The organism is Allobosea sp. AK1, assembly GCF_006714945.1.
In the GTDB taxonomy this organism is placed as follows: Bacteria; Pseudomonadota; Alphaproteobacteria; order Rhizobiales; family Beijerinckiaceae; genus Allobosea; species Allobosea robiniae.
This window is the reverse complement of the sequence record NZ_VFMG01000001.1, coordinates 4,925,560-4,982,073: the sequence shown is the minus strand read 5'-3', so window position 1 is coordinate 4,982,073 and position 56,514 is coordinate 4,925,560. Positions and strand designations below refer to the sequence as shown.

Here is a 56,514-nt window from a genome sequence, read left to right as displayed (position 1 = left end):
CTGGACGCTGACGTTCAGGTTGGTGCCCTTCTTCATCGCGTTGATGAAGTCGTCCTTGACCTGCGCCTCGGCGAAGCAGCCGTTCGGGAAGCAGATGGCGTAGCGGCCGCCGGTCGGCTGGGCGCTGTCGACGCCGAATCGGATGCCGGGTTGCAGCAGCAGGCCGAGCGGCATCAGGAAGCGCACGATCTTGTTGGCGTCGCCCTTGACGTCATAGATCGCGACGGCCAGCACCGGCTGCCCCTGATCCGAGACGAAGTCGCGCGTGGTGTAGCAGATTTCCTTGTTGGCGCCCTGGTCCTTGCCGCAGACCTTGGTCCAGCTCGTCTGCGAGGGCTCGGGCTTGACCTGGACGACGGTCGGGCCGGTGGCCGCGGCGGCGCCGGGCTGGGCCGGAGCGGCAGGCTGCTGGGCCGGGGCAGCCGGACGGGACGGAGCCGGGCGCTGCGCCGGAGCCTGGGCGAAGGCCGCGACGGGCGCGAAGCCGATGGCCGCGCTGAGCACGAGGCCCAGAGCAGATGATGACAGGCGATACGAAGCGGACATTCCTTGTCTTTCCTTATCAAGCGAATTCGGGATCACGACTTCGCAAGCCGCGCGCGTCACCGCTGATGGCCCAATCGCATGGGGCGCCGGCCATCGCAAGCCGTGCACATCAAGGCCGATTGAGGCGTTTGAATGACACCCTGCCCTCGCCTTTAGCGAGTTCGCACCAAGGATTCCAGCCCGAATAGCTGCGTGACCATGCTGTGCCCATGCTATTCTTGCGCAGGGAATCAGGTCGCGTGATGGAATTTCTTCGATTGCCCCAGGCGATGAACCGCCGCGGGGTCAACCTTATGCTGGCTTTGGCCCCGTTCGCCGCCCTGGCGCGCGGCGGCGGCGCGCTGGCCGATTCGGCCCCGCTGCGGCACGCCATCGCGATGCATGGTCAGCCGGCCCTGCCGCCCGGCTTCGCGCATCTGCCCTATGCCGACCCCAAGGCTCCAAAGGGCGGGCGCATCGTTCTCGGCATCCAGGGGACTTTCGACAGCCTCAATCCGCTCGTCGTCCTCGGCGTCGCGCCCGATGCCGTGCCGAAATACGTCCAGCAGAGCCTGCTCTACCGCTCGGCGGACGAGCCCTTCACCGCGTACGGCCTGCTTGCCTCGGGGGTGTCGCTCGACGCGGACCGCACCCGCCTCGCCTTCGAGATCGACGAGCGGGCCCGGTTCTCCGACGGCAAGCCGGTCACCGCCGAGGACGTGATCTTCACCTTCGAGATGCTGAAGACGAAGGGCAAGCCCTTCCATCGCTCCAGCCTGGGCCGCGTAACCAAGGTCTCGGCGCCCTCGCCCCGGCGCGTCGAATTCGAGCTCGGCGACGGCTCCAACCGCGAATTGCCGCTGGTCATCGGCGCGATGCCGATCTTCGCGAAGCATGCGACCAACGCCGAAACCTTCGGCGAAACCAGCTTCAGGCCGGCACTCGGCTCCGGCGCCTATAGCGTCGAGGAGGTCCGGCCCGGCGAATCGCTCACGCTGAGACGGCGCAAGGATTTCTGGGCCGAGGACCATCCTGTGACGCGCGGGCTCTATAATGCCGACGAGATCCGCTATGATTTCTACCGGGATTCGAATGCGCTGTTCGAGGCGTTCAAGGCCGGGCTCTATGATGTGCGCCTCGAGGGCGATCCGACGCGCTGGATGACCGGCTACGACGTGCCGGCCGTGCATGACGGGCGCATCCGGCAGGAAACCCTGCATTTCGACACGCCCAAGGGCATGACCGGCCTGGTCTTCAACACGCGCCGGCCGATCTTCGCCGATGTCCGGGTGCGCGAGGCGCTGGGCCTGCTGTTCGACTTCGAATGGGTCAACCGCAACCTGTTCCATGGCGTCTATCGCCGGGCCGGCAGCTTCTTCTCCGATTCGGATCTCTCGGCACTCGGCGTCCCGGCCGACGAACGGGAGAAGGCCCTGCTCGCCGGTTTTCCGGGCGCGGTGCGCGAGGACATTCTCGCCGGCAGCTGGAGGCCTGCCGAAACCGACGGCTCGGGCCGCGATCGCGAGCAGGCGCGCAAGGCGCTCGGTCTGCTCAAGAGCGCCGGCTACGTCCTGCGCGAGGGCGTGCTGCGCAACGGCAAGGACGAGCCCTTCGCCTTCGAGATCACCGTAACCAGCCGGCCGCAGGAGCGGCTCGCGCTCAATTACGCACAGTCGCTCGCCCGGCTCGGCATCGCGGTGTCCGTGCGATTGATCGACGACGTGCAGTACTGGCGGCGGCTGTCGACCTTCGATTTCGACATGATCCAGTGGACCTGGCCGGCCTCGGCCTCGCCCGGCAACGAGCAGATCGGGCGCTGGGGCTCGGCCAATGCCGCCCGCAACGGCGCCCTGAACTATGCCGGCGTGAAATCCCCGGCCGTGGACGCCGTACTGCGGGCCCTGCTCGGGGCTCGCGAGCGCGAGGATTTCGTCGCGGCGGTGCGGGCGCTCGACCGGCTGCTGATCTCGGGCTTCTACGTCGTGCCGCTGTATTACCTGCCCGATAGCTGGATCGCGCTGGCGCGCGGCGTCGTGCTCGCGGGGCGCCAGCCGGCCTATTTCCTCTCCAACGAAACGCTGGCGCGCCTCCCGGCCGCACCGGCTCCGGCGAACTAGGGTTTGTCGATGCGGGCAGACCAGGACGAAGCCTCCGCCGTGCTCGACGGACTCGATCTCGACACCCTGCTCGCGGCCCTGACCCGGACCCGCGGCTACGATGCGGCCCTGCGCGATCCGCCGGGCCGGCGCGGCTGGAGCGACGTGAAGCCCGGCTCGATCAATTTCCTGGACCTCGACGAGCGCATCGACCGGCTGGCGCGCCTGCTCGCCATCAACAAGGGCACGCCGGGCGCGAGCGTCGCGATCCTGGCGCCGCTCGGGCCCGAGGCGATCATCTCGATCCTGGCGAGCCTGCGCGCGGGGCTTTCGCCCTTGATGCTGCCGCTGCACGGCAACGAGCTCGAATTGCTGGCGCTGATCGAGGCGTCCGGCGCGGTGATGGCGGTCGGCGTCAGCCGGGTCGGACCCTTGCGGCCGCTGCTGACGTTGCGCAACCTCGCGATGCGGGCCTTCGGCACGCGCTTCGTCGGCGGTTTCGGGCCGGATGTTCCCGATGGCGTCGCCCCCCTCGACATGCTGATGGCCAGCCCGACGCTGCATCCCCTGCCGCAGATGATGGAGCGGCCGGCGCTGCAGATCGCTGACGGTCTGTCGCTGCAAGGGCCGATCGCGCTGCCGGAACGCGAACTGCTCGGCAAGGCGCTGGATATCTCGCGGGCGCTGAAGCCCACCGTCTCGTCGCGCATCGTGACGACGCTGGTCGGCGGCGACCTCGCCGCGCTGGCGAGCGGACCGGGCATGGCGATGCTGAGCGGCCTGGAGCTCCTGCCGCTCGGCCTGTTCAGCCTAGGCGACCTGGAGGCTTGCATCGAGGGCGGGCGCAGCGTCCATCTGGTCCTGCCGGGCGCCATGGAGCCTGCGCTGGCGCATTCGCGCCTCGCCGGGCATCCGGCGCTGGCCAGCCTGGTCTTCGTCCATCGGGCGACGGAGGCACGCAGCTTCCCGGCCATCGACCGGCCGGACGTCGCCATCGTCGATATCGAGGCGCGTTCGGCCCGCGATATCACAGTCAGCAAACGGCAGGGACCTTCGCCGGCCGAATAGCGCCTTCATCCGGAACTTCGGCGGCGGCTTCGCGTTGACCGACAGGGCGTCCTTTTTGGAGTGGCAGCCATGCTTGCCGCCGGTCTCGTCCTTCTGTCTCTCTCCAGCACATCTCCTGCGATCATTCAGGTGGCGGATTCGCCGCCGCGCTTCGACATCGCCGCGTCCTGCCGCGATGTCGGCAAATCGGGCATCGATATCGGCCGCCCCGCCAGAGCCTGCCAGGGCGACGAGGAACGCGCCCGCGCCGCGCTCACCGCACGTTGGAACCAGTTCCAGCCGGGCGCCCGGACGGCCTGTGTCGAAAGTGCCAGTTTCGGCGGGCCTCCGAGCTATGTCGAGGTCCTGACCTGCCTGGAGATGAAGAAGCCGTGACGGCAGGGCACGTGTCAGCCCCACACTCCGGCATTCCCAGGTTGCCTTCGCCAACCCGCTCCGCAAAGCTCCCGACTCAATCGTCGGAGAGACCGCCCCATGCGCAGCTTTTGCCTTTCGCTTCTCGCGACCGCCCTGCTTGCCGGCGGGATGGCGGTGCCGGCGCTCGCCAACCCTCAGGCCTGCGCCGACCTGTGGACGGCGCGCAACGAAATCTACAAGGCGCAGGGCTATTGCTTCCGGACGAAACGCGCCATCGCGGCCTTCGGCAATGCCGGCTGCCAATACGATGATGTCGAGGACCTGCCACTCTCGGCCAATGACCACCGCGTGATCGCCGACATCGTCCGGCAGGAACGCGCCCTGCGCTGCCCGCGCTGAAGCCGATTGCCTGTGGAAGGCAGGGCAGCCCTGCGTCCAGCGAAGGAAAGGCCGTGCTAGAAGCGCCGGCCGCATCTCCGCGCCCGATCCAACACGACGACTCACCGCCCGCATGACCACCGCAATCGAGATGGGAACGACAAGGACCGGCGAGCCCGGTCTGATCGATCTCGCCGAATTGCTGGCGACGCGCCTGCTGGTGCAGGGCAATTCCGGCTCGGGCAAGTCGCATCTCCTGCGCCGCCTGCTGGAGCAGAGCGCGCCTTTGGTGCAGCAGGCGATCATCGACCCCGAGGGCGATTTCGTCTCGCTCGCCGACCAGTTCGGCCATGTCGTGGTCGATGCCGAATGCGGCGAGGCCGAATTGCAGCGCGTTGCCTTGCGCGTGCGCCAGCACCGCGTCTCGGTGGTGCTCAATCTCGAAAACCTCGAAGCCGACGAGCAGTTGCGCGCCACCGCCGCCTTCCTCGGCGGGCTCTTCGATGTCGACCGCTCGCTCTGGTTCCCGATGCTGATCGTGGTCGACGAAGCGCAGCTCTTCGCGCCGGTGATGGCGGGCGAGGCCTCCGACGAGGCGCGCCGGCTCTCATTAGGCGCCATGACCAACCTGATGTGCCGCGGCCGCAAGCGCGGCCTTGCCGGCGTCATCGCGACGCAGCGCCTCGCCAAGCTTGCCAAGAACGTCGCGGCGGAAGCCTCGAACTTCCTGATGGGGCGCACCTTCCTCGACATCGACATGGCCCGCGCCGCCGACCTCCTCGGCATGGACCGCCGTCAGGCCGAGATGTTCCGCGATCTCGAACGCGGCCAGTTCGTCGCGCTCGGCCCCGCCCTGTCGAAGCGCCCGCTGCCGATCCGGATCGGCGCGGTCTCCTCGGTCGATCGCGGTGGCGCGCCGGGCCTGATGCCGCTGCCGGAGCAGGCGCCGGAGGATGCCGGCAAGCTGATTTTCACGCGCGGCGAGGACGAGCCGCTGCCGATGGCCCGTCCGGTGCGCCCGGCGCCGCGTCCCAAGCCCGATCCGACCGAGGTGCTGCGCCGGATCGAGAACTATCGCCCTGCCCCGCAGGCGGAGCCGGAACCGGAGATCGAGCTGGAGCCGGCCGAGCGCGAGGCGATCATGGTCGAGATCCTGCGTGAGCTGATGGCCGATCCCGAGGCGCGCTCGCGCCAGGTCGCGGTGCTCTACCAGGATTTCACCGTGCGCTGCCGGATGCGCCGGCTCGGCCGCACGCAACTCAGCCTCGAGGAGTTCCGCCGCAGGCTCGCCGTGGCGCGGGCCGGCGTCAGCGACAGCGTCGCGACGAGCGATGGCTGGCAGGCGGCTGTGGCAGCGTCCGGCACGTTGCCGGAAGACCTGCAGGGGCTCTTCCTCTTCATCGCCCGTACCGCCATCGAGGGCCGGCCCTGCCCCAGCGATGCCGAGCTCGCGGAGATCTATGGCAGCGCCTCGCCGAGCCGCGCGCGCCGCGTGCTCAGCTATATCGAGGAGCGCGGGCTGATCGTCTGCCATGTCGATTTCAGAGGGCAGCGCACGCTGGCCCTGCCGACGCTCGGCGTCGAGACCGCGCCGGGACTGGCGCAGCCGCGCACGGCGGGCATGCCGCGCAGCGCGCGGGGGTAAGGAGGAATCGCCCGGTCATTCGGCCGCGCGAAACTTGACCACCCCGCCCCCGAACGTGCATGACCTCAAGCCGTATTCACGGGTCCGGCCATGCGCGTTCTGTTGATCGACAACTACGACAGCTTCACCTGGAACCTGGTCCACCTCATCGGTGGGCTCGGCGCCGAGGTCGATGTCTGGCGTAACGATGCGCTCACCGTCGACGAGGCGCTTGCCGGCGACCACGATGCGATCGTGCTCTCGCCCGGCCCCTGTACGCCCAATGAAGCCGGAATCTGCCTGAACCTGATCCGCGAAGGCGCGGGCAAGAAGCCGATCTTCGGCGTCTGCCTCGGCCTGCAGGCGATGGGCCAGGCCTTCGGCGGCGAGGTGGTGCGTGCGCCGCTACCGATGCACGGCAAGGTCTCGCCGATCCGCCACCGGGCGCGCGGGCTGTTCCGCGGCATCAACGGACCGCTGCAGGCGACGCGCTATCACTCGCTCGTGGTCGAGCGAGCCTCCTGCCCCGATGTCTTCGAGATCGAGGCGGAGAGCGATGACGGCCTGATCATGGCGCTCTCGCACCGGGAGCTGCCGGTCCACGGCGTCCAGTTCCATCCGGAGAGCATCGCTTCCGAGCATGGCGCGACGATCCTGCGGAATTTCCTCGACCTCGCGGAGCGGTGGCAGAGCGAACGCGAAGCCTCCGCCCTGACCCCTTCAGCCTGATTCCGCAGAGTTCCCATGGACGATTTCAAACCCTTCATCGCCAAGGTGGCGACCGGCGCGACGCTCTCGCGCGAGGAAGCGCGCGACGCCTTCGACACCATCCTCTCGGGCGGGGTCACCAACGCGCAATCGGCCGCCTTCCTGATGGCGCTGCGCGTTCGCGGCGAGACGATCGACGAGATCGCCGGCGCCGCCAGCGCGATGCGCGGTAAGATGCTCACCGTCAAGGCCCCGCCTGAGGCGATCGACATCGTCGGCACCGGCGGCGATTCCTCCGGCTCCTACAATGTCTCGACGCTGGCCTCGATCATCACCGCGGCCTGCGGCGTGCCGGTCGCCAAGCACGGCAACCGCGCGGCCTCCTCGCGCTCCGGGGCCGCCGACGTGCTGACCGCGCTCGGCGTCAAGGTCGGGCTTGATCCGGCCGCGACCGAGCGTTGCATCCGCGAGGCCGGCGTCGGCTTCATGTTCGCGCCGACGCATCACGCCTCGATGCGCCATGTCGCGCCGGTACGCACCGAGCTCGGCACGCGCACGATCTTCAACCTGCTCGGCCCGCTTTCCAACCCGGCCGGCGCCAAACGCCAGCTCATCGGTGCCTTCTCCGAGACCTGGCTGGAGCCGATGGTCAAGGTGCTCGCCTCCTTCGGCTCGACCCGCGTCTGGGCCGTGCACGGCTCGGATGGGCTCGACGAGATCACCACCACCGGCCCGACCCGCGTCGTCTCGCTGGAGAACGGCAAGATCGAAAGCTTCTCGATCAGCCCCGCCGATGTCGGCCTTGAGCCCGCCAAGCCGGAAGTACTGCGCGGCGGCACGCCGGAGGAGAACGCGGCGGCGCTCAACGCCGTGCTCGCCGGCGAAAAGACCGGCTTCCGCGACATCGCTGCCTTCAATGCGGCTGCGGCACTGCTCGTCGCCGGCAAGGCCCGGGATTTGAAGGACGGCTTCGCCCAGGCGACGGCCGCGCTCGATTCCGGCAAGGCCAAGGCGACGCTCGCCGCGCTCGTCAAAGCCTCGAACGCGTGAGGCCGGCATGACCGATATCCTCGCGAAGATCGAAGCCTATAAGCGCCAGGAGATCGCGGCAGCCAAGGCCGCGGTCCCGCAGGCCGAGATCGAGCGCCGCGCGCATGCAGCCTCCAAGCCGCGCGGCTTTGCCGATGCGCTGGCCGGCAAGCTCGCACAAGGCACGCCCGCTCTGATCGCCGAGATCAAGAAGGCGAGCCCCTCCAAGGGCCTGATCCGCGCCGATTTCGACCCGCCTTCGCTCGCCCGCGCCTATGCGGCCGGCGGCGCGGCCTGCCTCTCCGTCCTGACCGACGCGCCGTCCTTCCAGGGGCGGCCGGAATTCCTCACCGAAGCGCGGGAGGCTGCCGGCCTGCCGGCACTGCGCAAGGATTTCCTCTACGAGCCCTACCAGGTCTACGAGGCCCGCAGCTGGGGCGCCGACTGCATCCTGATCATCATGGCCGGCGTCGACGATGCCACCGCCAAAGCGTTGAACGAGACCGCGCGCGAGCTCGGCATGGACGTCCTCGTCGAGGTCCATGACGATGCCGAGCTCGACCGGGCGCTGAAGCTCGAAAGCCGGATGCTCGGCATCAACAACCGCGACCTGCGCAGCTTCAATGTCGATCTTGCGGTCACCGAGCGGCTGGCACCGCGCGTGCCGGTTGACCGGATCGTCATCAGCGAGAGCGGTATCTTCACGCATGACGACATCGCCCGGCTCAATCCGATCGGCGTCAACAGCTTCCTCGTCGGCGAGAGCCTGATGCGGCAGGCCGACGTCACCGCCGCGACGCAGGCGCTGCTGACCGGCAAGGCCGTCGCGGCGTGAGCCGGCTCAGCCATCTCGACGCGCAAGGCCAGGCGCATATGGTCGATGTCGGCGGCAAGGCCGAGACGACCCGCATGGCGATCGCCGAGGGCCAAGTCGTGATGGCGCCGGAAACGATCGCGATCGTCCGCGACGGCAACGCCAAGAAGGGCGATGTGCTCGGCACCGCGCGCCTCGCCGGCATCATGGCGGCGAAGCGCACGCATGAACTGATCCCGCTCTGTCACCCGTTGCTGCTCAGCAAGATCGCCGTCGATCTCGATATCGACGAGGCCTTGCCGGGCGTACGCGTACGGGCCGAGGTGAAGATGAAGGGCCAGACCGGCGTCGAGATGGAGGCGCTGACCGCCGTCTCCGTCGCCTGTCTGACGGTCTACGACATGGTCAAGGCCGTCGACCGGGCGATGCGGATCGAGAACATCCGCCTGCTGCACAAATCCGGCGGCCAGTCCGGTGATTACGAGGCGAAAGCTAGCTGATGGCGCTCACTCCGGTCCCCGTCGCGCGCAAGGCGCTGCTCGACAGCATTCCGGGGCCGACCGGGGCGGAAACCCTGCCGCTGGCACAATGCGCCTGGCGGGTGCTGGCCAGCGAGGTCAAGGCACTCAGGACGCAGCCGCCTTTCGCCAATTCCGCCATGGACGGCTATGCCGTGCGCGGCGACGAGATGGCGGAAGGCGTTTCGCTCACTGTCATCGGCGAATCCGCTGCCGGCCGGGCCTTCGATGGATCGGTCGGGCCGGGACAGGCCGTCCGCATCTTTACCGGCGCGCCGATGCCTGAAGGTGCCGACACCGTCCTGATGCAGGAGGATGCCGACGGCGTCGGCGGCCCGGTGATCCAGGTCCGCGTGCCGCCGGCGAAGGGCAAGTTCCTGCGCGCTGCGGGGCTCGATTTCCACGAAGGCGACGTGCTGCTGCAAGCCGGGCGCGTGCTCGACAGTGCCGCGCTCGGCCTTGCCGCTGCGATGGGGCATCCGACTTTGCCTGTCCGGCGGAAGCCTCGGGTGGCGATTCTCGCCACCGGAGACGAACTGGTGGCGCCGGGCGAACCTGTGGGCCGCGACCAGATCGTCGCCTCGAACTCGTTCTCGCTCGCCGCGCTGGTCGAGAAGGCCGGCGGCACCGTCATCGATCTCGGCATCGCCCGCGACGACCATGCCGACCTCGCCAGCAAGATCGCAAGGGCGAGCGACGCCGATGCCGATGTGCTGATCACGCTCGGCGGGGCCTCGGTCGGCGCGCATGATCTCGTGCAGGAAGCGCTGACGCGAGCGGGTATGGCGCTCGGCTTCTGGAAGATCGCGATGCGGCCAGGCAAGCCGATGATGACCGGGCGGCTCGGCCGGATGGTCGTGGTCGGGCTGCCGGGCAATCCGGTCTCCTCGATCGTCTGCGGCCATCTCTTCGTGCTGCCCTTGATCGAGGCGCTGCTCGGCATCGCGGACGCCGACCGCGACCGCAGCATCCCTGCCTTGCTCGGCCGCGACATGCCCGGCAATGACGAGCGCGAGGATTACCTGCGCTCGGAGCTCACGCTGACGCCGGAAGGCTGGGTGGCAACGCCGTTCGACCGGCAGGATTCCTCGATGCTCGGTACGTTGGCACGGGCGCAGGCCCTGACGATCCGCCCGGCCCATGCCGCTCCCGCGAAGAAAGGCGAGGCCTGCCGGATCCTGCCCTTGCGGTAGCGGCTTGCGGAACACAAGCAGAACGCGTATGGTGTTCGTGCTTTGTTTCGAATCTGCGCATTGAGGGGCTGGCGGCGACCATGCTGACACGCAAGCAACATGAACTCCTGCGCTTCATCCAGGAACGCTTGCGCGAGAGTGGCGTGCCGCCCTCCTTCGACGAGATGAAGGATGCGCTCGACCTGCGCTCGAAATCCGGCATTCACCGCCTGATCATGGCCCTGGAGGAGCGCGGCTTCATCCGCCGCCTGCCGAACCGGGCGCGTGCGCTCGAAGTCATCAAGATGCCGGACGGGCTCGGCGCGCCTCAGGCGCGTCCGCGCTTCAGCCCGGCCATCGTCCAGGGCGGCCTGGGCTCACAGCCCAGCATGGCCAAGCCGCGCCCTGCCGAGGACGACAGCCGGCATTCCATCGCCATCCCGGTGATGGGCCGCATCGCGGCGGGCACGCCGATCTCGGCGATCCAGAGCCGCAGCCACACCGTCTCGCTGCCGCCGGACATGCTCGGCTCCGGCGAGCATTACGCGCTGGAAGTGCGCGGCGATTCGATGGTCGAGGCCGGCATTCTCGACGGCGACACCGTCGTCATCCGCAGGCAGGACACGGCCAATACCGGCGACATCGTCGTGGCGTTGATCGATGACGAGGAAGCGACGCTGAAGCGCCTGCGCAAGCGCGGCTCCTCGATCGCGCTCGAAGCGGCGAACCCGGCCTACGAGACCCGTGTGCTCGGCCCTGACCGGGTCAAGATCCAGGGCCGGCTGGTCAATCTGATGCGGCGCTACTGAAGGCGTTCGGTGTCGGCCTCGGCTTCGTTGTCGGCGGCCGGTGCGGGCTGTGCGGTGACCGACTGATTGGTGGGACGCGTGCCTGGCTCCGTCAGGCGCCGCTCGCGCCGGCGGCTCCAAGGCCGCTCGCTGCCGGACTGCTCCGCGATATGGCTGCTCCATCCCGACGCCGTCCGGTAGAGCGAGGTCGCGCCGTCGCGCGATAGCGTCATGCGCTCGACCAGCCTGGCCTTGCAGGTGCCGCCCCAGGGGATGGCGGTCACGACGAGGTCGGCGCGCTGGCAATCCTCGATGATGGCGAGTCGCTCGCGCGTATAGGAGATCGTGCGCTTGTCGGCGGTCTGCGCAACGCATGCCAGCCGGTCGCAGGCGATGCCGGCGCGCAAGCTGGGATCGTCGGGCGAGCGGCTGTCGCCATCGGCGGCGAGCCATTGCTGCAGGACGAAGCGGCTGGGCTTGCCGGCGATGGCGAGGCGGCCATCGGGACCGCGCACCGCCAGCCCGGAGCCGTCGCGCTCGATCAGGATCTCCGGCCGCTCCGGCTTGCCGGCAATCGCGACGCCGAGGATCAGCGGCAGGGCCGCAAGCCAGCGCCAGGCCGTGGTCCAGAGTGTCAGCCAGAGCAGCGCCATCGCAAAGCAGGCGAGCACGCCTGAGCCGAAAGCCGCCACCGTCACGGTGGAATGGTCGATGGCCGCGACCCAATGCGCCACCTTGAGGACGACGTCGGAGGCGAGCCCCATCAAGGCCCAGGCCGGCCAGTCCAGCCCGAACGGATAGGCGAGCACGCCGAACACCGCCGCCGGCATGACGAAGAGCGAGACGAAGGGCAGCGCCATGGCGTTGCCGAGCAGGCCGAAGGGATTGAAGGTCTGGAAGTGATAGGCTCCGAAGGGCGCCGTCGCGGCGGTGGCCAGCATGGTGGTGACGAGGATGCCGAGCGCCGCCGTCCAAACGGCTCCGAGCGGCCAGGGCAACACGCGCGGCGGCTCGGTGCGGCTTCGCCCTTCCCAGCGTTCCGCGAAGGCGATCAGCGCCGCGACCGCACCGAAGGACATCTGGAAGCTCGGCCCGAGCAAGGCCTCCGGCTCGCGCAGCAGCACGATCATGGCGGCCAGCGCAAGATTGCGCATGCTGAGCGCGGCGCGATCGACGAGGATCGCGCCGAGCATGACCAGCGTCATGATCAGCGAGCGCTCGGTCGCGACATCGCCCCCGGAAAAGATGCAATAGGCGGTCGCGCCGAGCATCGCCGCTGCCGCCGCGATCTTCTTGACCGGCCAGTGCAGCGCCACCGTCTGCGACAGGACCAGCAGCGCCCGGACCAGCCAGAAGATCGTGCCGGCGGCGAGCACCATGTGCAGGCCCGAGATGGAGACGATGTGATAGATGCCGGCAGCGCGCAGGTCGTTGTTCGTCGCTTCGGTGATCAGGCCGCGCTTGCCGGTGACGAGCGCCGCGGCGACCGCCCCGCCCTGCCCGCCTCCGACCTCGGCGATGCGCTTCGTCAGCGCGTTGCGGGCGCGGTCGATCATCACATCGATCGCAAGGCGCGTCGGCATCGGATGGGGCGCGGGCGCGAGCGCGATCTTGCCGGAGATGCTGCCGACGGCGCCGATCCCGCGGAAGAAGGCATCACGGCCGAAATCATAGCCGCCGGCCCGCGCCGGTCCGGGCGGCGGCAGCAGGCGCGCCGTGGCAATGATATGGTCGCCCGGTGCCACGGAGCCTTGCCGAATATTGACGCGGACGCGCTTCGGACGCTGGTCAGCCGGCACATTGGCGATCTCCGTCACCAGCAGCACGAGCCGCGCGCCCTTGTCGCGGGCCTCGACGCTCTCGACGAAGCCGGAGAGCTTGCCGATGCGCGGCCGCTCCAGCATCGGCGCCGCAATATCGGCCGTACGCCAGACCCCGGCGGCGAATCCGGCGAAAGCTGCGGCCGCGGCGAGGCAGGCCATCGCGGCGAAGCGGCGCAGGCGCAGGGCGAAGGCCAGTGCAGCGCTCAGGGTCAGGCCGAGCAGCGGCGCCCAGAGTGCCGGCTCACGATCGGCTGCGAAATAGAGCAGGATGCCGACGCCCATCGCGATCGGCAGCCAGAGGAAGGGGCGCCGTCTTTCGGCCTCCAGCGCGAAGCCTTGCCGGAGCTGAAGCCAAAGCTGCCGAAGCAGGGCGCGGAGACCTGCTGCCAGCGAGGCCGGGACATGGAGGCGAGCCGGCAAGGCATCGGCGCGCGCGCCGCGCCGGCTTCCCGATTGCCCCTGCCCCGGCGGCGCCGGCTGCATCGCCCGCCTCCCCTGCCGGCGCTGCGATTTGACCGCTTAACGTTTCCGGCCAAGCCATGTTACAGGGCGCGCGCCGGTTGTCATGTCTCAACCTGCGCCATCCCCTGTCTTGCCCCGGACGGCCCACGCCGCCCGGCCGGAGTTTCCTCCCATGAGCAACGCCGTCGTCACGCGCTTTGCGCCCTCGCCCACCGGTTTCCTGCATATCGGCGGAGCCCGGACCGCGCTGTTCAACTGGCTCTATTCGCGCCGGCAAGGCGGCAAGATGCTGCTGCGCATCGAGGATACCGACCGGGAACGCTCGACTGACGCGGCGATCGCCGCGATTCTCGACGGGCTGGAATGGCTCGGCCTCGATTGGGACGGGCAGACCGTCTACCAGTTCCAGCGCGTGGCGCGGCATCGCGAGGTCGCCGAGCAGATGCTTGCCGCCGGCAAGGCCTATCACTGCTATGCGACCCAGGCCGAGCTCGAGGAGATGCGCGAGAAGGCACGCGCCGAGGGCAAGCCGCTGCGCTATGACGGGCGCTGGCGCGACCGCGACCCGGCGACGGCGCCGGAAGGCGCAAAGCCGGTGATCCGCCTCAAGGCGCCGCAGACCGGCGAGACCGTGGTCAATGACGAGGTCCAGGGCCGCGTCGTCTGGCAGAACGAGAATCTCGACGACCTCGTGCTGCTGCGCTCGGACGGCACGCCGACCTATATGCTCGCCGTCGTCGTCGACGACCACGACATGGGCGTCACCCATATCATCCGCGGCGACGACCACCTGACCAATGCCGCCCGCCAGACCCAGATCTACGAGGCGCTGGGCTGGGACGTGCCGAGCATGTCGCATATCCCGCTGATCCACGGCTCGGATGGCGCCAAGCTCTCCAAGCGGCATGGCGCGCTCGGCATCGATGCCTATCGCTCGATGGGCTATCTGCCGGCGGCTCTGCGCAACTATCTGGTGCGGCTGGGCTGGAGCCATGGCGACCAGGAGGTCTTCTCGACGCAGGAGATGATCGACGCCTTCAATCTCTCCTCGATCGGCCGCTCGCCGGCACGCTTCGACTACGCCAAGCTGGAGAACCTCAACGGGCTCTACATGCGCCAGTCCGATGATGTGGAGCTGCTCGCTGCGCTCAAGGTCATCCTGCCGGAGATCGGACCGGCGCGTGGACTTGGGCCGACGCTCTCGCCCGAGCTGGAGGCCAAATTCCTCGCCGCCATGCCCGGCCTCAAGGAGCGCGCCAAGACGCTGATCGAACTGCTCGACAGCGCCTTCTATCTCTATGCCCAGCGCCCGCTGCAGCTCGACGACAAGGCCAAGGGCCTGCTCGACGAAGCCGCGCGCCAGCGCCTGCCGAAGATCGCGGAGAAGCTCGCGGCCGTCGGCGACTGGACGCCTGCGCCGCTCGAAGCGGCGGTGCGCGCCTATGTCGAGGAAAGCGGGCTCAAGCTCGGCCAGGCCGCGCAGCCGCTGCGCGCAGCGCTGACCGGCCGGGCGATGTCGCCGGGCCTCTTCGACGTCATGGCCGTTCTGGGTCGTGAAGAGACGCTGGCGCGGCTCGCCGACCAGACGGCTTGAACGGCTCCGATCCAGGTTTTGGCCTGCCCGAAAAGCCTGCCAACTCCCGATCCCATGGACCGACCGCCGCCTTGCGAAAGGCGACGGCACTGATGCTCGCGCAGATATGAGCCCAGCGCGGTTCCAACCGCCTTTTGGCTCGGTTGAATGCGCTGCGCAAATGGTCTAGTGACGCGCATGTGCATTGCACCGCGGCAACGTGGCGAGGCACGAATATTGCTTGTAAATCAGTCACATGGACCGACTTCTCCCTTCTCCTTCCGACATGTGTTCGTCATATCGCGGCCTTCGGATGAGAGATGCCCGGCGCGCAAGCGCGGAGAGGCGAAACCGGGGCTGAACAGCAGCGAGCCTTGAAAGGATCGGTATCGATGAGCGGAAATACGAGCCAGCTCCAGGTCGGCGACAAGACCGTCGACATGGCGATCAAGGAGGGGTCGGTCGGCCCCGCCGTCATCGACATCGCCAAGCTTTACGCCCAGACGGGCATGTTCACCTACGATCCCGGCTTCACCTCGACGGCGAGCTGCGAGTCGCAGATCACCTATATCGACGGCGACAAGGGCGTGCTGCTCTATCGCGGCTACCCGATCGAGCAGCTCGCCGAGCACGGCGACTTCCTCGAGACCTGCTACCTGCTGCTCGAGGGCGAGCTGCCGACGGCCGCCCAGAAGGCCGATTTCGACTATCGCATCACGCGCCACACCATGGTGCACGAGCAGATGGCCCGCTTCTTCCAGGGCTTCCGCCGCGACGCCCACCCGATGGCGGTGATGGTCGCCTCGATCGGCGCGATGTCGGCGTTCTATCACGACTCGACCGACATCTCGGACCCGCATCAGCGCATGATCGCTTCGATGCGCATGATCGCGAAGGTGCCGACGCTCGCCGCGATGGCCTACAAGTACACGATCGGCCAGCCCTTCGTGTATCCGCTGAACTCGCTGGACTACACCTCGAACTTCCTGCGGATGTGCTTCGCGGTGCCGGCCGAGGAATACAAGGTCAACCCGGTGCTGTCGCGCGCGCTCGACCGCATCTTCATCCTGCACGCCGACCATGAGCAGAACGCCTCGACCTCGACGGTGCGCCTCGCCGGTTCCTCGGGCGCCAATCCCTTCGCCTGCATCGCGGCCGGCACGGCCTGCCTGTGGGGGCCCGCCCATGGCGGCGCCAACGAAGCCGCGCTCAAGATGCTCGAGGAGATCGGCTCGGTCGACAACATCCCGAAATACATCGCCAAGGCGAAGGACAAGAACGATCCGTTCCGCCTGATGGGCTTCGGCCACCGGGTCTACAAGAACTACGATCCGCGCGCCAAGATCATGCAGAAGACCACGCATGAGGTGCTGAACGAGCTCGGCATCAAGGACGACCCGCTGCTCGACGTCGCGGTCGAGCTGGAGCGCATCGCGCTCTCCGACGAGTATTTCATCGAGAAGAAGCTCTACCCGAATATCGACTTCTATTCGGGCATCACCCTCAAGGCGATGGGCTTCCCGACCTCGATGTTCACGGTGCTCTTCGCGGTTGCCCGCACGGTCGGCTGGATCGCGCAGTGGAAGGAAATGATCGAGGACCCGTCCCAGAAGATCGGCCGCCCGCGCCAGCTCTATACCGGCTCGGCACAGCGTGATTACCCGCCGATCGGCCGCCGCTGATCGCAGAGATATCGGCTATCCGGAAAGGCGCGCGGCGAAAGCCTCGCGCCTTTTTTCGTGGTGAATTGGCCGTGATCGCCCCGGGGCCGCTGATTGCCAGGGAGCCGCGCAGTCGTTCCAACGCCGTCATGCTCGCCCTTGTGGCGGGCATCCACGTCTTGAACGCCGGATAGACTGGATGAAGGCGTGGATGGTCGGGACAAGCCCGACCGTGACAGAAGGCGCCGTGCGCGCTTCTGTCAGCCCGCCTGTTCGGACGGCAGGAGTGCCAGCGCCGCCGCGACCGCGTTCGCCGCAGGGCTCGGCCCGGCCGAGCGCATGATGGTCTCGACCTCGATGAAGCCGTCGAGCTGTTCCTGGCGCTTGTCGCCCTCGGCCAGGGCGGCGAGGAGATGGCTGCTCAGCGCCTCCGCCGTCGCCTCCTCCTGAATGAATTCTGGAACGATGCTGCGGCCGAGGATCAGGTTGGGCAGGATCACGCTCGGCAGCTTGACGAGGCGGCGCGCCAGAAACGCCTCCCAATTCGCCCCGCGATAGGCTGCGACCGTCGGGATCTGCGACAAGGCAAGCTCCAGCGTCACCGTTCCGGATGCCGCCAGCGCCGCGCGGGCCCCGCGGAATGCCGCCAGCTTCGCCGCGTCGCCAGTCACGATCTCGGGTCCGACCGGCCAGCGCGCTGCCGCTTCGGCGATCATCGCCTGAAGCCGCGGCACGGCCGGCAAGGCGAAGCGGGCACCGGGCACAACTGCCGCGACCTTCGCCACCGCCTCGCCGAAGACCGGCATCAGATGGTGGATCTCGGAACGCCGGCTGCCGGGAAGGACGAGCACCAGCGGCCGCCCCGCGTCGTCGCGACGACGCTGCTCATCCGCATCCGGGCGCATCTCGTCGAGCCGCTCCATCAGCGGGTGGCCGACATAGATCGTCTCGGGGCCGTGCAAGCGGGCGAGCGCAGCGGGCTCGAAGGGCAGCAGGGCAAGGATGCGATCGACATGCGGCGCCATCCGCCTTGCGCGGCCGGAACGCCAGGCCCAGACGCTGGGGCAGACCCAGTGCACGATCGGGATGGAAGGCGCCCGCGCCCTCACCTTCTTCGCGACGCGCAGGCAGAAATCCGGGCTATCGATCGTCAGCAGCAGATCGGGCTCGAAAGCGGCGATGCCGCGTGCCGCATCCTCCATCCGCCGCAGCAGCAAGGGCAGGCGCGCGATCACCGGGCCGAAGCCCATCACCGCGATATCGGCCTGGGGAAAGAGCGGCCTGAGCCCGGCCTCGGGCAGGCCGTGGTCGCCGACGCCGCAAAGCTCGATCGGGCGATCACCCAATCGCTCGCGCAGCGCGGCGAGGAAGCGCAGGGCCAGGGCATCGCCCGACGCCTCGCCGGCGATGACGCCCAAGCGGAACGGCCGCATCAGGCAAAGCCCTCGACGAAAAGGCCGAGATCGTCTGCCTGCCGGCCGAGCGCAGCACGGTCGCCGACTAGGACCTCGCCGGCCCGGACACCGATGCCGGAGAGCCCGGCCTCGGCAATGTTGCGCAGGGTATCCGGCCCGATGGCAGGCATATCGACGCGCAGGTCCTGCCCCGTCTTCGGAACCTTCACGAGGAAGCCGTCGCCCTTGCCGATCTTGAGGCGCCCGCGCGCGACGAGATCGGCGACCCGCCGGATCATCGCATCCGTGCCTTCGGCAGCCTCGATCGCGACGACACGATGATCGGCCAGGATGGCCGCCTGCCCGACGTCGAAGGGAGACAGCGCCGCCAGCAATGCGAAGCCGCGTTCAAGCTCGGCGCGCTGTTCCGCAGAGGCCTGCCGGCGGCCAAGTGCCCCGCGTGGCGCCGTCATCTCGGGGGCTATCTCGGCCGGCCCGTGGACGCAAAAGCCCTGCATCTCGAAGAAGCGGACGACGCCGCGCAGCAGATGATCATCACCGCCCAGAAAGGCCTTGGCGAAATGCGGCATGTATTTCAGCGTCGAGACCTCGGGGCGCAACGAGCCGAAGCTCGGCCGCGGCAGGGCGCCCAGCATCACGATATCGGCGATGCTGCGCCGGCGCAGCTCTTCGAGCAGGCTGCCGAGTTGGCCCAAGCGATATGTCCTGATATCCGCGCCGTCACCGAAAGCGGCGGGATCGGCCGCCCCATCCAGCGCCGCGATATAGGGGCGCTCGCCCTTGTCCGTTACGATGCGGGCGAGCTGGAGCGGATAGTCGCCGCTCCCCACGATCATCGCGAGCGGGCCGCGCGGGGCGGCTGCATCGGCCGGACGGTCGGTGTTCACCGCTCCGCGACGGTGGCGTCCCGCGGCGTGCAGAGCGCCTTGTCGCCGCCTTCCCTGATGAAATTCAGGATCTCATGGACCAGAGGGTCCTCGCTGAACTCGGCCGCGACATCCTCGACACGCTCGGTCAAGGTCCCCTCGGCCGCGAAGAGCAGCCGATAGGCACGGCGCAGCTCGTGGATCTGCTCGCGCGTGAAGCCGCGCCGCTTGAGGCCGATGAGATTGAGCCCGACCAGATGCGCGGGGTTGTCACGAATGGTCCCGAACGGAATGACATCGCTCAGCACGCCGGCTCCGCCGCCGATGAAGGCATGGTCGCCGATACGGATGAACTGCTGCAGGCCGGCACCGCCGCCGACAATGACGAAATTCCCGATCGTGACATGGCCGGCGCACATCACATTGTTCGAGAAGATGATGTTGTTGCCGAGACGGCTGTCATGGCCGACATGCGAATTGGCCAGGAAAAAGCAGCGATCACCAACGCTGGTGATCATGCCGCCGCCTTCCGTGCCGGGGTTCATGGTGACCCCCTCGCGGATCTGGCAATCCGCCCCGATCGTCAGTGTCGAGGGCTCGCCACGATACTTCACGTCCTGCGGCGGGTGGCCGATCGACGCGAAGGGGAAGATTCGTGTGCGCGGGCCGATCGTGGTCCGGCCGGCCACGACCGCATGGCTGACGAGCTCGACGCCCTCGCCGAGCACGACATCGGGGCCGACCTGGCAGAACGGGCCGATCGTCACGCCCGCGCCGAGCTGCGCCTTCGGGTCGACCAGCGACATGGGATGAATGGAGACGCTCATCGAGACGCTGCCCTGATCCTGAACCGCCGCGCCGCTCAAACGACCATCGCCGAAATCTCGGCTTCGGCCACGAGCACCCCGTCGACGCGGGCCTCGCCGCGATAGAAGAAGATGTTGCGCTTGCGGGCGAGCTTGGTGAGGTGGAAGCGGATCTGGTCGCCAGGCGTGACAGGCTTGCGGAACTTCGCCTTGTCGATCGTGGTGAAGAGGACGGACTTGACCTCCTGCGCACCGACCTCGCGGGCATTCACGACCAGGACGCCGGCCGTCTGGGCCATCGCCTCGATCATCAGCACGCCCGGAAACACCGGCCGTTCCGGGAAGTGGCCGGTGAACTGGGGTTCGTTGACCGTGACGTTCTTGATCCCGACGCCGGACGTATCGCCATCGATCTCGACGACGCGATCGACCAGCAGAAACGGATAACGGTGGGGGATGCTGGCCATGATCTTCTGGATGTCGATCACACCCAGTGCCGTCGTCGCCTCGCTCATGGTCTGTCTTCTCCCGCGTGCCGTCGCCGGGCAGCGCCTTGTATTCACGTCAGTGGCCGGGAGCAGGCAACGTTCCTGCAACCCGCCACGATTTCAAAGCCTTCCGCCGCTTTGCCGGAAACGGAGCGGGTTCGGCAACAAAATTCTTGGCATCGGGAGCAGAAAGCCCCCCATCGGACGGCGAAACGCCTGGCTCAACCCTGCGATGCGCCCGGCTTCTTGCCGCGATTGGCCACCAGCGTCTTGAGCAACGCGGTCTCGCGCGCCCAACCGAGCGCGGGCTGGGCGGGATATCCGCCATAGCGCGCGCCGCGTGGAACATCGCCGGCGACACCGCTCTGCGCCGCGATCTGTGCGCCGACGCCGATGGTGAGATGACCGGCGAGCCCGACCTGGCCGCCAAGCACCACGAAATCCTCGAGCGTGGAAGAACCTGCAAGGCCGGTCTGGGCGCAGATCACGCAATGACGGCCGATGACGCAGTTATGGCCGATCTGGACGAGGTTATCGATCTTGGTGCCTTCGCCGATCACCGTGTCGCGGCTGGCGCCACGGTCGATCGTGCTGTTGGCACCGATCTCGACATCGTCCTGAATGATGACGCGGCCGATCTGCGGCACCTTCATGTGCCCCTTGGGGCTCATCGCGAAGCCGAAACCGTCCTGCCCGATCCGCGCGCCGGGGTGGATAATGACCCGGTTGCCGATCAGGGACGCCTGGATCGTACTGCCCGCCCCGATCGAGCAGTTGCGCCCGATCCGGACCTGCGGGCCGATGACCGCATGCGAGGCGACGACGGTCCCTGCCCCGATCTCGGCCCCAGGGCCGATGACCGCGCCGGGATCGACGGTGACGCCCGCCTCGAGGACGGCCGTGGCATGGACGATGGCACCCGGCGCGACGCCCTGCGAGGCGAAGATCGATTCAGGCTTCAGTGCGCTCGGAAAGCAGCGCGCCATGATCTTCGCGAAGGCGTGATACGGCGCCGGCGACACCAGGGTCACCGTTCCCGCCGGCACACGATCGGCGAAACGCGGCGAGACGATGCACAGGCCCGCCTTGGTTGCCGCCAGGGCATCCGTGTATTTCGGATTGTCCATATAGGCGAGATCGGCCGGACCAGCCGTTTCGAGGGCGGCGATGCCGTCGATCCTGCGGGTCGACTCCACGCCCTCCGGCAAGGTGCCGCCTGAAATGCTTGCGACCTCGCCGAAGTCCAGCGAGGTCGCGAACGGAAAGAAAACTGGCTCTGCCATGATCCGGTCCGGAGCGGGATCGCCGCGCATCCCACGGGACGCGAGAATGGCGATCCATGTCGTTGTTATCGCACCGATTTCTTCCCGGGAAGTGGAGCCACTTCCCGGTCGATGCTCAAGCCCGCCTACGTCAGAAGCGGGTGCCGCCCGAGAAGCGGAAGGCCTGGAGGCGGTCGCCGCCGTACTTGCCGACAAGGCCGGTCTGCGGGTTCAGCCCGATCTGGCCTTCGTCCTTGGTCAGGGCGTAGGCGTAATCGAACCGGATCGGTCCGAGCGGCGACTGCCAGAGCAGGCTCACGCCGACCGACGAACGCAGCATGTTCTTGTCGCGGATACAGCCGATGCTCGACTGGGCACCGCCGGTCACGACATTGTACTGACGCGCCTCCGAGCCGGCCGGGCAAGCGAAAGCCACCGACTTCGAGCCGCCGTCATAGTTGAACAGCGTGCCGGCATCGGCGAAGACCGCGCCGCGCAGGCCAAGGTCACGCGGCAGGCCGAAGATCGGGAACTGCACCTCGACCGTACCGCCGAAATAGGTGGTTCCACCGACCGCGTTCGCCGTCGGGTCGTTCAGCACGTCGCGCGGGCCGATGCCGGACGGCGCGAAACCACGCACCAGCGACGGGCCGAGGAAGTAGTGATCGACCATGCGCAGGTTGCCGCTGGTCGCCTGGACGTGACCGCCCTGGACGCGCAGGAAGCCGACGACGTCGTCGAAGATCTCGCGGTAGTAACGAGCATCAGCCGAGATACGCAGGAACTTCGAGTCGCCGCCGAGGCCGGCGAATTCCGGCTTCAGCTCGGCCGAGAAGCCGTTGCGCGGGTTCTGCACGCTGTCGAGCGAGTTGTAGTTGAAGTTCAGGCCGACGAGAGAGGTCAGGGTCGAGCCCTGGGCCTCCTTGACCGCCACCGTCGCTTCGCCGTTGGTCACGCAGTTCAGGGGCGCGCTGGCGCCACCGGTCGGCGTGACGCCCGGGATCGGGAAGGTGCAGTCGTTATAGGGACGGCTGAACTCGTTCGGGATGGTAATCTCGGTCTGGTAGATCGAGTACCGCGGCGTGATCGAGAACTCTTCCGTGATCGGGAAGGTGAAGCGAACCTGCCCACCGGTCACGCGGCTTTCGAAACGGCCGGTGTTGTAGTTGTCGTTGAACTTCGAGAACAGATCGATACCGGCCGCCACGCGATAGCCGAGGAAATAAGGCTCGGTGAACGAGAAATCGACACCCTGCGTCCTCTCGCCGAGCGTGCCGGCGATGCGGACGAACTGGCCGCGGCCGAGGAAGTTCGATTCCGACAGCGAGACCTCGCCGATGACGCCGTCCGAGGTCGAGTAACCACCGGCGACGGAGAACGAACCGGTCGCCTTGTCCTCGACGTCGATATTGACGACCACGCGATCCGGCGCCGAGCCCGGCTCGTTGGTGATGCGGACCTTGTTGAAGAAGCCGAGATTGTTCAGGCGACGCTCGGCGCGGTCGACCATGACCTTGTTGTAGGCATCGCCCTCGCCGAGATCGAGCTCGCGGCGAACCACATAGTCGCGGGTCCGGGTGTTGCCGCGCACGTTGATGCGCTCGACATAGACGCGCGGGCCCTCGTCGACGACATAGGTGATGCCGATCTGGCGGCCTGCAGCGTCACGGTCGCCGCGCGGACGAACCTGGGCGAAGGCATGGCCGCGGCGGGCCACTTCCGTGGTCAGCGCAACCAGCGACTTCTCGACCGCCTCGGCGTTGTAGGTATCGCCCGTGGAGGTCGCGACATAGCGCTGCAAGGCAGCCGCATCGACATCGCGCAGCGAGGAATCGACCGTAACGTTGCCGACCTGATATTGCTGGCCTTCCTCGACCTGGATGTCGATGACCCAGCCGCCGGCCGCCTCGTCGAAGCGGGCGCCGCTGTTGACGATCTGGAAGTCGGCGTAGCCGTTCTTCAGGTAGAAGCGGCGAATGAGATCCATGTCGGAATTGATCCGATCGGGATCATAGACGTCGGAGGTCTTGATCCAGCTCAGGAAATTCGATTCCGTCGACGTCATCAACCCGCGCAGGCGCCCGCCGGAATAGGCCTGGTTGCCGCTGAAGTTGATCGACTTGATGCCGGTCTTGCCGCTCTCGTTGATGGTGAAGACGATATCCTGGCGGCCGTTCGGCAGAGGAGCGACGCGCGCGCTGACCGAAGACAGCCCGTAGCCCGCCCGCTTGTAGGCTTCGCGCAGGCGCTCGATATCGGAATTCATCAGCGCCTGGCTGACCGGACCGCCGGCACGCGACTGCACGATCTGCGCGAGCTGCTCGCCCTTCAGCTTGCGGTTACCTTCGAAGGCGACCCGGTTGGCCGTACCGCCCTGCTCCTGAACCGCAACGACGATCTGCGAACCGCGGCGGTTGACCTGGACGCTGCTGAACAGGCCGGTCGCCAGCAGGCTCTCGCGGATTTCCTGCGGGTTTTCACGGCCGACCGCGTAGGAGCGGATCGTCTCCGCATCGACGCGGCGGTTACCGTGGACGACCACGGCCTGCGCGAAAGCCACACCACCACTCACGGCCAGCATCAAAGCCGAAAGTCCGATCGATCGAGAGAGCCGCGTCTTGGTCGTCCGGCTCTGTTGGGTCGACGTCATCGGGTCGCCTATTCCATCTCTCTGGTCACCACCCCAAACGGGGACCGCCATCTAGCGACAGCAGCACGGGGACATTGCGGTTCAAACGCTTCTACAAAGTTTCCAGCAGGGTGCAAACCGCGATCATCGTTAATAAAGCGTTTTTAGAAATCTCGTTGCCGCCGGGCCACGCAGCGTGCCGTTTTTCCGCCGCAAAGCGCCTTCCGTGGGCCGATTTCAGAGCAGGCCGCGGACATGAACGATGTCGTTCCAGGTCACGAACAGCATCAGCATCAGGACGAGCGCGAGGCCAACCCGAAAGCCGATTTCCTGTGCGCGTGGGCTCAAGGGCCGGCCGCGCAGCGCCTCATAGAGATAGAACAGCAGGTGCCCGCCATCGAGCATGGGAACCGGCACCAGATTCATCAGGCCGATCGAGACCGAGAGGATCGCAGCAAGATTGATCAGCCCGAGCAGCCCGCTGCTCGAAGCGACGATGCCGGAGACCTGCGCGATCCGAATCGGACCGGAGAGCTGGTCGGTGGATTCGCGGCCGGTCACCAGCTTGGCGACGTAGTCATAGGTCCGCGTCACGACGAACCAGGTCTCGGTGAAGCCGGCCTTGGTGGAGTCGACCAATCCGAATCGCTGCGTCTTCCAATCCTCGGGACGCGGCGACGCCTTGACGCCGATCACGCCAATGCGCTGCGTGCCGAGCTTGGTCTTTATCTCGGTCAGCGCCGGCGTCACCGGCAGGGTGAGCGTGCCGCCGTCGCGCTCCACGGAAACCTCAAGACGCTCGTCGGGCCGGATCGAGACGATGCGCTGCATGTCGGAGAAGCTGCCGACCGACTGGCCGTCGATGGCGATCACGATGTCGCCCGCCTTCAGGCCGGCCCGCTCCGCCGCGCTGCCGGCGACGACGGCGTCGACGCGCGGGATCAGCACCTGCTTGCCGAAGAAGAAGGTCGAGCCGGCGAAGATCACGATCGCCAGCAGGAAATTCGCGATCGGGCCGGCGGCGACGATCGCCGCCCGCTCACCGAGCGACTGCGCGGGGAACGAGCGCGCACGCTCCTGCGCCGACATCCGGCTCACCGCCTCGTCGTCGGGCGCGCTGGAGGCATCGGCGTCGCCCGAGAACTTGACGTAGCCGCCGAGCGGAATCAGCGCGAAGCGCCAGCGCGTGCCATGCCGGTCATTGAACCCGAAGATCTCGCGGCCGAAGCCGATCGAGAACGTCTTGACGTCGACCCCGCACCAGCGGCCGACGAGGAAATGCCCGAGTTCATGGACGAAAACGACAGTGGTCAGGACGAACAGGAACGGCAGCAGATAGCCAAGCAGGAAATGCCCGGCATTCCAGAGAGACGCTGCGAATTCCATGAACCTATTCCCCCGGGGGTCCTAGATCATCGCGCGTGCGATCGGACGCGATCACGATGATCTAGCTCATTGGTGCTGCATCGGACCGAAAAGTGGAATCCACTTTTCGGTCCGATGCAATAACAGCCTCTAGGTGACAGTGAACCGCGCTTGCGACAAGAGCGAGGCAGCCCGCCGTCTTGAATCTTGGTCAATGGCGAGCGCGGAAGCGACATCGCGCGGCACCTCCGACCCGGCGGGAGAGGCTGCGCAGACAGCTTCCACCAGCGCGGCGATAGCGGGGAAGCCAAGCCGCCTCTCCAGGAAGGCCGCGACGGCGACTTCGTTGGCGGCATTGAGCACGGCCGGCATGGCGCCGCCCTCGCGCAAAGCGGCGATCGCGAGGCCGAGCGCCGGGAAACGGACGAGATCGGGCCGCTCGAAGCTCAGCGGCGCCGCCAGAGCGAGATCGAGGAAGCGCTGAGGCGGCGCGTCGAGGCGGCCGTCGATGCCGAGGCAATGCGCCGCTGCGACCCGCATGTCCGGCACCGCCATGCCGGCGCTGACCGAGCCGTCGCGGAAGGTCACGAGGCCGTGGACGATCTGCTGGGGATGGACGAGCACATCGAGCTGATCGGGTTTCAGATCGAACAGGAACCGGGCCTCGATCAGCTCCAGCCCCTTGTTCATCATGCTGGCGGAATCGATCGTGATCTTGGCGCCCATCGCATAGTTCGGGTGCTTCAGCGCCTGGTCGGGGGTCGCCGCAGCGATGCGCTCCATGCTCCAGGTCCGGAACGGGCCGCCGGAGGCCGTCAGCGTCATGCTGCGGACCGAAGCGAGGGGTTCGCCGCCCAGAACCTGGAACAGGGCGTTGTGCTCGGAATCGAGCGGCAGCAGGCGGGCGCCGACCTCGGCCGCCCGCGCCATCACAGCCTCGCCGGCACAAACCAGGCTTTCCTTGTTGGCGAGCGCGATCGTGCGCCCGGGCAGGAGCGCCGCGAAGGTCGCCTCCAGTCCGGCAGCGCCGGAGATCGCGCTGACGACGATATCGGCCGGGCGGTCGACCGCCTCCAGCACGGCGGAACGCCCTGCCCCGCTGGCGATGCCCGTGCCGGAGAGCGCCTGCTTCAGTGCTTCGCCGCCGGCAGCATCGGCGAGCGCGGCAAAGGATGCGCCCACCTCGATCGCGGCCCGGGCCAGCGCATCGGCATCACGGCCGCCGACCACGACCGCAATGGAGAGGCGCTCGGGATTCTCGGCGACGACGTCGCGGACCGAACGTCCGACGGAGCCGGTCGCTCCCAGAAGCGTGACGCTGCGCAAGGGCATCGGTCTCAGACGTTGATGTGCAGGGCGAAGAGCGCGAAGCCGGCGAGCACCAGCACCGCCCAATAGCCATCGAGCCGATCGAGGAAGCCGCCATGGCCGGGGATGAGCTTGCTCGAATCCTTGGCGTCGAAGCGGCGTTTCAGGGCGGATTCGAACAGGTCTCCGGCCTGGCTGACGACCGAGCCGGCGAACGAGGCGGCAACCACGGGCCCGGCCGCCGTCATGCCTTGCAGCGCCGGCATCCATCGCCAGACGAGGTAGCCGCCGATCATTCCGGCCACGGCGCCGCCGATCGCGCCCGACCAGGTCTTCTTCGGGCTGACGGCCGGCATCAGCTTCGGGCCACCGAGCTTTCGGCCGGTGAAATAGGCGGCGATATCGGTGAGCCAGACGACGGCGAAGCTCCACAGGATCAGGGCGAGGCCTATTCCGGCGAGATCGCGCAGCGCTGGCGTGACCAGCGCGAAGGCCAGCGCATAGGCGACGCCACAGAACTCCAGCGCCAGACGCGAGCGCACGAAGGGCGTCGCAAGCGCACCCAGGAGCGCTATGGCCGAGGCCGTACCCGCAAGCGCCGCCGGACTTGCAGGGGAAAAGGACAGCGCCAAGCCGGCGGCGACCACCGCGATGCCCGCCGGGATCGCATTGCCGCGGCCGATGATCGCGAGCCATTCATAGGCGACGAGCCCGGCAACCAAAATCCAGACCAGCCGGAACGGCCAGCCGCCCCAGATCGTGACGAGCAGGATCAGCGCGCCCAGGACCAGCGCCGAAGCGACCCTGAGCCTCAGCTCGGAGCCGGATCGCGGCGCAGAGGCGCCCGGCTCATTCACGCTACGCCTACGCTGCGGTCGGAGGGGGCGGCAAGACCGCCGAAACGCCGCTCGCGCTGACGATACTGCGCCAGAGCCTCCTCGAAGGCGGCCCGGTCGAAATCAGGCCACATCACCGGGGCGAAGATGAACTCGGCATAGGCTGCCTGCCAGAGCAGGAAGTTCGAGATGCGGGTCTCGCCCGAGGTCCGGATGACCAGCTCGGGATCCGGAAGGTCGTGGGTGTCGAGCTGACCGGCGATCGCAGCCTCGTCGATCGCGGCCGGGTCGATCCGCCCTGCGGCGACCTCAGCCGCCAGCCGGCGTGTCGCACGCATGATCTCGTCGCGGGAGCCGTAATTGAAGGCGATCACCAGCACGAGACCGGTATTGTCGCGCGTGCTGGCCTCGGCGTGCTCGACAAGGCGGCGCAGGTCGGCTGCGAGATCGTCCCGGCTGCCGATGATGCGGACCCGGACATTGGCGGCGGAGAGTTCTGCGAGATCCTTCTCGACGAAATGCTTGAGCAACCCCATCAGGAAGGAGACTTCCGCATAGGGCCGGCGCCAGTTCTCGGTCGAGAAGGAGTAGAGGGTCAGGACCTGGATGCCGAGATCGCTGGCATTCCGGACCGTGCGGCGCAGCGCCTCCAGCCCACGGCGATGGCCCTCCTGCCGCGGCAGCCCGCGCATCTGCGCCCAGCGTCCGTTGCCGTCCATGATGATGGCGACATGAGCCGGGTTGGACACGCCTGCGTCGCGCTGACCGGATGACATGCGGATGAGCCTCGCTCGGCTGCGGCCGAAGGAGCGCGGGAGGTCCCCCGCGCGGGAGATCGAACGTCCAGACGATCAGACGTGCAGGATTTCCTTTTCCTTCGTCGCCAGAGCCTGGTCGATCTCGGCGATATGCTGGTCCGTCGCCTTCTGGACCAGATCGGAATTGCGGGCGGCGTCGTCCTTGGTCATGTCGCCGTCCTTCTCGAGCTTCTTGACGACGTCGATGCCGTCGCGGCGGACATGGCGCACGGAGACCTTGGCTTCCTCGGCATATTTATGCGCGACCTTGACCATCTCCTTGCGGCGCTGCTCGTTCAGCTCGGGGATGCGGATGCGCAGGACCTGGCCTTCCGTCTGCGGGTTGAGGCCGAGATCGGACTCGCGCACCGCCTTGTCGACGGCCTGGACCATCGAGCGGTCCCAGACCTGGACGCTGAGCAGGCGCGGCTCCGGCACGCTGACCGTGGCGAGCTGGCTCAGCGGCGTGCGGGCGCCATAAGCCTCGACCTGGATCGGGTCGAGCATGTTGGCGGAGGCGCGGCCGGAGCGCAGCGAGGCGAGATCGCCCTTGAAGGACTGCACCGCACCGGCCATGCGGCGCTTGATGTCGGCGAGGTCGAACGTCGTCTGGGCCATTTCAATCGGGACCTTGCAGGTAATTCAAAATCGGCGAGACCATGGCGGCGGGGCCGCGCAGGGTCAAGATTTACATCCTCGAACAGCATTTTCCCCCGGATTGGGCAAGGGAAAAGCGTCGATCCGGGCGGATCATGACCGGGTAGCGGCACGACCCGCTGGTTCCCGGCTCATGGATGCCCATCTCATCCTAGAGACCGGCCGGCCCGTCGGCCAGCGCCGGCCGCAAGGAACCGTGGAGAAAACCGTGCCTCGCCTCAACCGCATCATCGAGACCGCGCTTTATGTCGACGACCTCGACCGCGCCCGCGCCTTCTACGAGGACAAGCTGGGCCTCGCCCCCCTGCTCAAGACGAAGACACTCTTCGCCTACGACGTCGGGGGAGCAAACGTGCTGCTGCTGTTCCTGCGTGGCGCCTCGCTCCAGACCCAGAGCGCGGCCGGCGGCACCATCCCGCCGCATGACGGCAGCGGGCCGCTGCATATCGCCTTCGCGATCGACGCGGAAGAGCTTGCGGCCTGGGAGGCGAAGCTCGGCCAGCTCGACATCGCCGTGGAAGGGCGGATGCAATGGGAGCGCGGCAGCACGAGCCTGTATTTCCGCGATCCCGACGGGCATCTCCTCGAACTGGCGACGCCCCGTCTCTGGCGGACCTACTGAGGCGATTGCCTCAAGGCGTGACGTAAGTCGCCCTGCCCTCGCCGCGCAGGACGGCGGCCAGCATTCCTGGCTCGGCAATCGAGAAGACGACGATGGTCAGGCTCGCGTCGCGGGCGAGCGCGAAGGCGGCGGTATCCATGACCTTGAGGTCGCGCTTGATCGCGTCCTCATGGGTCAGCGTGTCGTAGCGGGTCGCAGCCGGGTCCTTCTTCGGATCGGCGCTGTAGACGCCGTCGACCTGCGTCGCCTTGAGCAGATGGCTGCAGCCCAGCTCGGCCGCGCGCAAAGCAGCACCAGTGTCGGTGGTGAAATACGGGTTGCCGGTGCCGCCGCCGAGGATGACGACCTTGCCGTTGCTAAGATGATCGAGCGCGCGCTTGCGGGCATAGCTCTCGCAGAGCGAGGGCATCGGCACCGCCGACATGGCGCGCGCCGGGGCGCCGGCGGCCTCGATCGAATGCTCCAGGGCGAGCGCGTTCATCACCGTGCCGAGCATGCCGATCGAATCGGCCGTGGTCCGGTCGAGCCCCTTGTTGAGGCCCTGGACGCCACGGAAGAAGTTGCCGCCGCCAACGACGATGCCGATCTCGACGCCTTCACGGGAAGCATGGGCGATGTCGGCGGCGAGCGCCGTCAGCGTGACGCCGTCCAGGCCGTTTCCGACCGGACCGGCAAGAGCTTCGCCGGAGAGCTTCACGAGAACGCGTTGGGGTCTCATCGATGTCTCTCCGTCTCGTTGTGGCCGGCCGCGATTCGACGCGGCCCTATCTTCCTACAAAAAAGGCCGCGCGATGCGCGGCCTTTCTGTCATTCATCACAGGGCTTGTCAGCCCGTGGTGCCGCCGGCGGCAGCGACCTCGGCCGCGAAGTCCTGCTCTTCCTTCTCGATGCCCTCGCCGAGCGCGAAGCGGGCGAAGCCGGTGAGCTGCACGGGAGCGCCGACCTTGCCCTCGATCTCCTTGAGGACCTGCGCGACCGACTTCGAGCCGTCATGGATATAGGCCTGCTCGAGCAGGCAGTATTCCTTGGCGTAGCTCTTCAGGCCGCTCTCGGTGATCTTGGCGAGGACATGCTCGGGCTTGCCGGCGTTCTTCTCGGCCAGGATCGCCTTCTCGCGCTCCAGGACGTCCGGGGCGACCGAAGCGAGGTCGAGCGCAACCGGGTTGGTCGCCGCGACATGCATGGCGAGCTGGCGGCCGAGCGCAGCAAGCTCATCCGACTTGCCGGTCGACTCGAGCGCGACGATGACGCCGATCTTGCCGAGACCATCGGCGATCGCGCCGTGGACATAGGAACCGGTCAGGCCCGAGGAGACCTTGAGCGCGGCGACGCGGCGCAGCGTCATGTTCTCGCCGATGGTGGCGATGGCGTTGGCGATCGCGTCCTGAACGGAGCCGCCGCCCGGATAATGATGGCCCAGCAGAGCGTCGACGTCGCCGCCACGCTCCAGCGCGACATCGGCGATGGTCTTGGCGAGCGCCTGGAATTCCGGGTTGCGCGCGACGAAGTCGGTCTCGGAGTTGACCTCGACGACGACGCCTTCATTGCCCTGCACCGAGACGGCGACGAGGCCCTCGGCGGCGACGCGACCGGCCTTCTTGGCGGCCTTCGACAGGCCCTTGGCGCGCAGCCAGTCGACGGCGGCCTCCATGTTGCCGTCGTTCGCCGAAAGGGCGGTCTTGCAGTCCATCATGCCCGCGCCGGTCTTGTCGCGGAGTTCCTTCACCATCGCGGCGGTGATCGCTGCCATCTGTCTTGTCCTTGCTGTCGGTGCGGCACTGGCCCTGGGACCGGCCGCGGATCGGATTGATGCGGACGCCTTCATGGGGAAACGCCGACGCTCCGTTTCCGGCCGTCGGCGCGTCCTCTAGCTCTTTGGTCTTGCATCGGCTCTGCCCGAAAACCGCGGGCCACTTTTCGGGCCGATGCTCCAAAAGCCGGCGTCAAACGAGAGGCTCGATTGCGACGCGCCGATGACGCGCCGCAAGGGCAAACCGAATTACGCGTCGGCGAGTTCGCGAGCCTGGGCGACCCAGCCCTCGCGCTCGATCTTGCCGCCGAGCTTCAGATCATGGTCGATCTTGGTCACGTCGGCCGGGGTCATCGCCGCGATCTGCCAGAAGTGGTAGATGCCGCCGTCGTTCAGCTTCTGGACCGCATCGGGACCCATGCCCGAGAGCTTGGTCAGGTCGTCCGGAGCGCCGCGCGGGGTGGTCAGCGTCTCGAAGGCGCCGGAAGCGGTCTCGAGAGCTTCCTCGACGACCGGCGCCTCGGCGGCGCCGACATCGATGCCTTGGTCGCCCGAGGCGCGGCCGATGCCGTCGATCGCCGAGCGGGCGATCAGGTCGCAATAGAACTGGATGGCGCGGCCGGCGTCGTCATTGGCCGGGACCGGGAAGGTGATGCCGTCCGGATCCGAATTCGAGTCGACGATCGCGGCGACCGGGATGCCGAGGCGCTGGGCCTCCTTGATCGCGAGCGCTTCCTTGTTGGTGTCGATCACGAAGATCATGTCCGGCGTGCCGCCCATGTCCTTGATGCCGCCGAGAGCCTTCTCGAGCTTGTCGCGCTCACGCGACAGCATCAGGCGCTCCTTCTTGGTCAGGCCCGAGCCGCCGCCGTTGAGCAGCTCGTCGACCTTGCGCAGGCGCTGGATCGAAGCCGAAATGGTCTTCCAGTTGGTCAGCATGCCGCCGAGCCAGCGGGAGTTGACATAATACTGGGCCGAGCGCTTGGCGGCATCGGCGATGGCATCCTGCGCCTGGCGCTTGGTGCCGACGAAGAGGACGCGGCCGCCGCGGGCAACGGTGTCCGACACGGCCTGGAGGGCACGGTGCAGCATCGGCACCGACTGCGACAGGTCGAGGATGTGGATGTTGTTGCGGACGCCGAAGATGTACGGGGACATCTTGGGGTTCCAGCGGTGGGCCTGGTGGCCGAAATGGGCGCCGGCCTCAAGGAGCTGGCGCATGGAGAAATCAGGCAGAGCCATGGTGTTCTAGTCCTTCCGGTTGAGCCTCTGGAGCGCGAATGAACAAGGCATGAGCTGCCACGTCACCGGAACGCCTCGGAAATCGAGGTGATGCACTCCATGTGGGATGGGCTGCGCCTTACAGGGGATAGCGCAGCATTGCAAGCCGGCGCGGTCCAGAAAACCGGAAGCGCGCCTTGATAAGGCCCATGCGGGTACCGCATGGGCCCATTCAGAAGCGGGCGCGGGACCTGCCCCCGCCCTCGCCTCACTACGGCAGCTTGGCGCCCATCTGCTTCACGAGATCGCCGATCTGCTTGCAAAAGGTCGCAGGCGTGCCGTTCTGTGCCTTGGCGATGACCTCGATGTCCTGCTCCATACCCATGGCGGAGATCGTACCCTTGCGACCAGCGGCTTCGGCGGCATCGCCGCCGCTGACATCAGCGGGCGCCGGAATCATCGCGACCAGCTTCTTCTGGACGTCGGCAGCGGCAGCGTCGGTGTACCCCTTGTCGGCACAATAGCCGAGGATGCCGAGCTGATTGCGGGCCGCCTGGTAGGCGACCTTGAGCTGGTCGGCCTGGGTCTGCGCGAAAGACGGCGCGACCGAGCCTAAAAACGCGATCGTGGAGGCGACTATCAACGACTTATAAAAGTTCATGGGGAATATCCTCAGCCTATCATGTTCTCAAGCATGCCACGATGCTCTCCCCCCCGCCGCAGCCTGCCTAGCGCGTGCAGCCGGGCCGGACAACCCGGAACGCCGCGGCATCCCCGGCCTCCTGGATCGGACTTGCCGTCGCGGCAGGCTGTATCGGCCGTCGGCGCAGGACGCGAAACGACCCGACGAAGCGATCGTGGGAGGCCGACATCGGCGTGATCCTCGACCTGCGAACGATCTTCGTCACGGGCGCGCTCACCTGCTTCATCATCGGCGCGATGCAGCTGATGACCTTCGCGACCGGCCGCTTCACCCGCAGCCCGGTCTGGTGGGGTGTCAGCAGCCTATGCATCGGCACCGGCCTGCTGGGCGCAGCCTTCCGCGGCACGATTCCCGATATCGTCTCGATCGAGTTCGCGAACACGGCGCTGTTGGCCGGCTGCCTGCTGCTGCTCCTGGGGATTCGAAGCTTCGCGGGCCGGGAACTCAACTGGTTCGGATTCGGGGTGGTGCTTCTCGGCAGCTGGGCGCTGCTCGCGCTGTCACCGGGCATCGAAGGTTATTCCACACGGGTCATGGTCGTTGCGACGGTGATGGCGCTCTGCGACGCCGCCATCGTGCGCGAGGCCGTCCGGCTCGGCCGGCAGGAGGGGCTGCGCTCGGCCTGGCTGCTGGCCATCCTGTTCGCTCCGACAGTCGTGATCTATGCCGGACGCATCGCACTGGCGGCGCTGGACCGGGTCGGCACGACGCTGTTTCCGTCGGAATCGGGAGCGACCGGCTGGCTCGCCGCCAGCGGCGTCGCCTTCATCATCCTCAGAGGCCAGGCCCTGCTGATGCTCGCGGCCGAGCGCAGCAACCGGATGCTGGCAACCCTTGCCCGGCGCGATTCATTGACGGGGGCGATGAACCGTTCCGGCCTGGAGCAATGGCTGGCGCAGCAATCGCGCGGGGAGCGGCGGGCCGCGCTCCTGCTCGTCGACATCGATCACTTCAAGCGGCTCAACGACACGCTCGGCCATGCGGCCGGGGACCGGATCCTGCGCCTGTTCGCAGATTCCGTGCGGGAGCAACTGCGCAGCACCGACATCCTGGCCCGGCAGGGCGGCGACGAATTCGCGATCATCCTGCCCGATGTCGGCGTCAGGGAAGCGGTCCGGGTCGCGGAACGCATCCGCCACGACTTCCGCGACAAGATCGCCGATCTCGCCGAGATCCGGCTGCAGCCGACTCTCAGCATCGGCGTGGCCGAGATCGAACTCGGCGGGCGCGAGCTCGACGACCTGCTGGTCGAGGCCGACGAGGCGCTCTACCGCGCCAAGCGGCTCGGGCGCGACCGCGTCCAGGCACAGCTCAAGCCGGCCGCCTGAAATCGGGCTGAAGCTCAGATCGCGAGGCTTGCAGCGCTGACCCGCCTGATCCCGGCCGCCATCATCTCGGCCCAGGCCCGGTCGAGCGAACCGTCGAGATCGATCGCGCGGCAGGCATCCTCGACCACCACCGTCTCGAAGCCGGCGCGGGCAGCATCCTGCGCCGTCCAGTTCACGCAGAAATCGGTGGCGAGACCGGCGATGACGACCTTCGCAATACCGCGCTCGCGCAGATAGCCTTCCAGCCCCGTCCGCGTCCGGCGATCGGCCTCGACGAAGCCGGAATAGCTGTCGATGCCCGGGCGATATCCCTTGCGGATGACCGCCTCGGCATGGGGCAGGTCGAGGCCGGGATGGAAGGCGGCCCCGGTCGAACCCTGCACGCAATGGTCCGGCCAGAGCACCTGCGGGCCATAGGCCAGTTCGATCGTCCCGAACGGCTTGCGGCCGGGATGGCTGGAGGCGAAGGAGGCGTGCCCTGCGGGGTGCCAGTCCTGCGTCAGCACGACATGGCGGAAGCGGCGTCCGAGCCCATTGACGAGAGGCACGACCGCATCGCCTTCCGGTACGGCAAGGTTGCCGCCCGGACAGAAATCGTTCTGGACGTCGACGACGAGCAGGGCAGTCCGGTCGTCGGCCATAGCGCGCTCCTATTGCAGCCTGACATCGACGACGCCGGGCGCGGCACGCACGGCATTGGCGATCTGCTGGTTGACCGGGAACTTGCCGGGCAATTCGATCTCGACCTCCTGCGCCCCGTCGTCGATGATCATCACGATAGAGACCTTGCCCTCGGCCCGCACGGCCTCGCGGGGACGAATCCGCTCGGCGATCGAGGCCACTGCCTTCTCGTCGCGCAGATAGACGACGAGATCCTGCTTCTGGCGCGCGGCGAGGCCATCGAGTTCCTCGGCATCCTCGATGCGCGGGCGCACCTCTTCGCCGTCGAGCACGGCGGACAGGCGCAGCACCAGCGCCCTGCCCGGCTCCAGCAGATCGCGCAGCTTCATCAGCCCTTCCGAGAACAGCACGGCCTCGAACTGGCCGCTCGGATCGGACAGGTTGACGATGCCCATCTTGGAGCCGGACTTGGTGCGCCGCTCCGACTTGTCGATGACCGAAACCGCGACCTTGCCGACACCGGTGCCGTTGGCGCGCACCGTCTGGGCGAAATCGGCATAGCGCTGCACCCGCAGGCGCTTCAGCACATGCTCGTAATCGTCGAGCGGGTGGCCGGAGAGGAAGAAGCCGACCGCCTCGTGCTCGCGCTTCAGCTTCTCGGCCGGCGCCCACGGCTCGACCTGCGGGATGCGGAAGGCCTCCTGCACCACGCCGCCGCTCAGCAGATCGAACTGGCCGGCCGCCGCCTCGTCGCGCGTGCGGTTGGAGAGCGCCAGCATGCCGTCGAGCGCCGCGACCGCTCGCGCGCGATCCGCCTCCAGCTCGTCGAGCGCGCCGGCGGCGATCAGAGCCTCCAGCGTCCGGCGGTTGACGAGCCTCGTATCGATGCGGCGGGCGAGATCGGCGAGGTCGCGGAACGGGCCGGCGGCCTGCCGCGCCGCCACCAGCGATTCCACCGCCGCAGTGCCGACGCCCTTGATGGCGCCGAGCGCGTAGAAGATCTTGCCGTCGGCGACGTCGAACTCGACGCCGGACTGGTTGATAGCCGGCCGCTCGACCTTGATGCCGAGGCGCTCGGCATCCCGGCGGAATTCCGAGAGCTTGTCGGTGTTGCCCATGTCGAGCGTCATCGACGCGGCCAGGAACTCGACCGGATAATTCGCCTTCAGATAGGCGGTCTGGAAGGCGACGATGGCATAGGCCGCCGCGTGGCTCTTGTTGAAGCCATAATCCGCGAACTTGGCGAGCAGGTCGAAGATCTCGGAGGCGACGTCCTTCTTGATGCCGCCGTCGATCGCGCCCTTCACGAAGCGGTCGCGCTGGGCGTCCATCTCCGCCTTGATCTTCTTGCCCATGGCGCGGCGCAACAGGTCCGCCTCGCCGAGCGAATAGCCCGAGAGCGCCTGCGCCACCTGCATCACCTGTTCCTGGTAGACGATGATGCCGTGGGTCTCGCGCAGATAGGGCTCCATGCCGGGGTGGAGATAGGTCGGATCCTCCAGCCCGAGCTTGCGGCGGCAATAGGTCGGGATGTTGTCCATCGGGCCCGGCCGGTAGAGCGCCACCAGCGCGATCAGGTCCTCGATCCGGTCGGCCTTCATCTCGACCAGCGCCTTGCGCATGCCGACCGATTCCACCTGGAACACGCCGACGGTCTCGCCGCGCGCCAGCATGGCGTAGGTGGTCGGGTCGTCGAAGGGCAGTTGCGCCAGATCGATATGGATGTCGCGCTGGGCGATCAGCTTCACTGCGGTGGTCAGCGTGGTCAGGGTCTTCAGGCCGAGGAAGTCGAACTTCACCAAGCCGGCCTGTTCGACCCATTTCATGTTGAACTGGGTGACGCGCATGCCGGTGCGCGAATCGACCGAGAGCGCGACGAGCTGTTCGAGCGGCCGATCGCCGATCACCACACCTGCAGCGTGAGTCGAAGCATGGCGGTGAAGCCCTTCCAGCTTCTGGCCAATTTCGAGCAGGCGCGCGACGATCGGCTCCTCCTCGGCCGCCTGCTGCAGCTTGGGCTCGCCCTCGATCGCATCCTTCAGCGAGATCGGCTTGGCCGGGTTCTGCGGCACGAGCTTGGTCAGCTTGTCGACCTGGCCATAGGGCATTTCGAGCACGCGGCCGACGTCGCGCAGCACGCCACGCGCCAGCAGCGTGCCGAAGGTGATGATCTGGGCGACGCGCTCCTGCCCGTAATGGTGCTTCACATACTCGATCACCTCTTCACGCCGGTTCTGGCAGAAGTCGATGTCGAAGTCGGGCATCGAGACGCGGTCGGGATTGAGGAAGCGCTCGAAGAGCAGGCCGAAGCGCAGCGGGTCGACGTCGGTGATGGTCAGCGCATAGGCGACGAGCGAACCCGCACCCGAGCCGCGCCCCGGCCCGACCGGAATGTCCTGGTTCTTTGCCCATTTGATGAAGTCCGAGACGATCAGGAAGTAGCCCGGGAACTTCATCCTCGTGATGATCGAGAGCTCGAAATCGAGCCGCTTCTCGTAATCCTCGACGCTGAAGCCCTCGGCCGGGCCGTGCTTGGCCAGCCGCGCGGCAAGGCCGGCGCGCGCCTGTTCCTGCAGCTCCTCGGCTTCGTCGCGGCCCTCCTCGCCGAAGCGCGGCAGGATCGGCTTGCGGGTGGTGACGCGCCAATGGCAGCGCATCGCGATCTCGACCGTGCTCGCCAGCGCTTCCGGCAGGTCGGCGAAGCGCTTCTTCATCTCGGCACGCGAGGCGAAATAATGCTCCGGCGTGACGCGGCGGCGCGTGCCGTCGGAAACGAGGCGCCCTTCCGCCACCGCCAGCAGCGCGTCATGCGCGTCGAAATCGGCAGGCTTGGCGAAGAAGGGCTCGTTGGTCGCGACAATCGGCAGATCGGCGTCGTAGGCGAGGCGCAGGAGATGGGCCTCCCGCGCCGCCTCGCCATCGCCGCCATGGCGCTGGATCTCGACATAGAGCCGGTCGCCATAGATTCCGGCGAGCGTCGCGAGGCGCGAAGCCGCCTGCGGGAGCTGGCCGAGACGCAAGGCAACGTCGATCGGCCCGCCCTGCCCGCCGGTCAGCGCGATCAGTCCCGTATTATAGGCGGCAAGACGCTCGACCGTGGTGACCGGCTGGCCGGAGCCGCCCGTTGCAAGCGCCGCTTCGCTGACGAGCTTCATCAGGTTGCCGTAACCGGCCTCGTCCATGGCGAGCAGGACGATATGCGGCAGGCGCTGCGGCTGCATCGGCTTGCGGCTGCCCTCGCCCTCATCGGCGAAATCGACCGAAAGCTGGACGCCGACGATGGGCTGTAGCCCCGAGCCCGCCAGCTTCTCGGAGAATTCGAGGCCGCCGAAGAGATTGTCGGTATCGGTCAGCGCCAGCGCCGGCTGGCCGTCGGCCACCGCCATCTTGGCCAGCGTCGCGATCGTCATCGCGCCTTCGAGCAGCGAGTAGCTCGAGTGGACATGCAGGTGGACGAAGCCGATCTCCTGGAGAACGCGCGCCTCGCCAGCTTCCCTGCTCATGTCCCACTCCTGCCGCCGCAACCGGGCGACTCGTCGACCCTGATCCCTATGCGCCTCTTATGCGTTCTGGGTGGGGCCTGCGTCGAGACCTTGCGGGCCCGTCTGTGGATGGCTCCTGCCGTGCTCAGACATGCGGGCCGGAGAGGATCGCAGCCCAGAGCCAGATCATGCCGAGGAAGACGCCGAGCGAGGCGATCTCGGCAAGGCCGGCGGCGAGTTTACGCGCTGCAGTCATGAGAACCTCCTGCGTTCTTGGTAGGTTCAGTTTAGTTCATGATTTGTTCTCGTCAATGTCGATAGGGAAACTGGCGAGTTGATCTCGGCGTAGAGGTTAATGAAACCCTACCGGGTGACCGAATCCGACATGGGGCCGGCCTTCATCTTCACTGCCCTGCGAATGTCACACCCGTCATGGTCGGGCTTGTCCCAACCGTCGATGTCTTCGCTGGTCGAGGTCGCGTTCAAGACGTGGCTGCTCGCCACAAGCACGAGCATGACGACGGCTGGATCGTTCCTGCCAGAACAACCCTTGTCATTCCGGGGGAGCGCCGCGGGCGTGAACCTGGGACCCACGACTGGCTGAGCGTTTCCAGTCGCCTACAGCTTGACGACCAGCCCATCGCGGATCGTGACCTGCCGATCCATCTGGCGGGCAAGCTCGAGGTTATGCGTCGCGATCAGCGCCGCCAGCCCCGAGGCCCGCGCCAGCGCCATCAGCGTGCCGAAGACATGCTGCGCGGTCTGCGGGTCGAGATTGCCGGTCGGCTCGTCAGCCAGCAGCAGGCGCGGCCCGTTGGCAACGGCACGGCCGATCGCGACACGCTGCTGCTCGCCGCCCGACAACTCGCCCGGCAGATGGTCGAGGCGCTCGCCGAGACCCAGGAAGGTCAGCAATTCGGTCGCCCGCTCCTCGGCGAGACCGCGGGCGAGGCCGCGGATGCGCTGCGGCAGCACGACATTCTCCAGCGCCGTGAACTCGGGCAGCAGATGGTGGAACTGGTAGACGAAGCCGATCTCGGTGCGGCGCAGCCGCGTGCGGCCCTTGTCGTCGAGCTTGGTGGTGGCGAGCCCGCCGACGAAGACCTCGCCGGCATCGGGCTTCTCCAAGAGGCCGGCGACATGCAGCAGCGTCGACTTGCCGGTGCCGCTCGGCGCGACCAGCGCGACGACCTCGCCCGGCCAGAGCGCGAAATCGGCCTTGCGCAGCACTTCGAGCGGCGCATCGCTCTGCGGATAATAGCGCTCGACCTGGGAAAGGAAGAGCGCGGGCATTTCCTGTGCCATCGCTTTAGCCCATCCTCAGCGCTTCGACGGGGTCAAGCCGGGCAGCCTTCCAGGCCGGATAGAGCGTCGCCAGCAGCGACAGGGTCAGCGCCATCAGCACGACGCTCGTCACCTCGCTCCAGTCTATGACCGAGGGGATGTCGCTGAGGAAGCGCACCGTCGGGTCCCAGAGATTGGCCCCGGTGATCCAGTTCAGCCCGGCCATGATCGACTTGATGTTCTTTGCGAAGACGATGCCGAGGCCTAAGCCCGCCAGCGTACCGACGACGCCGATCGTCGCTCCGGTGATCAGGAAGACGCGCAGCACCGTGCCGCGCGTGCAGCCCATGGTGCGCATGATCGCGATGTCGGCGGTCTTGTCCTTCACCAGCATGATCAGGCCGGAGACGATATTCAGCGCCGCGACCAGCACGATCAGCGTCAGGATGATGAACATCACGTTCCGCTCGACTTCGAGCGCATTGAAGAAGCTGCGATTGCGCTGGCGCCAGTCGGAGAGCACGAGCGGGCGCGGCGCATCGGCCTCGATCGCGTCGCGCACGGCCTGGGTCCGGTCGGGGTTGTCGACGAAGATCTCGATGACGTTCACGTCGCCGTCGCGGTTGAAATAGGCCTGCGCCTCGTTGAGCGGCATGTAGACGAAGGTGCCGTCGAACTCGGTCATGCCGATCTCGAAGATCGCCTTGACCGGATAGGCCTTGATGCGCGGGGCCGTACCGAAGGGCGTCGAGGCGCCCTGCGGGGAAACCAGGGTCATCATGTCGCCGGCCTGGATGCCCAGCGCATTGGCGAGGCGCCGGCCGATGGCGACGCCGGGCGTGCCACCGTCGAAGCCGTCGAGCGTGCCGGACTTGATATTGCCGCCGATGAAGGGAATCGCCTTGATGTCGCTCTCGCGTATGCCGCGCACCAGCACGCCGTTGTTACCCGTCTGCGAGGAGGCGAGCGCCTGGCCCTCGACCAGCGGAATCGCGAGCTTGATGCCGGGGATCTTGGCGAGCCTGGCCGCGACGCTGTCGTAATCGTCGAGCGGGCGGTCGATCGGCGTCGCGAAGATATGGCCGTTCACGCCGACGATCTTGCTGAGCAGCTCGATCCGGAAGCCGTTCATCACCGACATCACGATGATCAGCGTCGCGACGCCGAGCAGGATGCCGAGGAAGGAGAAGCCGGCAATGACCGAGACGAAGCCCTCGCGGCGGCGCGTGCGCAGATAGCGCCCGGCGAGCAGCCATTCGAATCCGGCGAAAGGCTTCGTCCCGGTCGGAACCTCGGCGCTGTCGGCGACGGCGCTCATGCGGCAGCTCCCATCAGGTGCGTCTTCATGACGGTGTCCGCCGTCACGCCGCCCTGCCCTTGAAGCGGTCGAGCGCGGCTTCCAGCGAGACGAGCTCACGCTCGCCGCCAGCGCGGCGCTTGATCTCGACCTTGCCCTCGGCCAGCCCCTTCGGGCCGACGATGATCTGCCAGGGCACGCCGATCAGGTCGGCTGTGGCGAATTTTCCGCCCGGGCGCGTGTCCGTATCGTCGTAGAGCGCGTCATAACCCTTGCCGAGCAGCGTCTTGTAGAGCTGCTCGCAGGCACCGTCCGTCGCGGCGTCGCCGACCTTGAGGTTGATCACCGCGATGTCGAAGGGCGCGATCTCCTCCGGCCAGACGATACCGGCATCGTCATGCCCGGCCTCGATCAGCGCGGCGACGAGGCGGCTCGGCCCGATGCCGTAGGAGCCGCCATGCAGCAGCACCGGTTGGCCGTCCGGCCCGGCGACGGTCGCGCCCATCGGCTCGGAATATTTCGTGCCGAAATAGAAGATATGGCCGACTTCGATGCCGCGCGCCGAGACGCGCTTGTCTTCCGGAACCGCCTCGAAGGCGGCCTTGTCGTGCATTTCCTCGGTCGCGGCGTAGAGGCTCGTCCACTTGTCGAAGACGCCCTGCAGGCCGGCGACATCGTCGAAATCGGTGTCGGCGGCCGGCGTCTCGAAGTTCAGGTAGTCGCTGTGGCAGAAGACCTCGCTCTCGCCGGTCGAGGCGAGCACGATGAATTCGTGGCTGAGGTCACCGCCAATCGGGCCGGTATCGGCCTTCATCGGGATCGCCTTCAGGCCGAGCCGCGTGAAGGTACGCAGATAGGCGGTGAACATGCGGTTATAGGCGTGGCGCGCCGCATCCTTGTCGAGATCGAAGGAATAGGCGTCCTTCATCAGGAACTCGCGGCCGCGCATCACGCCGAAGCGCGGACGGACCTCGTCGCGGAATTTCCACTGGATGTGGTAGAGATTGAGCGGCAGGTCCTTGTAGGACTTGACGTAGGAGCGGACGATCTCGGTGACCATCTCCTCGTTGGTCGGCCCGTACAGCATGTCGCGATCATGCCGGTCCTTGATGCGCAGCATCTCCTTGCCATAGGCCTCGTAGCGCCCGCTCTCGCGCCAGAGATCGGCCGACTGGATGGTCGGCATCAGGATCTCGATGGCGCCCGAGCGATTCTGCTCCTCACGGACGACGTTGCTGATCTTGTTCAGCACGCGCAGGCCCAGCGGCAGCCAGGAATAGATGCCCGCCGACTGCTGGCGGATCATGCCGGCACGCAGCATCAGCCGGTGCGAGACGATCTCGGCCTCCTTGGGCGTATCGCGCAGGAGGGGCAGGAAATAGCGGGAAAGACGCATCGGGAAACCTGTCGGAGGGCGTCGTGCAGGGCACTGCACGACGAGTCGCTTCATCTGAGAGACACCATCGCTCTCGACAAATTGCAAACCAAAATCAGCAGGAAGCGGCGGAAGATGGCGAAGTTATGTGCCTTTCGCCGAAGATCATGCCGTCAGCTCTTGGCGAAGCGCGCCTTCAGCGCGGCCAGCACGGGCGCCGGCACGAAGGGCGAGACATCGCCGCCCATCGCCGCGATCTGGCGCACCAGCGTCGCGGTAATGTAGCGCACGTCGGGCGAGGCCGGCAGGAACACGGTCTGCACGTCCGGCGCCATGGTGCCGTTCATCCCCGCCATCTGCATCTCGTAGTCGAGGTCGCTGCCGTCGCGCAGGCCGCGGATGATGATCGAGGCCCCGGCCCGGCGCGCCGCGTCGACGGCGAGATCGTCGAAGGTCACGACGTCGAGCGTCGCTCCTTTCGCCGCCAGCAACGGCCCGGCGACGGCGCGCAACAATTCGGCGCGGATATCGACTGAGAGCAGCGGCGTCTTGCCGGGGTGGACCCCGATCGCCAGGACGAGCCTGTCGCAGAGGCCGGCGGCGGCCGCGATGACGTCGGCATGGCCGTTGGTCACGGGATCGAAGGAGCCGGTGTAGAAAGCGATGCGTGCCATACGGCCAGCGTTAGCGGCTGGACCGGAGGACGACAAGTCTTCTCAGGGGCTTGGGGAGCCTCAGCTCAGTGGCACCAACGCGGCGCGCGCGGCAGCGCTGCCGATGATGATCGAGACGATGACCATGAGCGAGGCCGTAGCGGAGGCACGGCGGGAGCTGGCGTAGGACAGGCGGGTATCCATGAAGATAGCCTCGGCGAATCGCGGTTGACCCGGTTTCCCTTGGGTGATGCCCGGTGCGGGCGGCCCCAAGGCGAGATTTTGACGAAACGGTGACAACGGCCGCTTGTTCCGGCTTTCGATTGCCTTTTCGAGCGCGGCAAGCCTAAACGGGCGCGCCATGCTCACGATCAACGACATCACCTACCGCCTCGGCGAACGCCTGCTGCTCGAACATACCGGTGCCGCCATCCCGGATGGCGCACGCGTCGGCTTCGTCGGCCGCAACGGCACCGGCAAGACCACGCTGTTCAAGATCATCACCGGCGATCTCGGCACCGAGAGCGGCACGATCAGCCTGCCGCGGGGCCGGCGTATCGGTGGCGTCGCGCAGGAGGCGCCGGGCGGCCCGGAGACGCTGATCGAGGTCGTGCTCGCCGCCGATACCGAGCGCTCGGCCCTGATGACGGAAGCGGAGACCGCGACCGATCCGCACCGCATCGCCGAGATCGGCACGCGGCTTGCCGATATCGGCGCGCATTCGGCCCCGGCGCGCGCGGCGATGGTGCTGCACGGGCTCGGCTTCGACGAGGAGGCGCAGCAGCGCCCCTGCTCCGATTTCTCGGGCGGCTGGCGCATGCGCGTCGCGCTCGCCGCCGTGCTGTTCTCCGAGCCCGACCTGCTGCTGCTCGACGAGCCCACCAACTATCTCGACCTCGAAGGCACGCTCTGGCTCTACGACTACCTTGAGCGCTATCCGCACACCGTGATCGTCATCAGCCACGATCGCGAACTGCTCGACACCTCGGTCGACCACATCATGCATCTCGACCAGGGCAAGCTCACGCTCTATCGCGGCGGCTATTCCTCCTTCGAGAAGCAGCGCGCCGAGAAGCAGATGCAGCTCGCCCGCGCCAAGGAGAAGCAGGACGCCGAGCGCAAGCATCTCCAGTCCTTCGTCGACCGCTTCAAGGCCAAGGCGACCAAGGCCCGGCAGGCGCAGTCGCGCGTCAAGCGGCTGGAGAAGATGCAGACCATCGCCGCGATCGTCGACCGCGACGTGCAGCCCTTCTCCTTCCCCGGTCCGGAAAAGCCGCTCTCGCCGCCGATGATCGTGCTGGAGGATGCCGCCGCCGGTTATGGCGAGCGCAAGGTCTTGTCCCGCCTCAACCTCTCGCTGGCGCCTGACGACCGCATCGCGCTGCTCGGCTCGAACGGCAACGGCAAATCGACCTTCTGCAAGCTGATCGGCGGCAGGCTCGACGCCATGTCCGGCGAGATGAAGAAGTCGAGCAAGCTGGAGACCGCCTATTTCGCCCAGCACCAGCTCGACGAATTGCGCATCGAGGATACACCGGTCGGCCATCTGCGCGACCTCATGCCGGATGCGCCGGAGGCCAAGGTGCGCTCCAAGGCGGCGCAGATCGGCTTCCCCGCGAACAAGGCCGATACGCCGGTGAAGCTGCTCTCCGGCGGCGAGAAGGCGCGCCTGATGCTGGGGCTCGCGACCTTCCACGGGCCGCATCTTCTGATCCTCGACGAGCCGACCAACCATCTCGACATCGACAGCCGCACGGCGCTGGTCACCGCGATCAACGACTATCCCGGTGCCGTCATCCTCGTCAGCCACGACCGCTTCCTGATCGAGGCCTGCGCCGACCGGCTCTGGCTCGTCGGTGGCGGGACGGTGAAGAATTTCGACGGCGACATGGACGATTACCGCACTTACGTGCTGGGCGCCGCCAAGGCCGAGAAGCGCGGCAAGCCGGCGCCGGATGCGACTGCCAAGCCCAAGGCCGACGAGCGCAAGGAAGCGGCGACGAAGCGGGCCGCGCAGGGGCCGCTCAGGCAGAAGCTCAATCTCGCCGAGGCGCGCATCGCCAAGCTGACCGGCCTGATCGAGAAGGTCGATGCGGCGCTCGCCAACGGCGCCTTTGCCCGCGACCCCGACAAGGCGATCCAGATCTCGCGCCAGCGCGCCGAACTGTCGGAGGCGCTGGCCGCGGCCGAGGAGGAATGGCTGCTGCTCGGCGAGGAGCTGGAGAGCGCCTGAGGCGTCAGGTCTTCGGAATGCGGCGCAGCCGCGACCGGTGACCTACGGGCGCGGGACGCAAGCGCCGAGCCTCAGCATGGTGCCGGGCGGGCAGGTATGCGGGCCGGTGGGCTGCGAGATCGGCCGGACGGATTCGCAGCAGGCGCCGCGCACGACATAGCCGCTCGGGCAGCCGCCGGACCTTTCCATGCGGTCCTTGCCGTCTCGCGTCGGCCGGCATGAACCGGCAGCGAGCGCGTCATCGGCAGCGCCAAAGGCGACCGCGACCAACGCCGCAAAGATGGCAAATCTGATCATGGGCGGCGATCTCCGATGGCGGCTATCGCCGGCGAATGGCGTGCTCGGCGGAAGCTGGCAATGGCCATCCTAGCTGGCCGGATCATACATGAACTCGCGCAGCTCCTGCGCGCAGCGGCAGGCCCGCGCGAGCTTCGCCGCCCATTTCACCGCCTCTTCGCGCGTCGGCAGCTCCAGCACCGCGAAACCGCCATTGAGGCGGCTCCCCGGATAAATCTCCCCGGACACCGATCCATCGGCGGAGACGAGCACGGGGGCGACCGGCTCGTTGATCCCGCCGCCGAAGACATAAACGCCGGCCGCCTTGGCCTCCTCGATCACCGCATGGGAGTCGACGGAGGCGGCGTTCAGCTCCTCGTCCGTGAGTACCATCGCCTCGCTCGGAAAGGAGATGAGATATTTCGTCATGCCGCGATGATGCGTTGCAGATTGGGCGAAAACAAGCGGATGGGTCGCCGATCGCCTCGTGGCCGTCGCGACAGTAGACTATGCTGTCGACTCGGATGGCAGCTCCACCTGGCAATGAAAGACAATTCCGCCGATGAAATCGCGAGCAGCTCATGCGCTGATCGGTCTGGCTACGCTGGTCGTGCTCGCTGTGCTGTTCGGGCTCGGTTATTGGTTCAGCCGGGGGCAAGGGGACACCATCGACGTCAAGGTCGTCTTCAACGGCAAGGTCTCCGGCCTCGGCCGTGGCTCCAGCGTGCTGTTCAACGGCCTGCGGATCGGCGAGGTCAAGGAACTCGAGATCGAGCCGAGTGATCCGCGCCAGATCTACGCCATCCTGAAGATCAGCCAGTCCGCTCCGCTGCGCGTCGATACGATCGCCCGCCTCGAAGGCCAGGGCTTGGCCGGCATCGTCGCCGTGCAGCTTCGTGGAGGCAGCCCCGCCGCTGCTCCGTTGATCGCCGGGCCAGGGCAGGCTCTTCCGACGATCATCGCGGAATCCTCCGAAAGCATCTTCGAAAAGGTCGGGTCCATCGCGAAGGGCATCGATGAGGCTCTCGTCGGCATCGATGCCGCAATCCAGGCCAATGCGGGGCCCGTGACCGAGAAGATCAAATACGTGGAGAACCTGTCGGCCACGCTGAACAGCAATTCGTCCGAGGTCGACAAGTTCATGCAGAGCGTCAGCTCGGCGGCCGAATTCATCACGCCGCTTCCGGACAGGCTGAAAGACTTCAGCGAGGGTTTCATGGAGGCCCTCCGATCCGTCGACAAGGATCGGGTCGCTTCAGTCATCGACGATGCCGATCAGCTTGCCGCAAAACTGAGCGCTGCCGCTCCCGACATCGGCAAGACGGTGCGGAGCGTCGCCTCGATGAGCGAGAAGCTCAACAGGGCCGCCGATCAGGTCGATGGCGTGCTGAAAGGCGCGCAAGCCTTCCTGACCGGTGCCGGAAGAGAAAACGGGGGAAGCGTCTTCGAAGACGTGGCCGAGGCGGCGAAATCCCTGCGCACGCTCGCCGACAATCTGGATCGGAGCTCGGCGGCGGTGGCGGCAAAGATCATCCAGTTCACGGGAAGCGGGCTGCAGAAGGTCGAAACACTCACCTCGGACGGCAGCCGCGCCCTCTCCGGCTTCGACCGTACGCTGCGCAATGTGAATCGGGACCCGCAAGGGCTGATTTTCGGGAGCAAGAACCGCATCCCGCAATATAACGGCTCGCGATAGAACAGGCGCCTGTCCGGAGAAGCCCGATGTCCGTCACGACGATCCTCTGGCAAATCCCATTGGCTCTGGCCGGATGTTTCGGTGGCGCGTATCTCGGCCAGGAGATTCTCGGCGGCGGCGCGATCGGCTGGTCGGTCACTGGTGCGATCGTCGCGCTCTGCTGCGCCCCGCTTTTCAAGTCGCTGATGGCCCACCGAGCCCGGCGCCAAAGCCGCTAGCGCGAAGACGCGACCGCCCCCGGATCCCCCTGCCCGGGCTTGACGATCCGGCTCAGGCGGTTGTCGGTGAACATGTAGATCTCGCGGCCGCCGGGCTCGGAATAGAGCACCTGGACCTCGCGCTGGCCCTTGCCGCTCTCGCCGACGAGCACGTCGGTCGGGCGCCCGCCCTTCAGCTTCACCAGTTCGCATTCGGTGATGCCGGGCGCGATCTCCTTCGGCAGCGGCCGGGTCGAGGGATCGAGCGAGGCGCCGACGCTGCACTCGCCTTCCGGCGTCAGGACCGGTTCCTGCGTCGAGATGCCGGCGCTGCCGGAGGTCGTCGTCGTCGTGGTGACGCCGCCCTTCGTCTCCGACTGGAAGGCGAAACCGCCCATATCGACCGAGCAGCCGGCAAGGGCGGCGGTGCAGAGCAACAGAACAGGCAGTCTCACGCTTTCTTCTCCCAACGGCCGGCATCGTCCTGCTGCCAGTAGCTGGCGGCATGGCCCGAGGCCCTGGCCTTCTTCCAATCCTCGCGGGCGGCAGCAAGCGCCTCGGGATCGTCACCATCGAATATCAGGACGACGCGCTCGTAGTCCTGCATTGCGTCGGGAATGCGGACCCCGTCGGCGCAGACCCGGACCTGTGCGGCGTTCGGGTTATGCGGCTGCGTCGTCAGCACGACCGGATTGCTCGCCGCATCGGCCTCCAGTGCCGTGACATGCGGCAGGAAGCTTTCATCAGCATAGGTCCAGAGGTGGTCGTCGAGCACGCTCAGCCGCTCCTGGCCGCCGACCTCGACGACAACCTTCTGGCCGCGCGACAAGGCGCGGTCGAGGATCGTCGGCAGGACCTGCTCCAGCGGGCGGGACTGCAGATGGAAGAACAGGATCTCGGCCATCGAAGCCTTATATCCTAAAGGGTTGCCGGCATGTCCGCAGAAAGCGAATCAGCCTTCGTAATGGTCGGCGACCAGCCGGTCGAGCAGGCGCACGCCCCAGCCCGGCCCCCAGGAGCGGTTGATCTCCGAATTCGCGGCGGCCATTCCGGTTCCCGCGATGTCGAGATGCGCCCAGGGCGTATCGTCGACATGGCGCTGCAGGAACTGCGCCGCGGTGATCGAGCCGCCATAACGGCCGGCCGAGTTCTTCATGTCGGCGAATTTCGAATCGATCATCTTGTCGTAGGCCTTGCCGAGCGGCATGCGCCAGACCGTCTCGCCGGTGGCGATGCCGGCCGCCGTCAGGCGGGCGGAGAGCTCGTCGTCGTTGCTGAACAGGCCGGCATTCTCCTGCGCCAGTGCGACGAGAATAGCTCCGGTCAACGTCGCCAGATTGATCATGAAGCGCGGCTCGAAGCGCTCCTGCGTGTACCAGAGCACATCCGCCAGAACGAGGCGGCCTTCCGCATCGGTGTTGATGATCTCGATGGTCTGGCCGGAGAGCGAAGTCACGATATCACCGGGGCGCTGGGCGTTGCCGTCAGGCATGTTCTCGACGAGGCCGATCACGCCGATCGCGTTGACCTTGGCCTTGCGGCCGGCCAGCGCCTGCATCAGGCCGACGACGCAGGCCGCGCCCGCCATGTCGCCCTTCATGTCCTCCATGCCGGCCCCCGGCTTCAGCGAGATGCCGCCGGTGTCGAAGGTCACCCCCTTGCCGACGAAGGCGACCGGCTGCGCATCCTTCTTCGCACCGTTCCAGCGCATGACGACGACGCGGCTTTCGCGGCGCGAGCCCTGGCCGACGCCGAGCAGCGCGCGCATGCCGATCTTCTTCAGCGCCTTCTCGTCGAGGATCTCGATCTCGACGCCCAGCTTCTCGAGCTTGGCGGCACGGTCGGCGAACTCTTCCGGATAAAGAACGTTCGGCGGCTCGTTGACGAGGTCGCGCGCCTGGATCACGCCGGCAGCGATGGCGTCAGTCGTCTTCAGAGCCTTTTTCAACGGCGAGGGATCGGCGGCGCGCAGCGTGACCGTCAGCGGCTCGGCCTCATCCTTGTCCTTGCTCTTGGTCTTGTAGCGGTCGAAGGCATAGGCCCGCAGCCGAAGGCCGAGCGCGATATCGGCGGCCTGCTTCGCCTCGAGCGCGCCTTCAGGCAACGCGAGAATGATCTCGGCGCTGCGGCCGGCGCCGAGCCGGCCGGCGATGACACCGCCCAGCTTGACGAAATCCAGCTTGGTGCGCTCGTCCTCAGGCCCGACGCCGACGACGATCAGGCGCTCATAGGAGGCACCTTCCGGCGAGGGCAGCGTCAGCCCGGCCAGGGCCTTGCCCTTGAAACGCTCGGCGGCGGCGGCCCGGGTCAGCAGCGCCTGCGCGCCCTCGCCCGCCCATTCCTGCGCCGCGTCGGGCACGGCAAGCCGGTCCGAGACGAGGATCACCAGATCCTGCCCTTCGACGGCATCCAGGGCTTTGATCTCGAGCTTCAGGCGCTGCGACATGATCCGCTCACAATCTTGCGAAAATGACAGGGGAAGGACAATTGACGGCAGACGGCAAACGATTCCCGTTTGCGCCATGGTCGCGCCTATACCATAGGGTGTGTCCGACGAACCACCTCGGGGAGCGCCTTGCTCTCCTTCTCCGGAAACGACGCGTGCTTCTCAACCGCCTCGATCGCTACATCCTGAAGATCGCGGCGGTGGCGGCGATCGTGCTCCTGCTCGGCCTGACCGGCGTGATCTGGGTCACGCAGGCCCTGCGCGAGGTCGATCTCATCACCGGCAAGGGCCAGACGGTCCTGATCTTCCTGACCGTGACGCTGCTTTCGCTGCCGGCCCTGCTCGCCGGCATCGCGCCGGTCGCGCTGTTCATGTCGACACTCTACACGCTGAACCGGCTCAACGGGGATTCCGAGCTGATCGTGATGAACGCCGCCGGCGTGGCGCCACAGCGCATCACGCGGCCCTTCATCGTGCTGACGATCGCGACCTCGCTGATCGTCGCCTGGATGACGATCTCGGTGATGCCGGCGAGCTTCCGCATGCTGCGCGACCTGATCACGCTGATCCGCGCCGATTTCGTCGCCAACGTGGTCAAGGAAGGCCAGTTCGTCTCGCTCGATTCCGGTGTGACCTTCCATTATCGCGAGAAGGCCGGCGACTCGCTGGTCGGCATCTTCATGCAGGATCGCCGCGACCCGTCGCAGCCCTCGATCTATCTCGCCGAGCGCGGCCGAACGGTCGAGGCCGAGGGCCAGAGCTTCCTGATGCTGGAAAAGGGCACGATCCAGCGCGAGGCCAAGAACACCAGCACGACCTCGATCATCTCGTTCGAGCGCTATGCCCTGAACCTGTCGGCGCTCACAGGCGACGCCAGCGGCGGCCCTGGCGAGGGCGACGGCGACAAGGTGATCTACAAGCCGCGCGAGCGCTCGACCTGGGAGCTGCTCCGGCAGGACACCAACGAAGCCTACTACAAGATCCAGGAAGGCCGCTTCCGGGCCGAGCTGCACAACCGGCTGTCGTCGCCGCTCTATCCCCTCGCCTTCATGCTGATCGCCTTTGCCGCCATCGGCGAGGCGCGCACCACCCGCCAGGGCCGCGCGCTGGCGATCCAGTCGGCGATCATGATCGTCGGAGCGACGCGCATCGCGGCCTATGCGGCCTGGACCGCGAGCGTGCGCTCGCCCTTTGCTGCCGCGCTGCTCTACATCCTGCCGATCCTCGCCATCATCCTGGCGACAGGCTTCATCTTCTACGGCGCACGGATCCAGCCGATACTGGCCCGTCTCGTCGCTCCCCTCACCACGCCGCTGGTCAATCTCGCGGCCCGTTTCCGGCGCGCCTGATGCTGCTGTTCACGACCTTCGGCCGCTATCTGACCAGGCGCTTCGCGCGCGCCATCGTCGGCGTCTTCAGCACGTTCTTCTTCCTGATCGGGACGCTCGATTTCGTCGAGCTGATGCGACGCGCCGGCGATTCCCCGATCGCGACGACGCCGCGCATCGTCCAGCTCGCGCTGTTCCGGGCTCCGGCCGTCGCCGAGCAGATCTTCCCCTTCGCCGCACTGTTCGGCGGCATGTTCGCGCTGCTGACGCTGAGCCGGAAGCTCGAGCTCGTCGTCGCCCGCTCGGTCGGCGTCTCGGCCTGGCAGTTTCTGCAGCCGGCCGCGGCGGTCGCAGGGGTCCTCGGGCTGATCTCGATCATGATCTACAATCCCGTCGCGGCCGAGCTGAAGCGCAAGGCCACGGCGCTCGAGACGCGCCTGTTCGTCCGCTCCGGAGGCAAATCCGCCCTCTCCAAGGAAATCTGGCTGCGGCAGCGCAGCGTCGACGGCCAGGCGATCATCCGCGCCGCGGGCGCCCTGCCCGACGAGGACGGATTGTCGCAGGTCGCGTTCTTCATCTTCAATCCGAACGGCAGCTTCAAGGAGCGAATCGACGCCCGGCAGGCCCTGCTGCGCCCGGGGCACTGGGAGCTCGCCGATGCACGCACGACCTCCGCCACGGAAGAGCCACAGAGCTATAAGAGCTACGTGCTCGCCACCACGCTGGAGCCGGAACAGATGCGCCAGAGCTTCACCCCACCCGACGCGGTGGGCTTCTGGTCGATGCCGGCCGTGATCGACCGGACGCAGCGCGCCGGTCTCGACACGACCCCCTATGAGCTGCGTTATCAGTCGCTTATGGCGCGTCCGCTGCTGCTGATCGCGATGGTGCTCGTGGCCGCATCCGTTTCCTTAAGATTTTTCAGGTTTGGTGGTGTGACCAGACTGGTGATAGGTGGCGTCGCTGCGGGGTTCGTGCTCTATGTGGCGACACAACTGTCGGAGGAACTCGGATCGTCGGGAATCGTCAATCCGATCGTCGCGGCGTGGTTGCCTGCAGCATTGGGGGCAATGCTGGGAGCACTCGCCCTCCTCCATCAGGAAGATGGGTGAAACGTACTGTGCCTATGGTTAATTTCGAGTTTACGAGATGGGTCCAGGAGTGAACCGGCTAGCGCGCTTTGCTGCGGCGACGGCTCTCGCCTCCAGCCTGGCCTATCTGCTGGCCGGGCCGGCCTATGCCCAGAATCGGGCGGCCGGCACGCAGCCCAAGCCTGCGACCACGGCTGCGGCGAAGCCGCAGGACCGGATGGTCGTCGATGCGCGTGAACTCGTCTACGACAACGACAAGAAGACGGTCGCGGCCGTCGGCGACGTCCAGATCCTGTATCAGGGCCGGACGATCGAGGCCGATCGCGTCATCTACGACCAGGGCAACAAGCGCGTCACCGCCATCGGCAAGGCCCGGATCACCGAAGCCAACGGCACGGTCATCACCGGCGACAAGTTCAACCTGACGGATGATTTCCGCGACGGCTTCATCGACTCGCTGCGCGTCGTGAATCCGGACAAGACCCGCTTCTCGGCCCCCCGCGCCGAGCGGACGGATGGCGAGACCTTCGTCTTCGACAAGGGCATCTACACGGCCTGCGAGCCCTGCAAGGACAATCCCGAGCGACCGCCGCTCTGGCAGGTCCGCGCCGCGCGGATCATCCACAAGAAGTCCGAGCAGACGATTTATTACGAGGATGCCCGGGTCGAGTTCGCCGGCATCCCGATGGCCTATATCCCATACATGTCCGGCCCGGATTCGACGGTGAAGCGCAAGTCCGGCTTCCTGTCGCCGCGCTTCATCAACACCTCGGCGCTCGGCTACGGCGTCGGCCTGCCCTATTTCCTCAACCTGGCGCCGAATTACGACCTGACGTTTACGCCGACCTATTTCAGCCGCCAGGGCTTCCTCGGCCAGGTGGAATGGCGGCATCGGCTGGTCAACGGTTCCTACGCGATCCGGGCCTCCGGCATCTTCCAGCAGGACAAGGACGCTTATCTGGCGAGCCCGCTCGGACCGCGCGACAAGGAATTCCGCGGTTCGGTGGAGACGAACGGCAAGTTCTTCATCAACCCGCGCTGGAGCGTCGGCTGGAACGCCTCGATGTCGACGGATCGCTGGTTCTACAAGAACTACCGCATCCGCAACGAGAGCCTCAGCGCCACGACCTATCTGCAGGAATCGATCTCGACGGCCTATCTGAACGGCCAGAGCGAGAGCGCCTGGTTCGACCTGCGCGGCTATTATTTCCAGCCCCTGAACTATCAGGACTGGCAGAAGCAACAGCCCGTCGTGCTGCCGGTGCTGGACTACGACAAGCGCGTCCACAAGCCGACCTTCCTCGGCGGCGAGCTCTCGTTCAACGTCAACATCACCAGCCTGACGCGCGACACGGCCGCCTTCTCGGAGCTGCCGCAGCAGAAGAGCTACCTGATCAGGACGCCGAGCTATTCGCTCTATGACGGCTGCGCCGTCTACGACAAGAACCACTGCCTCGTGCGCGGCCTTGCCGGCAATGTCTCGCGTGCGACCGCCCAGGTCGCCTGGCGGCGCAACTTCATCGACCCGCTGGGGCAGATGTGGACGCCCTATGCCTCGGTGCGCGCCGACGTCTTCTCGATCAATCCCGACACCAGCGGCCTCATCAATTCGCGCGTCTCGACGATCGCCGACACCTCGGACGAGGTCTTCGGCCGGGTGATGCCGGCAATCGGCCTGATGTACCGCTACCCGTTCGTCGCCAAGACCGGCTGGGGCACCCATATCATCGAGCCGGTGGCGCAGATCGTCGCGCGGCCGAACGAGACGAACAGCCTGCGCGTCGCCAACGAGGATGCGCAAAGCCTGGTCTTCGACGCCAACAACCTGTTCGAGTGGAGCGGCAAGTTCTCCGGCTTCGACCGCGTCGAGGGCGGGACCCGCGCGAATGTCGGAGCGCTCTATACCGGGCGCTTCGGCCAGGAAGCCTTCGCCAACCTGCTCATCGGCCAGTCCTACCAGCTCGGAGGGCGGAATTCCTTCGCCGGTGGCGACCTGATCAATACCGGCCTGAACTCCGGTCTGGAGACCCGCAATTCCGACTATGTCGCCCGCGCCCAGCTCTCGCCGTTCAAGGGCTTCTTCCTGACCGGCGCGACGCGCCTCAATTCGACGACCTTCGAAGCCCAGCGGATCGACGCCGCCGCGACCTATTCCAACAGCATCATCTCCGCTTCGGTCGGTTACGGCCGCTACGAGCCCCAGCCCGATCTCGGCATTTCGCGCCGCCGCGAGGGCCTGTCGCTCAACGGCTCGCTCAAGGTCGCCGAGAACTGGCGCCTGCGGGCCGGCGTGCTGTTCGACCTCGACAAGTACAAATACGATCGCGAGCGCTACCGGGACGCTTATGCGGCCTACGCGGCGGCTCCCGCGGCATCCGCTGTCCCGATCTATCCGAACAGCGGGCCGTTCCAGACCGCCTCGACCTCGTTCGGCATCAACTACACCGACGAGTGCACTGTCTTCGACATCAGCTATTCGCAGAGCTATGCCGACCGCCAGGCGGGGGCGACGAAGGATACGCGCACGGTCATGTTCCGCCTCGAACTGCGCACGCTGGGCGAAATCAGCTACTCGCAGAACCTTGGCGGGGCCTCCTCGTCGAGCGACGGCGTTACCTCGTCGAACTAGTCGTACCGGCCCGAAGCGACGGGCCGGATTCTTCTTCAAGGCGCGGAGTTCGTCTTGCCGGCCAAGCCGCTCGCATTGACACAGGGCGACCCGGCCGGCATCGGGCCGGAACTGACGCTTCGCGCCTGGCTGGAGCGCCGCGAGCGCGCGGTGCCCGCATTCGCCTGCATCGGCGACCCCGATCACCTCGCCCGTATCGCCGAGCGGCTTGGATGGACCGTGCCGCTGCATATCTGCGACTGGCGCAATGCCGGAGCTGCCTTTGCCGATGCGTTGCCGGTGATTCCGCTCGCTTCCGGGGCTGGCACCGTCGTTCCCGGCAAGCCTGATCCGGCGACAGCCGCAAGTACGATCGGCTCCATCGACCAGGCGGTCGCCGCGGCCTATGCTGGCGAGGCCGCAGGCGTCGTGACCAATCCGATCGCGAAATCAGTGCTTTACAAGGCCGGCTTCAAGCATCCCGGCCATACGGAATATCTGGCGCATCTGGCTGCGCGAGGTGGTGTTGCGCCGCGCCCGGTGATGATGCTCTGGTGCGAGGACCTCGCTGTCGTGCCGGTGACGATCCACGAGCCGCTGCGCCGCGTGCCCGAGCTTCTGACCACGGCGTTGATCGTCGAGACCGGCCGGATCGTCGCCGCCGAGCTGCGCAGCCGGTTCGGCATCGCCCGGCCGCGACTGGCGATCAGCGGGCTCAATCCCCATGCCGGCGAAGACGGCACGATGGGCCATGAGGACGATGGCGTCGTCGCGCCCGCCATCGCCCAGTTGCGGACCGAGGGCATCGACGCCAGTGGCCCCTATCCGGCCGACACGATGTTCCATGCCCGCGCGCGGGCCGGCTACGACGCGGCGCTGGCGATGTATCACGACCAGGCCCTGATCCCGATCAAGACGATCGCCTTCGACGACGGCGTCAACGTCACGCTCGGCCTGCCCTTCATCCGGACCTCGCCGGACCATGGCACGGCCTTCGACATCGCAGGCCAGGGCATCGCGCGGCCGGACAGCCTCTGCGCCGCCCTGAAGCTCGCCGCCCGGATGGCCGAGCGCACTGTCACGGACACCGCTTCATGAGCCAGATCGACGACCTGCCGCCGCTGCGCGAGGTGGTGGAGCGCCATGGGCTGATGGCGCAGAAGGCGCTCGGCCAGAACTTCCTGTTCGATCTCAACCTGACGAGCCGGATCGCGCGCGCAGCCGGGCCGCTGGACGGCCAGACGGTGGTCGAGATCGGCCCCGGCCCCGGCGGGCTGA

52 protein-coding genes (2 of these 52 cut by a window edge) are annotated in these 56,514 nt (G+C 67.1%); 23 read left to right on the top strand and 29 right to left on the bottom strand.

Annotated elements, in window-relative coordinates; genetic code table 11:
* Positions 1-546, bottom strand: the 5' portion of a protein-coding gene (locus tag FHT98_RS23745) for an invasion associated locus B family protein (RefSeq protein ID WP_061968027.1). The gene continues 240 nt to the left of window position 1, outside the view; the window shows 546 of its 786 coding nt (coding positions 1-546); it begins with the start codon at positions 544-546; the stop codon falls past the left edge of the window.
* 293 nt (positions 547-839) lie between these two features.
* On the opposite strand from FHT98_RS23745, the gene FHT98_RS23740 reads away from it, so the two are divergent.
* The 11 genes from FHT98_RS23740 (at position 840) to lexA (ending at position 11,098) form a co-directional block, all read left to right on the top strand.
* Positions 840-2,642, top strand: coding sequence for an extracellular solute-binding protein (locus FHT98_RS23740; protein ID WP_248309295.1), 1,803 nt, complete (start codon positions 840-842; stop codon positions 2,640-2,642).
* A 9-nt stretch (positions 2,643-2,651) separates the two neighbouring features.
* Entirely contained in the window at positions 2,652-3,689 is a 1,038-nt protein-coding gene (locus tag FHT98_RS23735) for an AMP-binding protein (protein ID WP_142115500.1), read from the top strand.
* Between the two features lie 69 nt (positions 3,690-3,758).
* Complete coding sequence (locus FHT98_RS23730; protein WP_142115499.1) at positions 3,759-4,064, top strand: hypothetical protein; 306 nt, start codon at positions 3,759-3,761, stop codon at positions 4,062-4,064.
* A gap of 99 nt (positions 4,065-4,163) precedes the next feature.
* Entirely contained in the window at positions 4,164-4,445 is a 282-nt protein-coding gene (locus tag FHT98_RS23725) for a YARHG domain-containing protein (RefSeq protein ID WP_061968035.1), read from the top strand.
* A 112-nt stretch (positions 4,446-4,557) separates the two neighbouring features.
* Positions 4,558-6,069 (top strand): helicase HerA domain-containing protein, encoded by a 1,512-nt coding sequence (locus FHT98_RS23720; RefSeq protein WP_142115498.1) that lies wholly within the window; start codon positions 4,558-4,560, stop codon positions 6,067-6,069.
* Between the two features lie 90 nt (positions 6,070-6,159).
* Positions 6,160-6,777: an anthranilate synthase component II gene (locus FHT98_RS23715; protein ID WP_142115497.1), complete on the top strand. Its 618-nt coding sequence runs from the start codon at positions 6,160-6,162 to the stop codon at positions 6,775-6,777.
* 15 nt (positions 6,778-6,792) lie between these two features.
* Positions 6,793-7,806 carry an anthranilate phosphoribosyltransferase gene (gene trpD, locus FHT98_RS23710; protein WP_142115496.1) on the top strand — a complete coding sequence of 338 codons (1,014 nt, stop codon included), beginning with the start codon at positions 6,793-6,795 and terminating at the stop codon, positions 7,804-7,806.
* A gap of 7 nt (positions 7,807-7,813) precedes the next feature.
* Positions 7,814-8,620 (top strand): indole-3-glycerol phosphate synthase TrpC, encoded by an 807-nt coding sequence (gene trpC, locus FHT98_RS23705; RefSeq protein WP_142115495.1) that lies wholly within the window; start codon positions 7,814-7,816, stop codon positions 8,618-8,620.
* Positions 8,617-9,099: a cyclic pyranopterin monophosphate synthase MoaC gene (moaC, locus tag FHT98_RS23700; protein ID WP_142115494.1), complete on the top strand. Its 483-nt coding sequence runs from the start codon at positions 8,617-8,619 to the stop codon at positions 9,097-9,099. The genes trpC and moaC overlap by 4 nt, the downstream gene beginning before the upstream one ends.
* Positions 9,099-10,310: a molybdopterin molybdotransferase MoeA gene (locus FHT98_RS23695; protein ID WP_142115493.1), complete on the top strand. Its 1,212-nt coding sequence runs from the start codon at positions 9,099-9,101 to the stop codon at positions 10,308-10,310. Before moaC ends, FHT98_RS23695 begins: the two co-directional genes overlap by 1 nt.
* Before the next feature lie 80 nt (positions 10,311-10,390).
* Positions 10,391-11,098: a transcriptional repressor LexA gene (gene lexA / locus FHT98_RS23690; protein WP_142115492.1), complete on the top strand. Its 708-nt coding sequence runs from the start codon at positions 10,391-10,393 to the stop codon at positions 11,096-11,098.
* Here the strand turns inward: lexA and FHT98_RS23685 are convergent.
* Positions 11,092-13,383, bottom strand: coding sequence for a ComEC/Rec2 family competence protein (locus tag FHT98_RS23685; protein WP_142115491.1), 2,292 nt, complete (start codon positions 13,381-13,383; stop codon positions 11,092-11,094). The genes lexA and FHT98_RS23685 overlap by 7 nt on opposite strands.
* 151 nt (positions 13,384-13,534) lie before the next feature.
* Between FHT98_RS23685 and gltX the strand changes: the two genes are divergently transcribed.
* The gene (gene gltX / locus FHT98_RS23680; RefSeq protein ID WP_061968048.1) at positions 13,535-14,956 is read left to right on the top strand and encodes a glutamate--tRNA ligase; all 1,422 of its coding nucleotides are present in this window, start codon (positions 13,535-13,537) and stop codon (positions 14,954-14,956) included.
* A gap of 371 nt (positions 14,957-15,327) precedes the next feature.
* The gene (gene gltA / locus FHT98_RS23675) at positions 15,328-16,617 is read left to right on the top strand and encodes a citrate synthase (RefSeq protein ID WP_061968050.1); all 1,290 of its coding nucleotides are present in this window, start codon (positions 15,328-15,330) and stop codon (positions 16,615-16,617) included.
* Positions 16,618-16,856: 239 nt separating this feature from the next.
* Here gltA and lpxB read toward each other — a convergent pair whose 3' ends face one another.
* The 11 genes from lpxB to frr all read right to left on the bottom strand — a co-directional run bounded on the left by lpxB (position 16,857) and on the right by frr (position 28,986).
* Positions 16,857-18,029, bottom strand: coding sequence for a lipid-A-disaccharide synthase (lpxB, locus tag FHT98_RS23670; RefSeq protein ID WP_142115490.1), 1,173 nt, complete (start codon positions 18,027-18,029; stop codon positions 16,857-16,859).
* The gene (locus FHT98_RS23665) at positions 18,029-18,898 is read right to left on the bottom strand and encodes an LpxI family protein (RefSeq protein ID WP_142115489.1); all 870 of its coding nucleotides are present in this window, start codon (positions 18,896-18,898) and stop codon (positions 18,029-18,031) included. Before FHT98_RS23665 ends, lpxB begins: the two co-directional genes overlap by 1 nt.
* The gene (gene lpxA / locus FHT98_RS23660; RefSeq protein WP_142115488.1) at positions 18,895-19,704 is read right to left on the bottom strand and encodes an acyl-ACP--UDP-N-acetylglucosamine O-acyltransferase; all 810 of its coding nucleotides are present in this window, start codon (positions 19,702-19,704) and stop codon (positions 18,895-18,897) included. The genes FHT98_RS23665 and lpxA overlap by 4 nt, the downstream gene beginning before the upstream one ends.
* A 35-nt stretch (positions 19,705-19,739) precedes the next feature.
* A complete protein-coding gene (gene fabZ / locus FHT98_RS23655; RefSeq protein WP_061968054.1) occupies positions 19,740-20,198 on the bottom strand; it encodes a 3-hydroxyacyl-ACP dehydratase FabZ in 459 nt (152 codons plus the stop codon).
* A gap of 194 nt (positions 20,199-20,392) precedes the next feature.
* Positions 20,393-21,454: a UDP-3-O-(3-hydroxymyristoyl)glucosamine N-acyltransferase gene (gene lpxD, locus FHT98_RS23650; protein ID WP_142115487.1), complete on the bottom strand. Its 1,062-nt coding sequence runs from the start codon at positions 21,452-21,454 to the stop codon at positions 20,393-20,395.
* A 130-nt stretch (positions 21,455-21,584) separates the two neighbouring features.
* Positions 21,585-24,083 carry an outer membrane protein assembly factor BamA gene (bamA, locus tag FHT98_RS23645; RefSeq protein WP_091859144.1) on the bottom strand — a complete coding sequence of 833 codons (2,499 nt, stop codon included), beginning with the start codon at positions 24,081-24,083 and terminating at the stop codon, positions 21,585-21,587.
* Positions 24,084-24,299: 216 nt separating this feature from the next.
* On the bottom strand, positions 24,300-25,448 hold the full coding sequence (rseP, locus tag FHT98_RS23640; RefSeq protein ID WP_091859141.1) for an RIP metalloprotease RseP: 1,149 nt from the start codon (positions 25,446-25,448) through the stop codon (positions 24,300-24,302).
* A 129-nt stretch (positions 25,449-25,577) separates the two neighbouring features.
* Positions 25,578-26,759, bottom strand: a complete 1,182-nt coding sequence (dxr, locus tag FHT98_RS23635) for a 1-deoxy-D-xylulose-5-phosphate reductoisomerase (RefSeq protein ID WP_142115486.1) — start codon at positions 26,757-26,759, stop codon at positions 25,578-25,580.
* A 5-nt stretch (positions 26,760-26,764) separates the two neighbouring features.
* On the bottom strand, positions 26,765-27,592 hold the full coding sequence (locus tag FHT98_RS23630; protein WP_142115485.1) for a phosphatidate cytidylyltransferase: 828 nt from the start codon (positions 27,590-27,592) through the stop codon (positions 26,765-26,767).
* Positions 27,589-28,347 carry an isoprenyl transferase gene (locus tag FHT98_RS23625; protein WP_142115484.1) on the bottom strand — a complete coding sequence of 253 codons (759 nt, stop codon included), beginning with the start codon at positions 28,345-28,347 and terminating at the stop codon, positions 27,589-27,591. The genes FHT98_RS23630 and FHT98_RS23625 overlap by 4 nt, the downstream gene beginning before the upstream one ends.
* Before the next feature lie 75 nt (positions 28,348-28,422).
* Entirely contained in the window at positions 28,423-28,986 is a 564-nt protein-coding gene (gene frr, locus FHT98_RS23620; protein ID WP_061968065.1) for a ribosome recycling factor, read from the bottom strand.
* A gap of 247 nt (positions 28,987-29,233) precedes the next feature.
* Between frr and FHT98_RS23615 the strand changes: the two genes are divergently transcribed.
* Positions 29,234-29,647: a VOC family protein gene (locus tag FHT98_RS23615; protein WP_113585067.1), complete on the top strand. Its 414-nt coding sequence runs from the start codon at positions 29,234-29,236 to the stop codon at positions 29,645-29,647.
* 10 nt (positions 29,648-29,657) lie between these two features.
* Here the strand turns inward: FHT98_RS23615 and pyrH are convergent, their stop codons facing one another.
* The 4 genes from pyrH to FHT98_RS23595 all read right to left on the bottom strand — a co-directional run bounded on the left by pyrH (position 29,658) and on the right by FHT98_RS23595 (position 33,279).
* Positions 29,658-30,365 carry a UMP kinase gene (pyrH, locus tag FHT98_RS23610; protein WP_061968066.1) on the bottom strand — a complete coding sequence of 236 codons (708 nt, stop codon included), beginning with the start codon at positions 30,363-30,365 and terminating at the stop codon, positions 29,658-29,660.
* Positions 30,366-30,473: 108 nt separating this feature from the next.
* Complete coding sequence (tsf, locus tag FHT98_RS23605) at positions 30,474-31,397, bottom strand: translation elongation factor Ts (RefSeq protein ID WP_142115483.1); 924 nt, start codon at positions 31,395-31,397, stop codon at positions 30,474-30,476.
* Between the two features lie 249 nt (positions 31,398-31,646).
* Entirely contained in the window at positions 31,647-32,639 is a 993-nt protein-coding gene (locus FHT98_RS23600; protein WP_142115482.1) for a 30S ribosomal protein S2, read from the bottom strand.
* Between the two features lie 250 nt (positions 32,640-32,889).
* The gene (locus tag FHT98_RS23595; RefSeq protein WP_061968071.1) at positions 32,890-33,279 is read right to left on the bottom strand and encodes a pore-forming ESAT-6 family protein; all 390 of its coding nucleotides are present in this window, start codon (positions 33,277-33,279) and stop codon (positions 32,890-32,892) included.
* A gap of 215 nt (positions 33,280-33,494) precedes the next feature.
* Between FHT98_RS23595 and FHT98_RS23590 the strand changes: the two genes are divergently transcribed.
* Positions 33,495-34,649, top strand: coding sequence for a GGDEF domain-containing protein (locus tag FHT98_RS23590; protein ID WP_142115481.1), 1,155 nt, complete (start codon positions 33,495-33,497; stop codon positions 34,647-34,649).
* Positions 34,650-34,663: 14 nt separating this feature from the next.
* Here FHT98_RS23590 and pncA read toward each other — a convergent pair whose 3' ends face one another.
* The 7 genes from pncA to FHT98_RS23555 form a co-directional block, all read right to left on the bottom strand.
* Entirely contained in the window at positions 34,664-35,290 is a 627-nt protein-coding gene (gene pncA, locus FHT98_RS23585; protein WP_142115480.1) for a bifunctional nicotinamidase/pyrazinamidase, read from the bottom strand.
* A gap of 9 nt (positions 35,291-35,299) precedes the next feature.
* Positions 35,300-38,773 carry a DNA polymerase III subunit alpha gene (gene dnaE, locus FHT98_RS23580; protein ID WP_142115479.1) on the bottom strand — a complete coding sequence of 1,158 codons (3,474 nt, stop codon included), beginning with the start codon at positions 38,771-38,773 and terminating at the stop codon, positions 35,300-35,302.
* Between the two features lie 597 nt (positions 38,774-39,370).
* A complete protein-coding gene (locus tag FHT98_RS23575; protein WP_061968079.1) occupies positions 39,371-40,057 on the bottom strand; it encodes an ABC transporter ATP-binding protein in 687 nt (228 codons plus the stop codon).
* Positions 40,058-40,061: 4 nt separating this feature from the next.
* Complete coding sequence (locus tag FHT98_RS23570) at positions 40,062-41,354, bottom strand: lipoprotein-releasing ABC transporter permease subunit (protein ID WP_061968081.1); 1,293 nt, start codon at positions 41,352-41,354, stop codon at positions 40,062-40,064.
* 43 nt (positions 41,355-41,397) lie between these two features.
* Complete coding sequence (gene proS / locus FHT98_RS23565; RefSeq protein ID WP_142115478.1) at positions 41,398-42,729, bottom strand: proline--tRNA ligase; 1,332 nt, start codon at positions 42,727-42,729, stop codon at positions 41,398-41,400.
* A gap of 152 nt (positions 42,730-42,881) precedes the next feature.
* Entirely contained in the window at positions 42,882-43,382 is a 501-nt protein-coding gene (coaD, locus tag FHT98_RS23560; protein WP_142115477.1) for a pantetheine-phosphate adenylyltransferase, read from the bottom strand.
* Positions 43,383-43,442: 60 nt separating this feature from the next.
* A complete protein-coding gene (locus FHT98_RS23555; RefSeq protein ID WP_142115476.1) occupies positions 43,443-43,742 on the bottom strand; it encodes a hypothetical protein in 300 nt (99 codons plus the stop codon).
* Between FHT98_RS23555 and FHT98_RS23550 the strand changes: the two genes are divergently transcribed.
* Positions 43,723-45,594: an ABC-F family ATP-binding cassette domain-containing protein gene (locus FHT98_RS23550; protein ID WP_142115475.1), complete on the top strand. Its 1,872-nt coding sequence runs from the start codon at positions 43,723-43,725 to the stop codon at positions 45,592-45,594. The two genes, FHT98_RS23555 and FHT98_RS23550, sit on opposite strands and share 20 nt — an antisense overlap.
* Positions 45,595-45,636: 42 nt before the next feature.
* Here the strand turns inward: FHT98_RS23550 and FHT98_RS23545 are convergent, their stop codons facing one another.
* Together FHT98_RS23545 and FHT98_RS23540 are read right to left on the bottom strand one after the other, a co-directional pair.
* Positions 45,637-45,891 carry a hypothetical protein gene (locus tag FHT98_RS23545; RefSeq protein ID WP_142115474.1) on the bottom strand — a complete coding sequence of 85 codons (255 nt, stop codon included), beginning with the start codon at positions 45,889-45,891 and terminating at the stop codon, positions 45,637-45,639.
* A gap of 69 nt (positions 45,892-45,960) precedes the next feature.
* On the bottom strand, positions 45,961-46,299 hold the full coding sequence (locus FHT98_RS23540) for a YciI family protein (protein WP_142115473.1): 339 nt from the start codon (positions 46,297-46,299) through the stop codon (positions 45,961-45,963).
* A 133-nt stretch (positions 46,300-46,432) separates the two neighbouring features.
* On the opposite strand from FHT98_RS23540, the gene FHT98_RS23535 reads away from it, so the two are divergent.
* Positions 46,433-47,566 carry an MlaD family protein gene (locus tag FHT98_RS23535; RefSeq protein ID WP_142115472.1) on the top strand — a complete coding sequence of 378 codons (1,134 nt, stop codon included), beginning with the start codon at positions 46,433-46,435 and terminating at the stop codon, positions 47,564-47,566.
* Positions 47,567-47,592: 26 nt separating this feature from the next.
* Positions 47,593-47,784: a hypothetical protein gene (locus FHT98_RS23530; RefSeq protein ID WP_142115471.1), complete on the top strand. Its 192-nt coding sequence runs from the start codon at positions 47,593-47,595 to the stop codon at positions 47,782-47,784.
* Here the strand turns inward: FHT98_RS23530 and FHT98_RS23525 are convergent.
* From FHT98_RS23525 to FHT98_RS23515, 3 genes are read right to left on the bottom strand one after another with little or no spacing between them, the layout of a single operon-like run.
* Positions 47,781-48,218 carry a hypothetical protein gene (locus tag FHT98_RS23525; RefSeq protein ID WP_091859094.1) on the bottom strand — a complete coding sequence of 146 codons (438 nt, stop codon included), beginning with the start codon at positions 48,216-48,218 and terminating at the stop codon, positions 47,781-47,783. The genes FHT98_RS23530 and FHT98_RS23525 overlap by 4 nt on opposite strands.
* Positions 48,215-48,667: a DNA polymerase III subunit chi gene (locus FHT98_RS23520; protein ID WP_142115470.1), complete on the bottom strand. Its 453-nt coding sequence runs from the start codon at positions 48,665-48,667 to the stop codon at positions 48,215-48,217. Before FHT98_RS23520 ends, FHT98_RS23525 begins: the two co-directional genes overlap by 4 nt.
* Positions 48,668-48,715: 48 nt before the next feature.
* Positions 48,716-50,209 carry a leucyl aminopeptidase gene (locus FHT98_RS23515; RefSeq protein WP_142115469.1) on the bottom strand — a complete coding sequence of 498 codons (1,494 nt, stop codon included), beginning with the start codon at positions 50,207-50,209 and terminating at the stop codon, positions 48,716-48,718.
* A gap of 155 nt (positions 50,210-50,364) precedes the next feature.
* Between FHT98_RS23515 and lptF the strand changes: the two genes are divergently transcribed.
* The 5 genes in view from lptF to rsmA are tightly spaced (at most 54 nt apart) and all read left to right on the top strand, a layout consistent with a single transcriptional unit that may run on beyond the window.
* Entirely contained in the window at positions 50,365-51,558 is a 1,194-nt protein-coding gene (gene lptF / locus FHT98_RS23510; protein WP_061968101.1) for an LPS export ABC transporter permease LptF, read from the top strand.
* Complete coding sequence (gene lptG, locus FHT98_RS23505; RefSeq protein ID WP_061968103.1) at positions 51,558-52,649, top strand: LPS export ABC transporter permease LptG; 1,092 nt, start codon at positions 51,558-51,560, stop codon at positions 52,647-52,649. Before lptF ends, lptG begins: the two co-directional genes overlap by 1 nt.
* A 49-nt stretch (positions 52,650-52,698) precedes the next feature.
* Positions 52,699-55,257, top strand: a complete 2,559-nt coding sequence (locus FHT98_RS23500; protein WP_248309294.1) for an LPS-assembly protein LptD — start codon at positions 52,699-52,701, stop codon at positions 55,255-55,257.
* A 54-nt stretch (positions 55,258-55,311) separates the two neighbouring features.
* On the top strand, positions 55,312-56,334 hold the full coding sequence (gene pdxA, locus FHT98_RS23495; RefSeq protein ID WP_142115466.1) for a 4-hydroxythreonine-4-phosphate dehydrogenase PdxA: 1,023 nt from the start codon (positions 55,312-55,314) through the stop codon (positions 56,332-56,334).
* Positions 56,331-56,514: the 5' portion of a 16S rRNA (adenine(1518)-N(6)/adenine(1519)-N(6))-dimethyltransferase RsmA gene (gene rsmA, locus FHT98_RS23490; RefSeq protein ID WP_142115465.1), read on the top strand. It continues 665 nt past the right edge of the window; the window shows 184 of its 849 coding nt (coding positions 1-184); it begins with the start codon at positions 56,331-56,333; the stop codon falls past the right edge of the window. Before pdxA ends, rsmA begins: the two co-directional genes overlap by 4 nt.

Bases quoted from the DNA above. Each gene is read 5' to 3' on its own strand.
- FHT98_RS23740 (WP_248309295.1), top strand. From the start codon at position 840: ATGCTGGCTTTGGCCCCGTTCGCCGCCCTGGCGCGCGGCGGCGGCGCG.
- FHT98_RS23735 (WP_142115500.1), top strand. From the start codon at position 2,652: ATGCGGGCAGACCAGGACGAAGCCTCCGCCGTGCTCGACGGACTCGAT.
- FHT98_RS23730 (WP_142115499.1), top strand. From the start codon at position 3,759: ATGCTTGCCGCCGGTCTCGTCCTTCTGTCTCTCTCCAGCACATCTCCT.
- FHT98_RS23725 (WP_061968035.1), top strand. From the start codon at position 4,164: ATGCGCAGCTTTTGCCTTTCGCTTCTCGCGACCGCCCTGCTTGCCGGC.
- FHT98_RS23720 (WP_142115498.1), top strand. From the start codon at position 4,558: ATGACCACCGCAATCGAGATGGGAACGACAAGGACCGGCGAGCCCGGT.
- FHT98_RS23715 (WP_142115497.1), top strand. From the start codon at position 6,160: ATGCGCGTTCTGTTGATCGACAACTACGACAGCTTCACCTGGAACCTG.
- trpD (WP_142115496.1), top strand. From the start codon at position 6,793: ATGGACGATTTCAAACCCTTCATCGCCAAGGTGGCGACCGGCGCGACG.
- trpC (WP_142115495.1), top strand. From the start codon at position 7,814: ATGACCGATATCCTCGCGAAGATCGAAGCCTATAAGCGCCAGGAGATC.
- FHT98_RS23695 (WP_142115493.1), top strand. From the start codon at position 9,099: ATGGCGCTCACTCCGGTCCCCGTCGCGCGCAAGGCGCTGCTCGACAGC.
- lexA (WP_142115492.1), top strand. From the start codon at position 10,391: ATGCTGACACGCAAGCAACATGAACTCCTGCGCTTCATCCAGGAACGC.
- FHT98_RS23685 (WP_142115491.1), bottom strand. From the start codon at position 13,383: ATGCAGCCGGCGCCGCCGGGGCAGGGGCAATCGGGAAGCCGGCGCGGC.
- gltX (WP_061968048.1), top strand. From the start codon at position 13,535: ATGAGCAACGCCGTCGTCACGCGCTTTGCGCCCTCGCCCACCGGTTTC.
- gltA (WP_061968050.1), top strand. From the start codon at position 15,328: ATGAGCGGAAATACGAGCCAGCTCCAGGTCGGCGACAAGACCGTCGAC.
- lpxB (WP_142115490.1), bottom strand. From the start codon at position 18,029: ATGCGGCCGTTCCGCTTGGGCGTCATCGCCGGCGAGGCGTCGGGCGAT.
- lpxA (WP_142115488.1), bottom strand. From the start codon at position 19,704: ATGAGCGTCTCCATTCATCCCATGTCGCTGGTCGACCCGAAGGCGCAG.
- fabZ (WP_061968054.1), bottom strand. From the start codon at position 20,198: ATGAGCGAGGCGACGACGGCACTGGGTGTGATCGACATCCAGAAGATC.
- lpxD (WP_142115487.1), bottom strand. From the start codon at position 21,454: ATGGCAGAGCCAGTTTTCTTTCCGTTCGCGACCTCGCTGGACTTCGGC.
- bamA (WP_091859144.1), bottom strand. From the start codon at position 24,083: ATGACGTCGACCCAACAGAGCCGGACGACCAAGACGCGGCTCTCTCGA.
- rseP (WP_091859141.1), bottom strand. From the start codon at position 25,448: ATGGAATTCGCAGCGTCTCTCTGGAATGCCGGGCATTTCCTGCTTGGC.
- dxr (WP_142115486.1), bottom strand. From the start codon at position 26,759: ATGCCCTTGCGCAGCGTCACGCTTCTGGGAGCGACCGGCTCCGTCGGA.
- FHT98_RS23625 (WP_142115484.1), bottom strand. From the start codon at position 28,347: ATGTCATCCGGTCAGCGCGACGCAGGCGTGTCCAACCCGGCTCATGTC.
- frr (WP_061968065.1), bottom strand. From the start codon at position 28,986: ATGGCCCAGACGACGTTCGACCTCGCCGACATCAAGCGCCGCATGGCC.
- pyrH (WP_061968066.1), bottom strand. From the start codon at position 30,365: ATGAGACCCCAACGCGTTCTCGTGAAGCTCTCCGGCGAAGCTCTTGCC.
- tsf (WP_142115483.1), bottom strand. From the start codon at position 31,397: ATGGCAGCGATCACCGCCGCGATGGTGAAGGAACTCCGCGACAAGACC.
- FHT98_RS23600 (WP_142115482.1), bottom strand. From the start codon at position 32,639: ATGGCTCTGCCTGATTTCTCCATGCGCCAGCTCCTTGAGGCCGGCGCC.
- FHT98_RS23595 (WP_061968071.1), bottom strand. From the start codon at position 33,279: ATGAACTTTTATAAGTCGTTGATAGTCGCCTCCACGATCGCGTTTTTA.
- pncA (WP_142115480.1), bottom strand. From the start codon at position 35,290: ATGGCCGACGACCGGACTGCCCTGCTCGTCGTCGACGTCCAGAACGAT.
- dnaE (WP_142115479.1), bottom strand. From the start codon at position 38,773: ATGAGCAGGGAAGCTGGCGAGGCGCGCGTTCTCCAGGAGATCGGCTTC.
- FHT98_RS23575 (WP_061968079.1), bottom strand. From the start codon at position 40,057: ATGGCACAGGAAATGCCCGCGCTCTTCCTTTCCCAGGTCGAGCGCTAT.
- FHT98_RS23570 (WP_061968081.1), bottom strand. From the start codon at position 41,354: ATGAGCGCCGTCGCCGACAGCGCCGAGGTTCCGACCGGGACGAAGCCT.
- proS (WP_142115478.1), bottom strand. From the start codon at position 42,729: ATGCGTCTTTCCCGCTATTTCCTGCCCCTCCTGCGCGATACGCCCAAG.
- coaD (WP_142115477.1), bottom strand. From the start codon at position 43,382: ATGGCACGCATCGCTTTCTACACCGGCTCCTTCGATCCCGTGACCAAC.
- FHT98_RS23550 (WP_142115475.1), top strand. From the start codon at position 43,723: ATGCTCACGATCAACGACATCACCTACCGCCTCGGCGAACGCCTGCTG.
- FHT98_RS23555 (WP_142115476.1), bottom strand. From the start codon at position 43,742: ATGTCGTTGATCGTGAGCATGGCGCGCCCGTTTAGGCTTGCCGCGCTC.
- FHT98_RS23545 (WP_142115474.1), bottom strand. From the start codon at position 45,891: ATGATCAGATTTGCCATCTTTGCGGCGTTGGTCGCGGTCGCCTTTGGC.
- FHT98_RS23540 (WP_142115473.1), bottom strand. From the start codon at position 46,299: ATGACGAAATATCTCATCTCCTTTCCGAGCGAGGCGATGGTACTCACG.
- FHT98_RS23535 (WP_142115472.1), top strand. From the start codon at position 46,433: ATGAAATCGCGAGCAGCTCATGCGCTGATCGGTCTGGCTACGCTGGTC.
- FHT98_RS23530 (WP_142115471.1), top strand. From the start codon at position 47,593: ATGTCCGTCACGACGATCCTCTGGCAAATCCCATTGGCTCTGGCCGGA.
- FHT98_RS23520 (WP_142115470.1), bottom strand. From the start codon at position 48,667: ATGGCCGAGATCCTGTTCTTCCATCTGCAGTCCCGCCCGCTGGAGCAG.
- FHT98_RS23515 (WP_142115469.1), bottom strand. From the start codon at position 50,209: ATGTCGCAGCGCCTGAAGCTCGAGATCAAAGCCCTGGATGCCGTCGAA.
- lptG (WP_061968103.1), top strand. From the start codon at position 51,558: ATGCTGCTGTTCACGACCTTCGGCCGCTATCTGACCAGGCGCTTCGCG.